Annotated in this window: 58 protein-coding genes (1 of these 58 cut by a window edge); 34 read left to right on the top strand and 24 right to left on the bottom strand. The window is 67.7% G+C overall.

The genetic code is table 11. The features are described 5' to 3' along the window. The 12 genes in view from ISU10_RS16615 to ISU10_RS16560 are tightly spaced (at most 48 nt apart) and all read left to right on the top strand, a layout consistent with a single transcriptional unit that may run on beyond the window. Window positions 1-175 carry the 3' portion of a cupin domain-containing protein gene (locus ISU10_RS16615; protein WP_194697539.1) on the top strand. 383 nt of this gene lie to the left of the window's left edge, so 175 of the gene's 558 nt are visible here — the last part of the coding sequence; its start codon lies beyond the left edge, outside the window; the stop codon is at window positions 173-175. A 32-nt stretch (window positions 176-207) separates the two neighbouring features. Then, complete coding sequence (locus ISU10_RS16610) at window positions 208-816, top strand: cupin domain-containing protein (RefSeq protein ID WP_194697538.1); 609 nt, start codon at window positions 208-210, stop codon at window positions 814-816. Next, the gene (locus ISU10_RS16605) at window positions 813-2,033 is read left to right on the top strand and encodes an ABC transporter ATP-binding protein (protein ID WP_194697537.1); all 1,221 of its coding nucleotides are present in this window, start codon (window positions 813-815) and stop codon (window positions 2,031-2,033) included. The genes ISU10_RS16610 and ISU10_RS16605 overlap by 4 nt, the downstream gene beginning before the upstream one ends. 2 nt (window positions 2,034-2,035) lie before the next feature. Continuing rightward, window positions 2,036-2,710 (top strand): RraA family protein, encoded by a 675-nt coding sequence (locus ISU10_RS16600; protein ID WP_370865541.1) that lies wholly within the window; start codon window positions 2,036-2,038, stop codon window positions 2,708-2,710. Next, on the top strand, window positions 2,707-3,774 hold the full coding sequence (locus ISU10_RS16595) for an RraA family protein (protein WP_194697536.1): 1,068 nt from the start codon (window positions 2,707-2,709) through the stop codon (window positions 3,772-3,774). The genes ISU10_RS16600 and ISU10_RS16595 overlap by 4 nt, the downstream gene beginning before the upstream one ends. Further along, a complete protein-coding gene (locus ISU10_RS16590) occupies window positions 3,771-4,751 on the top strand; it encodes an amidohydrolase family protein (protein ID WP_194697535.1) in 981 nt (326 codons plus the stop codon). Before ISU10_RS16595 ends, ISU10_RS16590 begins: the two co-directional genes overlap by 4 nt. 48 nt (window positions 4,752-4,799) lie before the next feature. Continuing rightward, window positions 4,800-5,756, top strand: a complete 957-nt coding sequence (locus tag ISU10_RS16585) for a DODA-type extradiol aromatic ring-opening family dioxygenase (RefSeq protein ID WP_194697534.1) — start codon at window positions 4,800-4,802, stop codon at window positions 5,754-5,756. Between the two features lie 11 nt (window positions 5,757-5,767). Beyond that, entirely contained in the window at window positions 5,768-6,457 is a 690-nt protein-coding gene (locus ISU10_RS16580) for an RraA family protein (RefSeq protein WP_194697533.1), read from the top strand. A gap of 2 nt (window positions 6,458-6,459) precedes the next feature. Further along, on the top strand, window positions 6,460-7,731 hold the full coding sequence (locus tag ISU10_RS16575; RefSeq protein ID WP_194697532.1) for a Rieske 2Fe-2S domain-containing protein: 1,272 nt from the start codon (window positions 6,460-6,462) through the stop codon (window positions 7,729-7,731). Continuing rightward, a complete protein-coding gene (locus ISU10_RS16570) occupies window positions 7,725-8,882 on the top strand; it encodes a zinc-dependent alcohol dehydrogenase (protein WP_194697531.1) in 1,158 nt (385 codons plus the stop codon). The genes ISU10_RS16575 and ISU10_RS16570 overlap by 7 nt, the downstream gene beginning before the upstream one ends. Next, a complete protein-coding gene (locus tag ISU10_RS16565) occupies window positions 8,875-9,069 on the top strand; it encodes a DUF4177 domain-containing protein (RefSeq protein WP_194697530.1) in 195 nt (64 codons plus the stop codon). Before ISU10_RS16570 ends, ISU10_RS16565 begins: the two co-directional genes overlap by 8 nt. Before the next feature lie 7 nt (window positions 9,070-9,076). Further along, window positions 9,077-9,400: a 2Fe-2S iron-sulfur cluster-binding protein gene (locus ISU10_RS16560; RefSeq protein WP_194697529.1), complete on the top strand. Its 324-nt coding sequence runs from the start codon at window positions 9,077-9,079 to the stop codon at window positions 9,398-9,400. On the opposite strand, the gene ISU10_RS16555 is transcribed toward ISU10_RS16560, so the two are convergent. After that, window positions 9,391-9,861, bottom strand: coding sequence for an RpiB/LacA/LacB family sugar-phosphate isomerase (locus ISU10_RS16555; RefSeq protein WP_194697528.1), 471 nt, complete (start codon window positions 9,859-9,861; stop codon window positions 9,391-9,393). The genes ISU10_RS16560 and ISU10_RS16555 overlap by 10 nt on opposite strands. Window positions 9,862-9,908: 47 nt before the next feature. On the opposite strand from ISU10_RS16555, the gene ISU10_RS16550 reads away from it, so the two are divergent. From ISU10_RS16550 to ISU10_RS16530, 5 genes are all read left to right on the top strand, one after another. Next, the gene (locus tag ISU10_RS16550; RefSeq protein ID WP_194697527.1) at window positions 9,909-10,229 is read left to right on the top strand and encodes a 2Fe-2S iron-sulfur cluster-binding protein; all 321 of its coding nucleotides are present in this window, start codon (window positions 9,909-9,911) and stop codon (window positions 10,227-10,229) included. Window positions 10,230-10,475: 246 nt separating this feature from the next. Then, window positions 10,476-11,762: an aromatic ring-hydroxylating dioxygenase subunit alpha gene (locus tag ISU10_RS16545; protein WP_194697526.1), complete on the top strand. Its 1,287-nt coding sequence runs from the start codon at window positions 10,476-10,478 to the stop codon at window positions 11,760-11,762. A 4-nt stretch (window positions 11,763-11,766) separates the two neighbouring features. Continuing rightward, the gene (locus ISU10_RS16540) at window positions 11,767-12,276 is read left to right on the top strand and encodes a 3-methyl-2-oxobutanoate hydroxymethyltransferase (protein ID WP_194697525.1); all 510 of its coding nucleotides are present in this window, start codon (window positions 11,767-11,769) and stop codon (window positions 12,274-12,276) included. Further along, complete coding sequence (locus tag ISU10_RS16535) at window positions 12,273-13,115, top strand: 3-methyl-2-oxobutanoate hydroxymethyltransferase (protein WP_194697524.1); 843 nt, start codon at window positions 12,273-12,275, stop codon at window positions 13,113-13,115. Before ISU10_RS16540 ends, ISU10_RS16535 begins: the two co-directional genes overlap by 4 nt. A 17-nt stretch (window positions 13,116-13,132) precedes the next feature. Continuing rightward, window positions 13,133-13,981 carry an alpha/beta fold hydrolase gene (locus ISU10_RS16530; RefSeq protein WP_194697523.1) on the top strand — a complete coding sequence of 283 codons (849 nt, stop codon included), beginning with the start codon at window positions 13,133-13,135 and terminating at the stop codon, window positions 13,979-13,981. Window positions 13,982-13,983: 2 nt separating this feature from the next. Here the strand turns inward: ISU10_RS16530 and ISU10_RS16525 are convergent, their stop codons facing one another. After that, the gene (locus tag ISU10_RS16525) at window positions 13,984-14,931 is read right to left on the bottom strand and encodes a substrate-binding domain-containing protein (protein ID WP_228501179.1); all 948 of its coding nucleotides are present in this window, start codon (window positions 14,929-14,931) and stop codon (window positions 13,984-13,986) included. 83 nt (window positions 14,932-15,014) lie between these two features. Here ISU10_RS16525 and ISU10_RS16520 point away from each other — a divergent pair, with 83 nt between their 5' ends. Next, window positions 15,015-16,127 (top strand): zinc-dependent alcohol dehydrogenase, encoded by a 1,113-nt coding sequence (locus tag ISU10_RS16520; RefSeq protein ID WP_194697522.1) that lies wholly within the window; start codon window positions 15,015-15,017, stop codon window positions 16,125-16,127. Continuing rightward, window positions 16,124-17,158, top strand: coding sequence for an amidohydrolase family protein (locus ISU10_RS16515; RefSeq protein ID WP_194697521.1), 1,035 nt, complete (start codon window positions 16,124-16,126; stop codon window positions 17,156-17,158). The genes ISU10_RS16520 and ISU10_RS16515 overlap by 4 nt, the downstream gene beginning before the upstream one ends. Here ISU10_RS16515 and ISU10_RS16510 read toward each other — a convergent pair. Then, window positions 17,155-18,447: an NAD(P)/FAD-dependent oxidoreductase gene (locus tag ISU10_RS16510; RefSeq protein WP_194697520.1), complete on the bottom strand. Its 1,293-nt coding sequence runs from the start codon at window positions 18,445-18,447 to the stop codon at window positions 17,155-17,157. The genes ISU10_RS16515 and ISU10_RS16510 overlap by 4 nt on opposite strands. Window positions 18,448-18,540: 93 nt before the next feature. On the opposite strand from ISU10_RS16510, the gene ISU10_RS16505 reads away from it, so the two are divergent. After that, window positions 18,541-19,650 carry an MFS transporter gene (locus ISU10_RS16505; RefSeq protein ID WP_194697519.1) on the top strand — a complete coding sequence of 370 codons (1,110 nt, stop codon included), beginning with the start codon at window positions 18,541-18,543 and terminating at the stop codon, window positions 19,648-19,650. Between the two features lie 7 nt (window positions 19,651-19,657). Here ISU10_RS16505 and ISU10_RS24190 read toward each other — a convergent pair whose 3' ends face one another. After that, window positions 19,658-20,371, bottom strand: coding sequence for a FadR/GntR family transcriptional regulator (locus ISU10_RS24190; RefSeq protein WP_370865536.1), 714 nt, complete (start codon window positions 20,369-20,371; stop codon window positions 19,658-19,660). Between the two features lie 210 nt (window positions 20,372-20,581). Here ISU10_RS24190 and ISU10_RS16495 point away from each other — a divergent pair, with 210 nt between their 5' ends. Next, a complete protein-coding gene (locus tag ISU10_RS16495; protein ID WP_194697517.1) occupies window positions 20,582-21,712 on the top strand; it encodes a cupin domain-containing protein in 1,131 nt (376 codons plus the stop codon). Beyond that, a complete protein-coding gene (locus tag ISU10_RS16490; RefSeq protein ID WP_194697516.1) occupies window positions 21,709-23,217 on the top strand; it encodes an ethanolamine ammonia-lyase reactivating factor EutA in 1,509 nt (502 codons plus the stop codon). Before ISU10_RS16495 ends, ISU10_RS16490 begins: the two co-directional genes overlap by 4 nt. 76 nt (window positions 23,218-23,293) lie before the next feature. On the opposite strand, the gene ISU10_RS16485 is transcribed toward ISU10_RS16490, so the two are convergent. The 3 genes from ISU10_RS16485 to ISU10_RS16475 all read right to left on the bottom strand — a co-directional run bounded on the left by ISU10_RS16485 (window position 23,294) and on the right by ISU10_RS16475 (window position 27,067). Next, window positions 23,294-24,040 carry an MFS transporter gene (locus ISU10_RS16485; RefSeq protein ID WP_370865545.1) on the bottom strand — a complete coding sequence of 249 codons (747 nt, stop codon included), beginning with the start codon at window positions 24,038-24,040 and terminating at the stop codon, window positions 23,294-23,296. A 41-nt stretch (window positions 24,041-24,081) separates the two neighbouring features. Further along, entirely contained in the window at window positions 24,082-25,425 is a 1,344-nt protein-coding gene (locus ISU10_RS16480) for an MFS transporter (RefSeq protein WP_194697515.1), read from the bottom strand. 61 nt (window positions 25,426-25,486) lie between these two features. Then, window positions 25,487-27,067 (bottom strand): zinc-binding metallopeptidase family protein, encoded by a 1,581-nt coding sequence (locus tag ISU10_RS16475; protein ID WP_194697514.1) that lies wholly within the window; start codon window positions 27,065-27,067, stop codon window positions 25,487-25,489. A 538-nt stretch (window positions 27,068-27,605) separates the two neighbouring features. Between ISU10_RS16475 and ISU10_RS16470 the strand changes: the two genes are divergently transcribed. From ISU10_RS16470 to ISU10_RS16420, 11 genes are all read left to right on the top strand, one after another. Continuing rightward, a complete protein-coding gene (locus ISU10_RS16470) occupies window positions 27,606-28,529 on the top strand; it encodes a polysaccharide deacetylase family protein (RefSeq protein WP_194697513.1) in 924 nt (307 codons plus the stop codon). Then, window positions 28,526-28,897, top strand: coding sequence for a cupin domain-containing protein (locus ISU10_RS16465; protein WP_194697512.1), 372 nt, complete (start codon window positions 28,526-28,528; stop codon window positions 28,895-28,897). The genes ISU10_RS16470 and ISU10_RS16465 overlap by 4 nt, the downstream gene beginning before the upstream one ends. A gap of 7 nt (window positions 28,898-28,904) precedes the next feature. Beyond that, a complete protein-coding gene (locus ISU10_RS16460) occupies window positions 28,905-29,933 on the top strand; it encodes a thiamine pyrophosphate-dependent dehydrogenase E1 component subunit alpha (RefSeq protein ID WP_194697511.1) in 1,029 nt (342 codons plus the stop codon). Then, entirely contained in the window at window positions 29,930-30,982 is a 1,053-nt protein-coding gene (locus ISU10_RS16455) for an alpha-ketoacid dehydrogenase subunit beta (protein WP_194697510.1), read from the top strand. The genes ISU10_RS16460 and ISU10_RS16455 overlap by 4 nt, the downstream gene beginning before the upstream one ends. A gap of 59 nt (window positions 30,983-31,041) precedes the next feature. Then, a complete protein-coding gene (locus ISU10_RS16450) occupies window positions 31,042-31,923 on the top strand; it encodes a mycofactocin-coupled SDR family oxidoreductase (protein ID WP_194697509.1) in 882 nt (293 codons plus the stop codon). Beyond that, window positions 31,914-32,738: an SDR family oxidoreductase gene (locus ISU10_RS16445; RefSeq protein WP_370865534.1), complete on the top strand. Its 825-nt coding sequence runs from the start codon at window positions 31,914-31,916 to the stop codon at window positions 32,736-32,738. The genes ISU10_RS16450 and ISU10_RS16445 overlap by 10 nt, the downstream gene beginning before the upstream one ends. Window positions 32,739-32,952: 214 nt before the next feature. Next, window positions 32,953-34,008 carry an ABC transporter substrate-binding protein gene (locus tag ISU10_RS16440; RefSeq protein WP_194697508.1) on the top strand — a complete coding sequence of 352 codons (1,056 nt, stop codon included), beginning with the start codon at window positions 32,953-32,955 and terminating at the stop codon, window positions 34,006-34,008. 147 nt (window positions 34,009-34,155) lie between these two features. Further along, window positions 34,156-35,061, top strand: coding sequence for an ABC transporter permease (locus tag ISU10_RS16435; RefSeq protein ID WP_194697507.1), 906 nt, complete (start codon window positions 34,156-34,158; stop codon window positions 35,059-35,061). Beyond that, the gene (locus ISU10_RS16430; RefSeq protein WP_194697506.1) at window positions 35,058-35,843 is read left to right on the top strand and encodes an ABC transporter permease; all 786 of its coding nucleotides are present in this window, start codon (window positions 35,058-35,060) and stop codon (window positions 35,841-35,843) included. The genes ISU10_RS16435 and ISU10_RS16430 overlap by 4 nt, the downstream gene beginning before the upstream one ends. Then, entirely contained in the window at window positions 35,840-36,997 is a 1,158-nt protein-coding gene (locus tag ISU10_RS16425; protein ID WP_194697505.1) for an ABC transporter ATP-binding protein, read from the top strand. Before ISU10_RS16430 ends, ISU10_RS16425 begins: the two co-directional genes overlap by 4 nt. Window positions 36,998-37,046: 49 nt before the next feature. Further along, window positions 37,047-37,967, top strand: coding sequence for a winged helix-turn-helix transcriptional regulator (locus tag ISU10_RS16420; protein ID WP_194697504.1), 921 nt, complete (start codon window positions 37,047-37,049; stop codon window positions 37,965-37,967). A gap of 80 nt (window positions 37,968-38,047) precedes the next feature. On the opposite strand, the gene ISU10_RS16415 is transcribed toward ISU10_RS16420, so the two are convergent. The 17 genes from ISU10_RS16415 to ISU10_RS16335 all read right to left on the bottom strand — a co-directional run bounded on the left by ISU10_RS16415 (window position 38,048) and on the right by ISU10_RS16335 (window position 55,545). Then, on the bottom strand, window positions 38,048-38,905 hold the full coding sequence (locus ISU10_RS16415) for a hypothetical protein (RefSeq protein ID WP_194697503.1): 858 nt from the start codon (window positions 38,903-38,905) through the stop codon (window positions 38,048-38,050). Then, window positions 38,902-40,353 carry an amidohydrolase family protein gene (locus ISU10_RS16410; protein WP_194697502.1) on the bottom strand — a complete coding sequence of 484 codons (1,452 nt, stop codon included), beginning with the start codon at window positions 40,351-40,353 and terminating at the stop codon, window positions 38,902-38,904. The genes ISU10_RS16415 and ISU10_RS16410 overlap by 4 nt, the downstream gene beginning before the upstream one ends. 2 nt (window positions 40,354-40,355) lie before the next feature. Further along, window positions 40,356-41,246: a mycofactocin-coupled SDR family oxidoreductase gene (locus ISU10_RS16405; protein WP_194697501.1), complete on the bottom strand. Its 891-nt coding sequence runs from the start codon at window positions 41,244-41,246 to the stop codon at window positions 40,356-40,358. Window positions 41,247-41,278: 32 nt separating this feature from the next. Further along, a complete protein-coding gene (locus ISU10_RS16400) occupies window positions 41,279-42,175 on the bottom strand; it encodes a mycofactocin-coupled SDR family oxidoreductase (RefSeq protein WP_194697500.1) in 897 nt (298 codons plus the stop codon). Beyond that, complete coding sequence (locus ISU10_RS16395) at window positions 42,172-43,185, bottom strand: alpha-ketoacid dehydrogenase subunit beta (protein ID WP_194697499.1); 1,014 nt, start codon at window positions 43,183-43,185, stop codon at window positions 42,172-42,174. Before ISU10_RS16395 ends, ISU10_RS16400 begins: the two co-directional genes overlap by 4 nt. Window positions 43,186-43,247: 62 nt before the next feature. Further along, complete coding sequence (locus ISU10_RS16390) at window positions 43,248-44,258, bottom strand: thiamine pyrophosphate-dependent dehydrogenase E1 component subunit alpha (RefSeq protein ID WP_194697498.1); 1,011 nt, start codon at window positions 44,256-44,258, stop codon at window positions 43,248-43,250. Window positions 44,259-44,286: 28 nt separating this feature from the next. After that, window positions 44,287-45,009 carry a FadR/GntR family transcriptional regulator gene (locus ISU10_RS16385; protein ID WP_194697497.1) on the bottom strand — a complete coding sequence of 241 codons (723 nt, stop codon included), beginning with the start codon at window positions 45,007-45,009 and terminating at the stop codon, window positions 44,287-44,289. Between the two features lie 81 nt (window positions 45,010-45,090). Then, a complete protein-coding gene (locus ISU10_RS16380) occupies window positions 45,091-46,098 on the bottom strand; it encodes a DMT family transporter (protein WP_194697496.1) in 1,008 nt (335 codons plus the stop codon). Window positions 46,099-46,185: 87 nt separating this feature from the next. Further along, entirely contained in the window at window positions 46,186-46,989 is an 804-nt protein-coding gene (locus ISU10_RS16375; RefSeq protein WP_194697495.1) for an amino acid ABC transporter ATP-binding protein, read from the bottom strand. Then, a complete protein-coding gene (locus ISU10_RS16370; RefSeq protein WP_194697494.1) occupies window positions 46,986-47,951 on the bottom strand; it encodes an amino acid ABC transporter permease in 966 nt (321 codons plus the stop codon). Before ISU10_RS16370 ends, ISU10_RS16375 begins: the two co-directional genes overlap by 4 nt. Window positions 47,952-48,113: 162 nt before the next feature. Further along, window positions 48,114-49,031: an ABC transporter substrate-binding protein gene (locus tag ISU10_RS16365; protein WP_194697493.1), complete on the bottom strand. Its 918-nt coding sequence runs from the start codon at window positions 49,029-49,031 to the stop codon at window positions 48,114-48,116. Between the two features lie 14 nt (window positions 49,032-49,045). Continuing rightward, window positions 49,046-50,284 (bottom strand): M20 family metallopeptidase, encoded by a 1,239-nt coding sequence (locus ISU10_RS16360; protein WP_194697492.1) that lies wholly within the window; start codon window positions 50,282-50,284, stop codon window positions 49,046-49,048. A gap of 170 nt (window positions 50,285-50,454) precedes the next feature. Continuing rightward, complete coding sequence (locus ISU10_RS16355; protein WP_194697491.1) at window positions 50,455-51,285, bottom strand: MerR family transcriptional regulator; 831 nt, start codon at window positions 51,283-51,285, stop codon at window positions 50,455-50,457. Window positions 51,286-51,314: 29 nt separating this feature from the next. Then, entirely contained in the window at window positions 51,315-52,436 is a 1,122-nt protein-coding gene (locus ISU10_RS16350; protein ID WP_194697490.1) for an amino acid ABC transporter permease, read from the bottom strand. A gap of 37 nt (window positions 52,437-52,473) precedes the next feature. Further along, window positions 52,474-53,361 (bottom strand): substrate-binding periplasmic protein, encoded by an 888-nt coding sequence (locus ISU10_RS16345; protein ID WP_194697489.1) that lies wholly within the window; start codon window positions 53,359-53,361, stop codon window positions 52,474-52,476. Window positions 53,362-53,375: 14 nt separating this feature from the next. Further along, window positions 53,376-54,611, bottom strand: a complete 1,236-nt coding sequence (locus tag ISU10_RS16340; protein ID WP_194697488.1) for a M20 family metallopeptidase — start codon at window positions 54,609-54,611, stop codon at window positions 53,376-53,378. A 139-nt stretch (window positions 54,612-54,750) separates the two neighbouring features. Continuing rightward, window positions 54,751-55,545: an amino acid ABC transporter ATP-binding protein gene (locus tag ISU10_RS16335; RefSeq protein ID WP_194697487.1), complete on the bottom strand. Its 795-nt coding sequence runs from the start codon at window positions 55,543-55,545 to the stop codon at window positions 54,751-54,753. A 491-nt stretch (window positions 55,546-56,036) separates the two neighbouring features. On the opposite strand from ISU10_RS16335, the gene ISU10_RS16330 reads away from it, so the two are divergent. Then, entirely contained in the window at window positions 56,037-56,573 is a 537-nt protein-coding gene (locus ISU10_RS16330; protein WP_194697486.1) for a hypothetical protein, read from the top strand. Window positions 56,574-56,713 lie beyond the last annotated feature (140 nt).

Genomic DNA, 56,713 nt, shown 5'->3' with positions numbered 1-56,713 from the left:
CGAGTGGGAGGCCGGCGACTGGATGTTCATCCCGGTCAACACCGCCCATCAGCACTTCAACCTCGACGGGGACGAGCCGGCTCGCTTCCTCAGCGCCACCTCGCGGGTCTTCAAGTGGCTCGGGGTCCATGACCTCGAGCAGCTCGAGGCCGCCCCCACCTACCGCGGCTACTGATCCGCCCACCACAGACCGAGAGGCACCAGCACATGTCTGAGACCGAGCAGACTTCAACCGCGACGACCGAGACCGAGCTCACCGCCAAGGTCGAGCGGCACTACGAAGGAGGGCGCGTCTTCGTTCGCGCCATCAAGAGCGGCAAGTACAGCCTCCTCGAGGAGCGTCGCCGCCAGCGTGAGGGACCGCGTGTCTACAAGACCTCGGCGAACCCGTGGAAGAACGGGCCGGTCAAGTGGAACAAGACCCTACTCAACCCGAGCATGGGACTGATGCAGACCTTGCAGGCGGCGTTCGAGGAGCTTGCCCCCGGAGGCAAGTCCCAGAAGCACGGCCACCAGAACAGCGCGCTGATGTACGTCCTCAACGGCTCCGGCTACGACATCCACGACGGCGAACGCACCGACTGGGAGGCCGGCGACTGCCTGATCGTCCCCCCGGGGGTCGTCCACCAGCACTTCAACTCCAGCGACGAGGTGCCGGCGCGGATCCTGGTCTTCAAGTCGAAGCCCCTCTACAACTTCGCCGGGCTCAACTTCCAGGAGTTCGTCGAGCTGGCGCCCAAGGAGGCTCGCGCGGGCTGGGAGGACTTCCACCCCGGCGAGTGGGAGGCCAACGGCTCGCACGGCGGGTCCTCATGAACGACGTCTCACTGAGCGTCATCGACCTCTTCAAGCGCTATCCGGGAGCCGACGAGGGCGTCAACGCTGTCGACGGCGTCAGCTTCGACGTCGAGGAGGGCCAGTTCTACACACTGCTGGGCCCCTCGGGGTGTGGCAAGACGACGACGCTGAGATGCGTAGCCGGGTTGGAGCGCACCGACAGCGGCACCATCGTGTTGGGCGGCCGGCCGGTCAACCAGGTCACGCCCAAGATCTTCGTCCGGCCTGAGGAGCGCGACATCGGCATGGTGTTCCAGAGCTACGCGATCTGGCCGCACATGACGGTGTTCGAGAACGTCGCATTCCCACTGCGTGGCTTCGCCCGTAGCCGCAAGCACCTGCGCCGTACGGAGATCAACGAGCGGGTGACCAAGGCGCTGGAGACGGTGCAGCTCGGGGCCTTCGCCGAGCGTCCTGCACCGAAGCTCTCCGGTGGTCAGCAGCAACGCCTCGCCCTCGCGCGCGCGCTCGCTCTCGAGCCGAAGCTGCTGCTGCTCGACGAGCCGCTGTCCAACCTCGACGCCAGCCTGCGTGAGCTGATGCGCACCGAGCTCCGCCGACTTCAGCGCCAGGTCGGGGTGACCACGCTCTACGTCACCCATGACCAGCAAGAGGCGCTGAGCATGTCCAACCGAGTGGCCGTGATGGAGAACGGCAAGATCGTGCAGGCGGCCCGGCCGCGCGAGATCTACCGCCGACCGATCACCAAGTTCGTCGCCTCCTTCGTGGGGCGGACCAACCTGATGGACGTCACGATCATCGGCAAGGGCCAAGGCGACCACCTGCGACTCGACACCCCCGCCGGTGTGGTGGAAGCCATCTGCCCCGCCGACATCCGCGACAACGACGAGGCCCTGCTGTCGGTCCGTCCGGAGAACATCCAGCTGCACGCCGCGCGGCCCCCGGAGGGCACGCCCAACGTCTACCCGGGCATGGTCGAGTACGTGCTGTTCCTGGGTGAGTCCTGCGAGTACCAGGTGCGGGTGGGCCACCAGCAGCTGATCTGTCGGGTGAACCCCGACATCGTGTTCCGTCGTCGTGACGACGTCTTCGTCGAGCTTCCGACCGAGCACTGCGTGGTCGTCTCCGACGAGCACGGCACGACACCGGAGACGCGCCAAGACGAGGAGGACGACGACGACGAGTTCGAGACCTTCGGTGTCGACCCGTTGTCTGCCCCTCTGGAGTCGGTCTGACCGTGGACGAGGGCGCGGGGACCGCAGCAGTGGCGGGGGTGTTGTCGGGGCTCGGCACGGCCACGCTCTCCGACGCCCTCGACCGGCTCGGACTGCCCGGCAGTGCACTCGGCATCTCCGCACTGGCGCCCGGCCAGCGGATGGCCGGACCGGCGTTCACCGTGAGGTACGTGCCGGTCGGCGCGGTTCGCGGCACCGTCGGCGACTACATCGACGACTGCGAGCCCGGACAGGTCGTCGTGCTCGACAACGACGGGCGCCTCGACTGCACCGTGTGGGGAGACATCCTCACGACCGTTGCCCACGTGCGGGGCCTTGCCGGTACGGCGATCGACGGGGTCTGCCGCGACGTCGCCACGCCCTTGGAGCTCGGCTACCCGATGTATAGCCGGGGGCGCTTCATGCGGACCGGCAAGGACCGGGTACAGGTCGCCGAGGTCGGTGGCGCCGTCACGCTCGGCGACGTCCGCGTGGCTCCGGGCGACCTCGTGGTCGGCGATGACGATGGTGTCGTCGTCGTGCCTCAGGACCGTGCGGAGGAGGTGGCGGCCACGGCACTGCGGATCAGCGAGGCCGAGGACCTGATCATCGCCGCCGTACGGCAGGGGATGACCATCGCCGAGGCCCGCCGCCAGCATGGCTACCACTCGCTGCAACGTCCGGAGGAGGACTCGTGACGTCATCGCCCCTGGTCGCGGAGGACTGCCTCCACCTGGGCACCTCGACCTTGTTCGAAGCCTCGAAGGGTCTGGCGCGAGCCCTCGACCCCGGCATCCGGCCGGTCTGGAACGGCGCCGCGGTGTGCGGCCCTGCCTACCCGGTGGCGTGCGTGCCAGGGGACAACCTGGCGATCCAGCATGCAGTCGAGCTCGCACCTCCGGGCTCTGTCCTGGTCGTCGACGCCGCCGGGCTGCTGCTCGGCCACTGGGGCGAGGTCTTGTCGTGGGCCGCGTTGGTGCAGGGCATCCGCGGTCTCGTGATCGACGGAGGCGTGCGCGACATCGACTCACTCGAGCAGATGGGCTTCCCGGTCTTTGCCCGCGGGGTGTCGATGAAGGGCACCGTCAAGAAGGCGATCGGGTCGCTCGGCACCGGCGCGGAGGTCGGCGGCGTCGCGGTGAACCTCGGCGACCTGGTCGTCGCGGACCGCGACGGGGTCATGGTGCTACCTGCCACCGACGTCGACTCGGTGCTCAGCGCCGCCCATTCTCGCGAGGCGCACGAACGTGAGGTGATCGAGCAGCTCAAGCAAGGCGGGCGGATGCTCGACCTGTTCGGGTGGCGCGGCCTGGCCGACCCTGACGCGCCGGTGGGGGAGCGGTCCGGGGCGACGGGCCGTTCGGTCCACCTGCCCGGGGTCTCGCACAAGGCGCCCATCCCCGCCGGGGCCAAGCTCGGACAGCTCTTCTTCTCCTCGGGCATCAGCGGCAAGGATCCTGAGACCGGCAAGGCCCCCGAGCATGTCCGCGACGAGGCGAGGCATGCCTTCGCCAACATGGCGGCGTTGGTGCGGGAGGCCGGTGGCGACATCGGCGACATCGCTCAGGTGACGGTGTTCCTCAAGGACCGCGACGACAAGGCGTACGTCGATGAGTCGTGGCTCGAGATGTTCCCCGATGCCGAGGATCGCCCGGCTCGCCATGCCGTGAAGGGCGACGGGCCGCAGCGGCTCCAACTGCAGATCGTCGCTGTCATCGACCCGATCACCCGACCTGCGAGCCAGCGGGGTGAGACATCGTGATCGTCGATGTGCACGGGCACACCGTGGCGCCCGCGGAGATGTATGAGTACCAGGCCAAGCTCTTCGCGCGGCGCTCGCCGTTCAGGGGTCCGAAGATCTCCGACGACCAGCTCGAAGCCAAGTTGGCGGGTCATCTCGCTCTGCTCGACTCCGGTCAGATCGACGTCCAGTTCATCTCACCCCGGCCGTACACGATGATGCACTCGCTGTTCGGTGCCGACGTCGTGCGCTCGTGGACGACCTACGTCAACGACATCATCCACCGACAGGTCGGCCTCCACCCCGACCGGTTCAGGGGGGTGGCCGGACTTCCGCAGTTCCGGGTCACCGATCTCGGTCCGGCGATCGCGGAGCTCGAGCGGACCGTCACGGACCTCGGGTTCGTCGGCTGCCTGCTCAATCCCGACCCCTGCGAGGGCGACGGCACATCGGTGCCCGGCCTCGGCGACCGCTACTGGTACCCGCTGTACGAGAAGCTCTGCGAGCTCGACGTGCCGGCCCTCATCCACTCGGCCAGCTGCAGCTCGCCGCGCGAGTCCTACTCGCTGCACTTCATCAACGAAGAGAGCATCGCGGTGCTCGGGCTGGTCAACTCCCAGGTGTTCGACGACTTCCCGACACTCAAGGTGGTCGTCGCCCATGGCGGTGGTGCGATCCCCTATCAGCTGGGCAGGTTCCGCGCCGGCGGCCTGAAGTCCGGTCAGGTCGACTTCACGGTCCGCCTGCGCCGACTGTGGTTCGACACGGTGCTCTACTCTGCCGACGGCCTCGAGCTGCTGTTCAAGGTGGTCGGTCCCGACCGGTGCCTGTTCGGCACCGAAGCGCCGGGCACCGGTGCTGCCGTCGACCCGGCCACCGGGCTCTCGCTCGATGACCTCAAGCCGGTGATCGACGGGCTGTCGACGATCACTGACGACGACCGAAGGCTGATCTTCGAGGAGAACGCCAGGGCCGTCTACGGCAGGGCGTTCTCGTGACCGCCTCCACAGTTCCGCAGTCATCCAGCAAGGGGAGTTGATCGTCTGATGGCAACGATCGTCATGGGTCTGGGCACCTCGCACGGCTCGCAGGTGAGCCTGACCCCGGACTGGTGGCCCAGGCACGGTGAGCTCGACCGCAAGCGCACCCGCTACGACGAGCTCGTGCAGGAGCGTGGAGACGACCTGGCGCCCGAGCTCACCGAAGAGGTGTGGCAGCGCAAGTACGACGACGTGCAACGCGCGGTCGGCAAGCTCGCCGAGGATCTCCAGGGCGCAGCCCTCGATGCCGTCATCGTGGTCGGCGACGACCAGGCCGAGATGTACAGCGAGGACAGCATGCCGGCGGTCGCCGTCTACTGGGGCGAGACCGTGGCCGATCTCCCCCGCGACATGACCAACGTGCCGGCGTCCCGGGCCGCGGCGATGTGGGCCAAGCACAGCGCGGTCCGCGAGGACTACCCGGTTGCGACCGACCTGGCCCGCCACATCATCGAGAGCCTGATCGCCGACGGCTTCGACGTCGCCCAGCTCAAGGTCCAGCCGGAGGGCGAGTCGCTCGGGCACGCGTTCACCTTCGTCCGGCTACGCCTGATGGGAGACCGCCTGATCCCGATCATCCCGGTCATGCTCAACACCTACTTCCCGCCCAACCAGCCGACCGCTGCGCGCTGCTACGCCCTGGGGCAGGCGATCAAGCAGGCCGTCTCCGCCTGGCCGGCCGACATGCGCGTCGGGGTGGTGGCCTCAGGGGGACTGAGCCACTTCGTGGTCGACGAGGCGCTCGACCGCGCGGTCCTCGAGGGCATCGGCGCCAAGGATGTCGATGCCCTCGGGGCCCTGCCCGAGGCCAAGTTGCAGTCGGGCTCGTCCGAGATCAAGAACTGGCTGGTGGCCGCTGGGGCTCTCAGCGACCTCAGCTTCGAGGTCGTCGACTACGTGCCCGGCTACCGGTCGGCAGCCGGCACCGGATGCGGGATGGCGTTCGCGCGCTGGACGGCGTAGGCAACGACTCCATGGCTACCACCGACCACCTCGCCCGGCGCTTCGAGACGCTCGACACCTGTGTGGTGTCCGACGCCATGGACAGCCTCGGGTTGAGCGGATGGCTGGAGTCGATCGCCCCCATGTGGGGCTGCGGCCGGGTCGCCGGACCGGTTCGCACCATGCTGCTGCGCCCGGTGACTCCCGAGCAGCCGGCCCCACCCTCGCGCGTGCACCTGGGGTGCCGGGTTGTCGAGGCGAGCAGTCCCGGCGACATCGTCGTGGTGGCCCACCAGGGTCGCCTCGACTCCGGTGGGTGGGGCGGGCTGCTCAGCGCCGCGGCGTACGTCGCGGGCATCCGTGCCGTGGTCGTCGACGGCGCGAGCAGGGACATCGAGGAGGCCGAGCAGATCGGGCTACCCCTGTTCGCCAAGGCCGGTACGCCGGTGAGCGCGCGCACGCGGTCGGTTGAGGTCGACATCGAGGTGCCGGTGGAGGTCGCCGGGCTCGAGGTGCGCCCGGGCGACTTCCTGGTGGCCGACCGCACAGGTGTGCTCGCGATAGCCAAGGACCGCGTGGCCGACGTGCTCGCCCGCGCCGAGGAGATGCACCAGGCGGAGACGCGGATGCGTACCGCCATCACGTCCGGAGTGCCGGTGTCGCAGGTGATGGACAGCAGGTACGAGTCGATGACAGACGCCACACAGGATGCGAGGAGGTAGCGATGCTGTCCCCTGAGATCAACCGCTTGCTCACCGAGGTGTCGCCAGGCACCGGCATGGGCAACGCGCTGCGCCGCTACTGGCTGCCCGCCCTGCTGTCGAGCGAGGTGGCCGAACCCGACGGTGCTCCGGTGCGCGTGCGGATGCTGGGTGAGGACCTGGTCGCCTTCCGCGACACGACCGGCGTCGTCGGCCTGGTCGACTCCAAGTGCCCGCACCGGCGGGCGCCGATGTTCTTCGGCCGCAACGAGGAGTGCGGAATCCGGTGCGTCTACCACGGTTGGAAGTTCGACGCCGCGGGCAACTGCGTCGACCTGCCCTCGGAGCCGCCCGACAGCATCTTCAAGACCAAGGTCAACATCTTGGCCTACCCGACGTGGGAGGGCGGCGGCATCGTCTGGGCGTACCTGGGACCGCGCGCCGAGCTGCCGCCCTTCCCGGCGTACGAGTGGCTGCGCGCGCCCGACACGCACGTGCGCTCCTCCAAGACACTGGAGCACGCCAACTACCTGCAGGCACTCGAGGGCGGCATCGACACCGCGCACTCGTCGTTCGTGCACAACAACGACCTCGGCAATGCCAGCCGGCTCAAGAGCCAGAACACCCACCCGCAGCTGGAGGTCGAGCAGACGGGCTACGGCTTCCGCTACGCCGGCATCCGGACGCTGGGGCACGACCAGAAGTACGTGCGGGCCTACCAGTTCTTCCTGCCTGCCATGCAGATGCGCGCGGCATTCATCGACGGCCAGGGTGAGCCCCGCAAGACCCAGACGCTGCGTGGCCACATCTGGGTGCCGGTGGATGACGAGTGGACGATGGTCTACAACTGGGTCTGCGGTGCCGACGGTGACAACCCGATCTCCGACGAGCTGTGGGAGAAGCACGAGAAGGCCGCCGGGCGAGGTGCGGACGACTTCATCCCCGGCAGCTACCGGCTCAAGCGCAACCTCGACAACGACTTCCTCATCGACCGCGAGATGCAGCGCACCCGCACCTACACCGGCATCACCGGACTCAACACCCAGGACTTCGCGGTGCAGGAGGGCATGGGCGCGGTCTGTGACCGTTCGCAGGAGCACCTCGGTACGTCGGACCGCGCCATCATCGTGGCGAGGCGGATGCTGCGTGAGGCCGTTGATGACGTGGCCGAGGGACGCCGTCCGCTCGGCGTTGAGACCGACGAGCTGCGACTCGTGAGACCAGCCGAGGCGATCCTCGACGGGCCGCTCCCGTGGCAGGAGGCCATGAAGGACCTGCTGAGCGCCCAATGGTGACCTCCAAGACCTACTCCGCCGTGGCCTACGGGCAGGGGCGGTTCGAGTTCCGCGAGCTACGGCTGCCCAAGCTCGGCGACGCCGACGGGATCCTGCGCGTCGAGGCCTGCGGGGTGTGTGGCAGCGACCTGAAGAAGTACCTGTTGGCGCGGCCGCCCACGGTGCTCGGCCACGAGACCGTCGGGGTCGTGGAGCAGGCCGCGCCGATCGCCGAGGAGCGATGGGGGGTCCTGGAGGGAGACCGGGTGCTGCTCGAGGAGTACCTGCCGTGCGGGCACTGCCGCTACTGCCGCGGCGGCGAGTTCCGGTCGTGCGCGATGACCGACAACACTCGCGTTGGTGCCCTGCGCTACGGCTCGACGCCGGTCGAGGTGCCGCCCGGGGTCTGGGGTGGCTACAGCCGCCACCAGTACCTCCACCCCAGCTCGGTGCTGCACCGGGTGCCCGACAGCGTGAGCTCGGCGCACGCGACGTTCGCGATCCCGCTGAGTAACGGCATCCAGTGGGCGCAGTACGACGGCGGGGTCCGGGCCGGTGACGCGGTGCTGGTGCTCGGACCCGGCCAGCAGGGCATTGCGTGCGTGCTGGCCTGTCGGCAGGCGGGCGCCAGCCAGATCTTCGTGTCGGGGCTGACGAAGGACGCCGAGCGGCTCGACCTGGCGACCAAGCTCGGGGCGACTCGCACCATCGACATCGACCGCGAGGACGTTGTCGACGTCATCCACGACGAAGCGCCCGAGGGCTCGGTCGACCTCGTCATCGACGTCAGCGGCGGCGGGATCAGCACGTTCATGGCCGCCCTGAGGTCGGTGCGCGTGGGAGGTACGGTCGTCATCGCCTCCGGCAGCCCCAAGAGCCCCGGCGACCTCTCGCTGCTGGACTTGTCGCTGCTCCGCAAGAAGCGGATCAGCGTCCGGGGCGCACGTGGCCACAGCTTCGAGGCAGTTGAACGGGCCCTGTCGATGATGTCGAACGGTGATGCCGGTCTCGACCTCGTCTCGAGCCCGCCATGGGCCCTCGCCGACATCGGGGCTGCCATGGAGGCAGCGACCAGTGCCCAGGGCGCCGCCTCGCTCCACACGGTGATCGACCCGTGGCGCGAGGATCAAGACAGCAGTTCCCAGCCAGCCAACGGGGGGCGTCGTGGTTGAGTACAAGGTCGTTGACGTCCGGGCGACAGGAGTGATGCCCGGGGTGGTCGGGGAGCAGGTGGAGACCGTGCTCAACGAGGTCAGTGCCGACGGATGGCAGCTGCACATGATCCAGCCCGTGATCTACAACTCCGCCACGACGGGCTACCTGCTCCTGATCCTGTCCCGCGAGACGGCGGATCACTGAGCCGCACGTGCCCAAGGTCATCTACGTCAGCGCGAGCGGCGAGCGAAGGGTGGTGGACGCCGGGGTGGGTGACTCGGTGATGATCACGGCCGTGCGCAACGGCGTACCCGGGATCATCGGCGAGTGCGGGGGCAACAGGTCCTGCGCCACCTGTCATGTGTGGGTCTCCGACGAGTTCCTCGAGCTGGTCGGGCCGGCGGAGGACCTCGAGGACGACATGCTCGACCTCGGGGTGTCGGACCGCCGCAAGGGCAGCCGCCTGTCGTGCCAGATCCCGGTCAGCCAGCAGCTCGACGGGATGGTCGTCGAGATACCCCCCAGTCAGTCCTGACGCCAGTCCTCACCCGGGTACGGTCGGGACTCAAGAGCAGCGATCTGGTCGAGCCGCGCCTGGTGGACGCCTCCTCTGAACGGCGTCTCGAGCCAGGTGGTGATGACGTCGAAGGCCAGCTCCGGTGTGACGACCTTGGCGCCGAGGACCAAGACGTTTGCGTCGTTGTTGCCACGCGAGATCTCTGCCGCGAACGTGGAGTAGCCCAGTCCTGCGCGGATACCGCGCACCTTGTTGCAGGCGATCACCTCGCCTTGACCACTGCCGCCGATCACCAGACCCCAGTCGGCCTCGCCCGACACCACCAGCCTGCACACCGCGAAGCACAACAGCGGGTAGTCGACGACGCCTTCGAGGTGGGAGCCGCGGTCGATGACGTCGTGCCCGTCGGCGGCGAGCCGACGGACCAGCTCGGCCTTGAGGGGGAGCCCGTTGTGATCGGCGGCCACTGCGATGTGCACAGTAGGAGATTAAGGTATATTGGTCAGTCCATACAACAGGAGGGTGTGTGCCCCAGGTCGTCTACGTCGATCCGAGCGGGTTCCGACGATCCGTCGACGCTGACGCGGGTGACACCGTGATGACCGCCGCCGTGCGCAACGGCGTTCCCGGCATCGTCGGCGAGTGCGGAGGGCACATCTCCTGCGCGACCTGCCACGTCTGGCTGCGTCCCGAGTACGTCGACCTGAGCGGCGAGATCGGCGACATGGAGGAGGACCTGCTTGACCTGGGCGTGGCTGAGCGCCGGCAGACCAGCCGTCTGGGCTGCCAGGTGGTCATCACCGACGAGCTGGACGGCCTGACGGTCGACGTCCCTCCTCCCGCCTGACGCCGAGTTGCTCGAAGCGCCCGCGCGACTTGCTTGAAACGGACCCTCGAGCTGCGCCATTCGCTGCCTCGCCCGCCCGGCACTTGGCGCAACTCGCGTGTGCGGGCGGCGCAACTCGCGCAGGGGGAGCCGAAAGGGACCGTGGCGCTGTAGCGCACTAATGGACTAACATTCAAACCGAGCAAACGACAGCTCACGGCGTCGACAGCCGCCTGACCGCCAGGCTCGGACTGAAGGGGAACGACGTTGCTACGTCCCGAGATCAACGAGCTGCTGACCGAGACCGGGCCTGGTACGCCGATGGGCGAGCTCTTCCGCCACTACTGGCTGCCGGCGCTGCTGGCCGAGGAGCTGCCCGAGGACGACGGCGCTCCGGTCCGGGTCAAGATCCTCTCCGAGCGGCTGATCGCCTTCCGGGACACCTCGGGTCGCTACGGGCTGATGGACGAGTTCTGCGCCCACCGCGGCGTCTCGCTCTGGTTCGCGCGCAACGAGGAGAACGGTCTGCGCTGCCCCTACCACGGCTGGAAGTACGACGTGACCGGCCAGTGCCTCGAGGTGCCCTCGGAGCCCGAGGCCAGCAACTTCTGCGCCAACGTGAAGCTGAAGTCCTACCCGCTGGTCAAGGTCGGCGACATCTTGTGGACCTACCTCGGCGACCCGGAGAGCCAGCCGCCACTTCCGGAGTACGAGTTCGTGCACGTGCCGGAGTCGCAGACCTACACCTCCAAGCGCTGGCAGGAGAGCAACTGGCTGCAGGCGCTTGAGGGCGGCATCGACTCCAGCCACGTCAGCTTCTTGCACTCGGGCCAGCTCAACACCGACCCGCTGTTCAAGGGCTCTCGCGGCAACGACTACAACAAGGGCGACCTCAAGCCGTACTTCGAGGTCACCGACACCCCGGGTGGGTTGTTCATCGGAGCGCGCCGCAACGCCGAGGAGGGCCATTACTACTGGCGGATCACGCCGTGGGTGATGCCGAGCTTCACGATGGTGCCGCCGCGGGCCGACCACCCCGTGCACGGCCACATCTGGGTGCCCATCGATGACGAGAACTGCTGGGTGTACACCTTCGACTACCACCCGGTGCGCCCGCTGTCCGACGACGAACGGTCGGCGATGCGCGCCGGCCATGGCGTGCACAGCGAGAACATTCCCGGCACCTACCGTCCGATGGCCAACAAGGACAACGACTACCTGATGGACCGTGAGGCCCAGAAGCGCAACGAGCACTACTCGGGAGTGAAGGGCATCGCCATCCAGGACGCCTCCTTGCAGGAGTCCATGGGGCCGATCGTCGATCGCACCAAGGAGCGGCTGGTGGCCACCGACACCGGGATCATCAAGGCCCGCCAGAAGCTGCGGAAGGCCGTGATCGCACTGACCGACGATGGCGTCGTACCTCCCGGAGTCGACCCGGAGCACCACCGGGTCCGCTCGGTCTCGGTCGTGCTGCCCCACGACGTCGCCTTCATGGAGGCCACGGCCGAGGACGCATCCGTTCGTCCCGGCGTCGCCCAGACCACGGTGTGAGGACATGGCCCGGCCGATCCTCCACAACAGCTGCGCTCGTGCCACGACGGCAGCCGAGTCGCGGTTCCGGATCGACGTGCCGATCGCACCGTGTCGCGCCGCGCGGGTCATCGGGCTCGACGACGACAGCGTCCAGGTCGTCGCCGACGCGGCCCACGAGCCCTGGCGGACGGCTCGCTTCTACGCGTGCGACGACACGGCCGAGGCGGCGGACCTCCCCGACCCTGACGACCTGAGATTGCGTGATCTCGACCGCGGTGGCATGCGGTTGGGCGACGAGCTCGAGGGGGTCGACGTCACCGTCATGGTCGCCTCGAACGACGACGGGGCGGCCGCGGCCTCCCACATCGGCCTCGCGTGCTCGCTGCGCGGGATCACGACGGCCGGCCTGGTGCTCGGGTCGGGCTCGAGCGTTGCCGGCGCCCTGGCCTCACTGCGTCCCTACGCCCGCGTGCTCCTCGTGCCGGCCGAGCCCGACGACCTGGTCCACCTGCTGACGGCGTTGCGGGCATGAGCGCTGGGTCGAGGGTCACCCTCGCGGACCTCGCGGCGATGAAGGCCGACCGCGAGAAGAGCGTCTGCGTGGTGGTCTGGGACAACCAGATGGCGCAGATCGTGGACCGGGTCGGCGTCGACATCGTGTCGGTGGGCGACAGCGTCGGGGTGAACCTGTGGGGTCACCGTGACCCCTTCGAGATCACCCTCGACGAGATGGTGATCGTCGCCCGGGCCGTACGCCGTGGCGTCTCGCGGGCGCTGGTCAGCTGCGACTTCCCCTTCGGCCCGCTGCAGGAGGGTCCGGAGGTCGCGGTCCGAGCGGCCATCCGGCTGGTCAAGGAGGCCGGGGTCGACATGGTCAAGCTCGACGGCGCTGCCGACCACCCCGAGGCCGTGGAGGCGGTCGTCGCCGCCGGCATCCCGGTCTTCGCCCAGTTCGGGATCACGCCACAGACGGCGCTGAGGTACGGCGTGACCTACTCCGGCTCCGCGTCGAGCGCTGAGCAGGTGCCGGCCGAGCTCACCGACCAGATGGTCGCCGAGGCGCGCCGCCTGGAGTCGGCCGGCGCGAGCCTCTTGAACTTCACGAACTCGGGTCCGCTCGTCGGGCCAGTCGTCACCGCAGCCGTCGGGATCCCCGTGCTCGGCGGCTTCGGTGGCGGCCCGTGGCTCGACGGGCGGATCCGGATGGCCACGGCAGCCATCGGCTACCGCGCTTCCGGCGTTGACGCGACACCGACCGATGCGTACGTCAACGTCGCGCAGCTGGCCCACGACGCCATCTCGTCGTACGCCGACGACGTACGCTCAGGCCGCCAGATCAGGGGCGGCGTCGCTTCGCCGCCCTCCGCCTAGGGTTGTCGGGAGGGCTCATGCCGCATGCCGTCATCGATGGCATCTCCACCCGCTTCGAGGTGACTGGCCAGGGCCCGCCGCTGTTGATGTTCTCGCCGGGGGGCTTCGACTCGAGCCTCGACAGCTGGCGCACGGTGGGCATCTACCGACGGCTGCGTCTGGTCGAACAGCTCTCGGAGTCCTACTCCTGCATCGGCTTCGACCGACGCGAGTCGGGCCGGTCGGGCGGACGCGTCGAGCGGATCGGCTGGGGTGACTACGTCACCCAGGCGGTCGGCCTGCTGGATCATCTCGGCATCGACCGCGCGCACCTGATCGGCGGCTGCGTCGGCTGCTCCTCGGCTGTCGCCGTCGCCGTGGCCCACACCGACCGGGTGCGCAGCCTGGTGCTCTACTCGCCGGCAGGTGGGGCGAAGTACCGCCTCAAGCAGCACGAGCGCTTCGCCGTCCACCTCGCCGAGGTACGCGCCTCGGGGCTCGCGGGCGTCGTGGACCTGGCTCGCTCGACGATCGCCGGCTTCTCCGCCGATCCGCGACTGGGCCCGTGGGCGCACGTGATCCGCGACGACGACGCGTTCGCCGAGGCCTACTCCGGCCTCGACGTCGAGCGTTACGTCACCCAGCTCCTCGGCACGGTCCGGCTCCTGTTCGACCGCGACTCCGTGCCCGGGCCCGAACCCGAGGACATGCTCACCCTCGACGTGCCGGCCCTGATCGTCCCCGGCGAGGACGACTCCCACGCGCCGTCCGCCGCCCGATTCCTGCACGAGTGCCTGCCGGCCTCACAACTGTGGGACGTCCCGGTCGCCGAGCAGACCGACCAGAGCGCACCTGCCCGGATCCTGGAGTTCCTGGCGAGTCACTGAGGTCAGGTGACGTCCGCGAACAGCGCTTCCAACGCCGGCGTCTCACTCAGGATGTGCTGGGCAAGGGCCATGTCGATGAGCTGCTCGAGCACGTTGCGGTTGGCGTCGAGCCCGTAGGGCAGCGGATCGCTGCCGGTCTCGGACATCACCAGACGATGCAGCGCGTCTGTCACTGTCGGGGCGACGAGCGTGCCGGCGGCCAAGCGCTCGACGTACTGGTCCTTGCTTGCGGTGAAGGCGTCGTACAGCGACTGGGCGACCCAGGGACGTTCGGCCAGGACGTCGTCGCGCACGACGACGAGGTGGTTGATCGGCCATGTTCCTCGCTCGCGCAGCGCCCGCAGCGCTGCCGCGTCGGGGTCGGGCAGGAGAGGGACGACGTCGGGATGGTCGAGGTCTGCCCCCACGACAGCTGCGAGGTCTCCGCCGAGGAGACGGTCGAGCAACGGCCGGTCGCCCGAGAGCGGTCGGACGTTGCCGGGGCGTTGGTAGGTCACGACGTGCTCATCGCCGGACGGACGCCAGGTGACAGCATCGAGGTCGAGGCCGTGCTCGGCGGCCAGCAGGCCGCGACCCCAGACGCCGGTCGTCACGGTGTACCCGCGGTTGACGCCGACCTCGGTCCCTTCGAGATCGGTGACCGTCCGCACAGGACCGTCGCGCAGCACCTGCAATGCCCCGTGATGGAAGCCGCGCACCAAGAACACGGGCAGCGCGGTGAAGCGCACGCCGTGCTCACGGGCGCAGAGGTAGGTCGTGATCGCCATCTCGCAGATGTCGTAGGTCAGCTCGCGCACCATGGCGCGGAAGGCGCGGACCAGCACCGGCTCCTCGATGAACGACAGCTCAACGCCGACGGGCTGGATGCTCCCGTCCTTGAGCGCTGCGTTGTTGCCCTGGGTGCGGCTCACGCCCTGAAGCATCAGCACCGGCCCCGTGGGACTGGTCACGCTGTACCCGCTCTCTCTTCGCGGCATATGATGGTCATACCTTAAGGCCATTTGCAGGAATGGCGCGAGAGCGAGGAGCGCCGGTGAGCGACCAGGTACGAGCCGCCGTGCGGGTGGCGCCGGGAGTGACCCAGATGCGGGAGTTCCCGGTGCCGGACCTGCCGGCCGACGGTGCCCTGCTCAAGGTCGAGGTCGCGGGCATCTGTGGCACCGACGTGAAGATGTACGCGTCTCCGCCGTTCGAGGCGCCCGTCATCATGGGCCACGAGAACGTCGGCACCATCGCAGCTGCGGGAGCAGCATTCGAGAGGCGTCACGGCCTGGCCGTCGGGGACCGGGTGTTCGTCGAGCACTATGTCGGCTGCTTCAGCTGTGAGTGGTGCCATGAGGGCGAGTACCGGCATTGCGAGCTGACCGACTGGCGCACCAACCCTGGTGCCCGCCGCTACGGCTACACCTCTGCCGACAACGAGCACCACCTCTGGGGCGGGTTCGCCGAGTACATGTACCTGCCGTGGAACGCCGTACTGCACAAGGTCCCTGACGGCGTGCCCGCTGACCTCGCAGGTCTCGCGACGCCGATGTCCAACGGCATCGAGTGGGCGCTGTTCGCCGCCGGTGTCGCGGCCGGCACGACGGTGCTGATCCAGGGGCCCGGGCAACAGGGCCTCTCGCAGGTGGTTGCCTGCCGCCAGGCCGGGGCGAGCCTGGTGGTCGTGACCGGTACGGCGCGCGACCGCGCCCGTCTCGAGCTCGCCCGCCGGTTGGGTGCGGACCACGTGCTCGACATCTCCGAGACCGACCCGCTGACCGCGGTCCATGACCTGACCGGTGGTCGCGGCGTCGACGTCGTCCTCGACTGCACCGCAGGTGCCGGCACGGCGCCCGTGCTCCTCGGCGTGCAGGCACTCAAGAGGCGGGAGGGGGTGATGGTGATCCAAGGCGAGCTCGCGGCGTTCCCCGACTTCCCGGTGAAGCTGATGACTGAGAAGGCGATCACCATCAAGAGCGCGCGCGGGCACCGCTACCGAGCCTGCGAGCTCGCCCTCGAGGTGATCGCGTCGGGGCGCTATCCCTTGCACGAGCTCGGCAGCCACACCTTCGGGCTCGACGAGGTCGATACGGCGATCCGCACGTTAGGTCAAGGACTCGATGACGCCATCCATGTCAGCGTCTTGCCGTGGGGCGCCTCATGAGCGCTGAGACGGTCGTCGACTGCCACGGACACTTCACCACGAGCCCTCCCCAGCACCAGGCCTTCCGCAAGGCCCAGCTGGCCTGGCTGACCGAGCCCGGAGGGCTGGTGCCGATGCCGGCGCCGATCGGCGACGACGAGCTGAGTGAGGCGGTGGAGGCCAACCAGCTGCGGGTGATGCGCGAGCGCGGCACGGATCTGCTGCTGTTCTCCCCGCAGGCCTCGGGCATGGAGCACCACGTCGAGGACCCGGCAGTCGCCGTGGCCTGGGCCCGGGCCTGCAACGACCTGGTGCACCGGCTGACCGTCCTGCACCCCGACAGCCTGGCGGGGGTCGCCCAGCTGCCACAGACACCATCGGGCGACCTGCAGTCATCGATCGCCGAGCTGCGCCGGTGTGTCGACCAGCTGGGGTTCGTCGGCTGCAACCTCAACCCGGACCCGTCAGGTGGCTGGTGGCGGTCCCCTCCGCTCACCGACGAGTTCTGGTTCCCGCTGTACGACGCGATGGTCGAGCTCGACGTACCCGCCATGATCCACGTGTCGACGTCGTGCAACCCGGCCTTCCACACGCTCGGCGCGCACTATCTCAACGCCGACACCTCGGTGTTCATGCAGCTCCTCGAGGGTGACCTGTTCTCGAGATATCCCACGCTGCGCTTGGTGATCCCGCACGGGGGCGGTGCCGTGCCCTACCACTGGGGACGCTTTCGCGGACTTGCCGACCGGCTCGGGAGGCCACCGCTGGAGGAGCACCTGCTGGGCAACGTCTACTTCGACACGGCGGTCTATCACCAGCCCGGGCTGGCGCTGCTGCTCGAGGTGATGCCCGAGGACAACGTGCTGTTCTCGAGCGAGATGCTCGGGGCGGTGCGTGGCGTGGATCCCAGGACCGGTCATCACTGGGACGACACGCTTCGTTACGTCGACCAGACACCGATCTCGGCCGAGCACCGGGCCAAGCTGCTGGCCGGCAACGTCGCCCGGGTCTATCCCCGGTTGGCGCGGCGCCTGTCGTCGGGCCGGCGCTAAGCGAGCGGCGCCAAGGTGGTGTCGGCGACAGGGACCAGCAGGCGGGCCAGCGGCACATCCGGGTCGTGGGCCAGGGCTGGATCGAGAGTCAAGCTTCTGGCGAGTGCCTTGCGGGCGGTCATGTAGTCGATCGGGGAGTTGACCGCATCGAGGGCGATCAGCCGGTCCCGGCTGAAGTAGAGCACCGAGAACCGCTCGGTGTCGGGGTCCCCGCGCAGTACCACGCGGTCGTGACCTTGCTGGAGACCGGCGATCTGCAGCTTCAGGTCGTACTGGTCGCTCCAGAACCACGGCACCGCGGGCACCGGGTCTGGCCGGCCGAGGATGGCGAGCGCCGCTTGCCGACCCTGGGCGACCGCGTTCTGCACGGACTCCAGTCGCACCAACCCGACCTCTCCCGCAGGGTGGGACATCGCGGTGCAGTCGCCGGCCGCGAGCACCGTCGCGATGCTCGTCCGACTAGCGCCGTCGACCACGATGCCGCCCTGGACCGCCAAGCCGAGCTGGTCGGCGAGCTCGGTGGCCGGCTGCGCCCCGATCCCGACCACGACGAGGTCGGTCGGCAGCCGTCGCCCGTCGGTGAGCCGCACGGCCGTGGCCCGACCGTTGGTGCCCTCGATGCGGTCGACGGCCGCTCCCAGGTGGACGCGTGTGCCCCTGCGCTCGTGCGCCCCGCGGTAGAAGTCCGACGTCAGACTGGCCACGGCCCGGGGCAGCACGCGCTCGGCGGCCTCGACGACGTCGACCGAGAGCCCGGCTGTCCTGGCCAAGGACGCGACTTCCAGTCCGATGAACCCGCCGCCCACGACGGTCACGTGGCTGGCGCCCTGCAACCTCCGGGTCAACGTGTCGGCGTCGTCGATGCCGCGCAGATAGCACACGCCGTCCAGATCGGCACCTGGCACCGGCAGCCGGTGCGGTCGAGCGCCGGTCGCCAGGATGAGCCGGTCGAAGGCATGCGGGGTGCCGCCCTCACCGACCGCGGCTCCGCTCCCCGCCTCCGCGTCGTGCAGACGGACCTCGACGATCCGCTCGCCCGTCACGACCGTGATGCCCGCGCTGGCGTAGTAGGACTCGGCGCGCAACTCGAGCGTGGACCGCGAGGCGGTGCCGGCGAGGTAGCCCTTCGAGAGTGGTGGGCGTTGGTACGGCGCGTACGGCTCGTCGCCCACCAGGACGATCGGCGAGGTGTACCCGTGCTCTCGCAGGGTGGCAGCCGCCTGTACGCCGGCCTGGCTGGCACCCACGATGAGGGTGCCGTCGCCATGGGCGCTCGCGGCTGCGGGCATTGCTGGGATCTCCTGTGTCGATCGGGTAGGACCATATAATGGTATGCTAATTAGACCCTACATGGACAGGTTCGGATGTCGAGATCCACCCCCATGGCCGCAACGGCGTCCGGCGTCTACGCACTCGGCCTGGCGATGTCCACGGTCGCCTTCCCGCTCACTGCCCTGCACGCGGGCTACTCGGGCACCGACGTCGGGCTGCTGGTCGGCTTGTCGGCAGCCGCGCAGCTGACCAGCAGGCTGTTCCTGGCTCGGGTCATGCGCGTGCTTGCCGACCGGACCCTGGTGGTCGGCGCCGGGGGGTTCCTGGCCGTCTCCGACCTGGCCATCGTCCTCTCCCACCAACTGGCTCCCTTCCTGGCGGCGGCCTTGCTGCAGGGGGTCTCGCGCGCCTGCTTCTGGACAGGCCTGCAGACGCATGTACTGCGCCAGGCCGGCAGCGAGGGCCGCCGCGCCCTGGCCCGGGTCAACCTCTTCTCGGGTATCGGCCTGGTGGCCGGCCCGAGCCTGTCGGGGGCCCTCGGCGAGATCTCACTGAGCCTGTCGCTCGCCGTTGCTGCGGCCATCGCCCTGGCCAGCTGCGGTCCGGCGCTCATGCTGCGTCGCATGCCTGTGTTCGTGCCGCCCGCCGACCGTCCGCCTGGGCGGCTCTGGCGACGCCCCGGTGTGGACTCGGGCTGCTGGGCGGGTGTCACCGCGGGGGCGTGGCGGGCGCTGCTCTCGTCGTACGTTCCGGTCGCGCTGACCGCTGCCGGTGCCGGCACCAGCACCGTGGGCATCCTGGTCTCGTGCGCCGACACGGGATCCATCGCCGGGTCGGCTGCTGCCGGCAGGGTGCGAGACGGTCAGCTCCGCCGCGCCTACGTCGCCTCCACGCTGGGGGCGGCCGCCGGCATCGCCGTGGTGGTCCCGGCTGCCGGAGTCCCCGTGCTGGCAGCCGTGTTCCTCGCGGTCTCGGGTCTGGGAGCCGGTGTGCTCCAGACCTTGGGTCCGGCGATGGCCACGCAGTCCGTGGCGCCCGGTGAGCGGGCCGAGGCCGTGGCCGTCGCAGGTACCTTCCGAGCCGCCGCCCTCATGGTCGCCCCGGTGGGTGTGGCCGGCCTGGTGCTGGTCGCGCCGCTGGGGGTTGCGATGGCGCTGGCCGGCGCGCTGATGGTGCTGCCGTCGCTCACGGCCCGGCGGCCGTTGCCGGCTCAGCTGTGAGCCGGCCTCACTCGTCGATGGACTCCACGCGCGAGGCGGTGCGTTGCAGGTGGGTCTTCATCACCTTGATGGCGGCCTCGACGTCACGCTGTTCGATGGCCTTGACGAGCTGGCCGTGCTCGGTCGTGCCTTTGCGCCCCATCAACGGCGCGTTGACCCGGGCCTCGTTCAACGACATCAGCAGCGGGCCGTGGAAGCTCTGGACCAGCATCTCGATCGCCGGGTTGTGCGTGCAGGAGGCGAGCCTGGTGTGGAAGGCGGCCGACATGTCCATCGTGTAGGCGTCGTTCTTCAACGCCTGCTCGGCTTCCTTGACCAAGACCTGGAGGTCCGCGATGTCCTCGGCGGTGGCGCGCTCCACGGCGTAGGGGATGATCCCGAGCTCGAAGACCATCCGGGCCTCGGTGACGTCGGCTGCCGTGAGCGGCGAGAGCTGCAGCAGGTCGGCGAGCCCCTCGCCGAGGCGAGCGGCGGTGGGCGAGGTGAAGAAGGCGCCGCCGCGAGCGCCGACCCGGATCTGGATCAAGCCGCCGGCCTCGAGGACGCGCAGGGCTTCGCGGACCGTGACACGGCTGACGCCGAAGCGCTCGCACAGCTCGCGCTCGCTGGGGAGCCGGTCGCCGGGCACCAGCTTGCCGTCGCGGAGCAGCGACTTGATCTGGTCGACGATGTGCTGGGAGACCCGCTCGTTGGTCACCGGGCTGAAGAGGCCATCGGTCACCTGGCTTTTCGTGCTTTCCCTGCCCGCCACGTCGGTCCTCTCGTCGGGGCGACCCCCGTGCCGCCATGCCAATGGTATGACCCACCAGCCATTAATCAGGCTTCGGACCAGTGCGTTGGCGGGGTGGACTTCCGGACGATCCCCGAAGGTAATACCATTGGCCCACTTCGTGACCGGCAGGTCACGGCCCTTGTCGTGGAAGGAGTCCGCGTGACGGACGCACTCGTGTCGGACGAGCTGGCCCAGAAGTTCGCGACCGAGAAGGACTCGCCGTACGTCCGGTGGGTCCACGACGAGGGCCTCGACATCATCGCCGCCCACTACGTGCCCGACCTGCACACCGTGGAGCTCAAAGCATGGCCGCGCCGTGGGGGCGCGGGGGTGTTCATCAACCACGAGGCGACGCGCACCTCCAACGACTGCTACGTCTGCGAGATCCCGGCGGGCGGCAAGCTCGCCCCGCAGCGGCAGCTGTTCGAGGAGATGATCCTGGTGCTCGACGGGCATGGCTCCACCGCCGTCTGGAACGACCAGGGTCAGGAGCAGACCTTCGAGTGGGGGCCGGGATCGATCTTCGCCATCCCGCTCAACGCCTGGCACCAGCACTTCAACGGGGCGGGCACGAGGCCCGCCCGCTTCGTCTCCTCGACGAACCTTCCGCCGGTGCTCAACCTCTATGACGACGTCGACTTCGTGTTCGGCACGCCCCACGACTTCCTCCATCGCTTCGCCGGGGAGGCCGACTACTTCGCCGACAAGGACGAGCACGACGGGCTGCTGCTGAAGACCAACTTCGTCGCCGACGCCGTCAACCTGCCCCTCATCCACGCCAGGGAGCGCGGCGCCGGTGGAGGTCACATCAGGTTCTCGATGGCCAAGGGCTCGATGAACAGCCACATCTCGGAGTTCCCGGTCGCCACCTACAAGAAGGGGCACCGCCACGGGCCGGGCGCCCACGTCATCATGCTGACCGGCACGGGCTACAGCCTGATGTGGCCGGAGGGCGAGGAGCCTCGCCGCTACGACTGGCAGCCGGGATCGCTGATCGTGCCGCCCAACATGTGGTTCCACCAGCACTTCAACACCGGCTCAGTGCCGGCCCGCTACCTCGCGTTCAAGCACGAGGGAGTCTCGATCCGCAACGCCCAGGGAGTGCCGAAAGCCTGGATCAGTCGACGCATCGGGGGCGACCAGATCGACTACGTCGACGAGTCGTCGGTCGTGCGCGAGACCTTCGTCAGTGCGCTTGCCGCCAACGGCCTGGCCCCCGCGATGGACGCGGCCTACGCAGCCGAGCTCGTCGACCTGCCGCCCGAGCCCGAGGGCCGGACGACGGGTTGAGCGCATTCCTCGACCCCGACGAGCCGCCGCTCGCCCCTGGCGACCCGCGCGAGCTCCACACGGACGAGGTCGGGCCCGAGTACCCACTGTGGCGACAGGACAACGTCGTCCTGCTCAGCGTCGGCATCGACATCGGTACGGCGACCACGCAGGTCGCCTTCACCAAGCTGCACCTGCAACGCGTCTCGACGGGCCTCGACACCGGCTTCGTGGTCGTGGACCGAGAGATGCTCTTCGAGTCGGCGGTGAGCTTCACGCCGTACGACGAGGACCGTGCCATCGACGGGGCCGCACTGGGGGCGATCCTCGACGCTGCCTATCGCACCGCCGGCGTCGACCCCGCACAGGTCGACACGGGCGCGGTGCTGATCACCGGCGACGCGCTCAAGCGGGTCAACGCCGAGCGTGTCTCCGAGATCGTCTCGCGTCACGCGGGCGACTTCGTCGTCGCGGCTGCCGGCCACCACATGGAGGCCGAGCTTGCGGCGCACGGATCTGGAGCGGTCCGACTGTCGGCCGAGCGGAAGGCAACCCTGCTCAACATCGACATCGGGGGCGGCACCGCCAAGTTCTCGGTCGTGCGCGATGGCGTCGTCGAGCAGACGGCTGCGCTCCACGTCGGATCGCGGCACGTCGTGGTCGCCGACGGACTGGTGGTCGGCCTCGACGTGGACGGGCCGCTGGGTGCCGGGGGCCTGGGCTGGTTCGAGATGGGTGCACCGATCGACGCCGAGGTCCTCGACAAGGCGGGAGGCGTGCTGGCAGACCTGGTCCTCGACGCGATCTCCGGCGGCGGTGGTCGCTGGTGGCTGACCGAGCCGATCGCGGACTCGCCGACGTTCGACGCGCTGGTCTTCTCCGGTGGTGTGGGGGAGTACGTCGAGGGCCGTGGGTCGCCTGACTTCGGCGACCTCGGAGGCTCGATCGGGACGTCTCTGCGCGAGCGAACCGCAGCTCCCGGCTTCGCGGTGCCGACGTGGCCCGCCGACGAACGCATTCGTGCGACCGTGCTCGGTGCTGCTGGCTACACCGTGCAGCTCAGCGGCCTGACGACCTACGCCTCGCCCACCTTCACGCTGCCACGCCGCAACGTCCCGGTCGTCCGGCCGGCCTACGACGCGGGGTCCTGTGACGACGGCCAGGCTGTGTCGGCCGCGATCGAGCGACGCCTCGCCAAGCTGGACGCCGTGGCTCCAGGGGAGACCCTCGCGGTGGCACTGGCATGGTCGGGGCGATCGGAGTATGCGCGGCTACGCGCGCTCGCCGAGGGCATCCGCGACGGGATTGCCGCGCGCATCCAGGCTGCCGCACCCACGATCCTCATCGTCGACGCGGATGTGGCGATGACCCTCGGCCGGATCCTTGTCGAGGAGCTCGGGGTGGCCTCGCCCCTGCTGGTACTGGACGGGCTGCATCTGACCGACTTCGAGTACGTCGACGTGGGTGCGCCCAATGACGCGTCGAGGGCTATGCCAGTCGTCGTGAAGTCCTTGGTGTTCCGGTGAGCGACGTCAGCATCGCCGCCGTCGTGGACGCCTCGCGCGCTCTTGCCCGGGCTGGCCTCGGCGACATGGTCTGGGGTCACGCGTCCGTGCGTGATCCTGACGGCCGCGGCGTCTGGATGAAGGCCTCCGGTTGGGCGACATCGGTGACGAGGGGGGCGATGAAGGAGTACATGGCGAAGATCCCGCCGAATCCCACGACTCCCGAAGCCACGACGACGACGACCTGTGGATGCAACAGGACGCGCAGATCCCTGCGCGGGCTGGCAGAGCTGTCACCGGGGGTCGGTGGGACGCAAGCCAGGATCGACAAGGCACCGGCACCAGCGATCGCGACGACCAGCCAATAGGTCGCCCGCCAGCCGAAGGCCTGCCCGAGGTACGTCGCCGCGGGGACCCCGAGGATCATGGCGACCGCCGGGCCGATCATGACCGCGCTGACGGCACGGCCCCGTCTGCCCTGAGGGACGAGGGAGACGGCCACCAGAGAGGCCACTCCGAAGTACGCGCCGTGGGGAACCCCGGCAACGAACCGCGCAACCAACATCGTGGGGTAGGTCGTCGCGACAGCACTGAGCCCGTTGCCGAGTGCCAACGAGATGGCGAGCACGACGGCCACGCCCTTCCTGGGGAGGTGGGCGAGGAGACCAGCAAGCAGGGGTGTCCCGATCACGACGCCGAAGGCATACGCGCTGACGATGTCCCCGGTCTGGGCGATCGAACGATGGATCGATGCGGCGATGTCGGGCAACAGGCCCATCGTCGCGAACTCCGTCGTCCCGATCGAGAAGCCGCCGATCGCCAGCGCCAGGATGGCGACCCCCACCGAGCCGGAGCGGTCGCCGCGAGCCGTGATCGGCCGGAGAGTCACCGGCTGGCACTCTGCTCGTCGGACGACACAGACCGGGGCAACCGGCCGACCACGCAGAGTGCGGCCAACCCGACCAGGCCCGCCACGACGAAGACCACGGAGTACGAGTGCTCAGCTCCCCCCGCGCTCGCGCGGGCGAAGGCCCACCCGCAGACGCTGGCGACCAGTGCGCAGCCCAAGGCGTCCGAGGACTGCAGGGCGGCGGTGTTGCTCGCGTGGCTGGACGGAGCGGAGAAGTCGTAGACCAGTGCGGACACGGTGGGGATCGCGCTCCCCATCCCCATGCAGGCGACGGACCAGAACAGGCCGACGGGCCACCACCACCCCGAGAGCAAGATCGCCGCCACCATTCCCGCCATCCCCAGCGTGATCAGGCTCGCGCCCAGGCCCACGACCTCGACGCGGCGCTGCGCTGTGCCCGCCACGGACCTTGCCTGAATGGCAACTCCACACAGCCACGCCACCCCGCCCGTGCCGACGATCAGCCCCGCATCGCGCACGGACAAGCCGTAGCGATCGATCAACATGAGGGGGAGCCAGGCCTCCACGCCGAAGAACGCACCCGCGAGCAGCCCCCGCATGGCGATCGCGGCGGGCACCCCTCGGCGTCCGGTCAAGGTCCCCGGAGGCAACATCGCGGGCGTGGCGACGACGATCAGCAGGACTGAGACCGCCACCAGCCCGAGCTGCGGCCCCGGTCCCGTCTCACCGAGCGCGAGACCGACGATCCCCGCGGCGACGGCCGAAGCCGGCAGCAGAGGTGACCTGGCTGGCACCGCAGCGGGTTCGCTCGAGAGCTGCCTGGCGCTGAGCCACACGGCCACGCCGCCCGGCACGTGAGCCAGCGCCGCAATGACGAACGTCCACCGCCAGCCGACCTCGTCGGCGATGGCACCCACCAATGACGGACCAAGGATGCCCGGAAGGATCCAAGCAGTGGACAGCACGCCGAGCATGCGCGCCCGGGCGGCGCCGTGAAACAGGCGCACCGCGACGATGTAGACAGCAACCAGCGACAGCCCCGCTCCCACCCCCTGGACCCCGCGGAACCCGACGAGAACTAACAGGACCGGCGCCCACGCCGCGACGACCAAGCCGCACGTACTGATGACCGTGGCCACCAACACCGTCCGACTGATGTCCCAGCGGCGTGAGAGTGCGCCGCCGGCCACCATGCCCAGGATGTTGCCGGCCAGGAAGACGGCGTAGGTAGGCCCCAGATCGACGGCCGTCCCCAGCTCCCGGATCCCCAGCGGGATCGCGATGGTGATCCCGACGTTCTGGAGGGAGAGCGTGGCGTAGGCCGTCAAGATCCCCAGCGCCGCCAGACGCGTCCTCATCTGGGGACGCTGCCGGATGCCGAGCCGGTCAGGTGGGAAGCACCACAACCTGACCTTCGCGTCACTCCAGGCGCTCACCGAAGCTGCGTGGTGAGCCGAGCTGGTACTCATAGCCTCGCTCGGTGGTCACGTACTCCGGCCAGGGGAGGTCGGTCGGAGGGTCGAAGTCAGCAGGCAGCAGGGGAGTCAGGCAGCGCGCGTCGGCGGTCTCGCGACGGCGGTTGTACTCGTCGGTCGCAGTGCCCAGCAGCGCGTCGTGCTCGATGAGGTCGAGCGCGGTCGCCGCAATCGTCTGTCCGCCGTAGATCCAGGTCGGGTCGATGGCCGCTCGGATGCCGTTCATCGAGTTGTTCGCCCAGTGGGTCAGGGTGGTGTTCTGCCGCAGGATCGGCTTCGCCGTGTGGAAGCGGACCGTCGGGCAGTGCCAGGAGTACTCCGTGTAGTCATCGGCGCCCACGCACTCCTGCCAGGGCGGCAGCGCCTGCTTCTGCAGGTCGTCCCAGACAGTGGGTGGTGTCACCACGTGGCAGAGGTCGTCGAACGGATCGTCGCTCACCTCGAGTCCGAGCTCCTTCTCCAGGGCCCGGCCGTGCGTGTAGGCCTCGGGCCCGAACTTGGCGGGTCCGATGGACTCGAGATTGCGGAACACCGCGTCGGCCAGGGCGTGGTTGGGCAAGCCAGGACGAGTGCGGGTCACCCAGCGCATCGACACGCGGCAGTTCGTGATCGCCGCGACATGCTTGGCGTTGCGCCGGAGGATCTCGATGATCTGCTCTTGGACCTCGATGAGCGGCGACCTCACGGCGTAGTGGATCTGGGCGATGCGCTGCGCCTGGTTGTCGGCCGTCGCGTTGCTGCCGTTCAGCACGGCTTCGTTGACGGTCCAGAAACCGGTAGGAGGAAACATGTTCTCCTTGGTGAACCGGGTCGTGGTGATCATCAGCGCGAGCGCGTCCAGCGTTCCCGGCGAACGCACCTCTGCATGCGGCCCCCAGGGCAGTGCCTTGGTCGCCGAGTTGTCCACCCAGGGCTCGTCCTCGGGGCACTCGAAGGTGAAGACGACGCCCCAGTTCATGCAGTTGCTGATGTCCCACAGCGCCGTGGTGAACGACAGCGGGTGGTAGCTGATCGAGGCGTCCAGAGTGTCGTAGTAGCCCTTCGCTGCGTGCACGGCCTTGGAGCCGCACACCTTCTCCGCGCACTCGCCGAACAGATGGATGCGGCCGGGCTGCTTCGTCTTCTCGAGTGTCCGCTTGAGGGCCAGCGCACCGGCGAGGGCACCCACACCCAGGGCGCAGTGCGCGTCGGTGAACCCGGGGGCCCACGTATGAGCACCTTCTCGCGGCTTCCTGAACGTGGTCGCATCCTGTGAGCTGCCGGGCGACGCGTCGTACTCGGCGTACAAGCCGATCTCCGGTCCGCCGTCACCCCAGGTGGCATGGAAGGCGGTCGGCATGCCGCCCGACCCTGCTTCCACCTCGAAGCCCTCCTGCCGCAGCAGCTCCACGTAGTGCTGGGAGGACTTGTACTCGCGCCAGGCGGGCTCTGAGAACCTCCAGATGTCCATGTGGAAGTCGGACAAGGACGGGGTCAGGTCCTCGATCTCCCGCATCGCCATCTTCTGGGTGTCGCTCAGGCTCATCGCAGTCCTCTCGGGATGTGGTTGACAGGCGCTCGCCCACCGACGCCGGCCAGTGGGCCTCCGCAGCATAGGACGCACAACGCGCCGCGAACAGGGCTGTAGTGGAAATAACTCGCTCAGAATGGCGCCTGCATGAACAATTGGCCGCCTGCGCGGCCCGCTTTCTGTAGACAGCGGATTGGTAGGCGTGTACCTTCCTCGCCACCCGAGCAACCGTCGGGACCGGGCAGCATCGATCGACAAGGAGGGAGCCACAGGCCGGAGGGGGACTGCAAGAACGTTGCAAGCCGAGGGAGACGTCGTGTACACGTGGGTCTGACCGGGGTTACAGTTATCCTGTAAGCGACTAGAATCGCTGGTCAGGTGTCCGTTGGATATGCGGCAACCGCTACCCACGGGTGGCCGCGGCCGCTGGGGGCTGCAAACCCGGGACGAGGCGGACGCCCGCTGATGGCCAGGCCGTCATCGAGCCACCACGGCAGCAGGTGCTCGCGAGGCCCGGCCCGTGACCAGGACGTTCAGGCGAAGGGAGTCGAGGGTGAGGGACCGTGACCTGGTGGGGTACGGCAGGAGCGTGCCCCGCGGACGCTGGCCCAACGGCGCCCGGTTGGCGGTCTCCGTCGTGCTCAACTACGAGGAGGGCTCAGAGCGGAACTTCGCCCTCGGCGACGCCGACCAGGAGACCGGGACCGAGTGGGGACAGTATCCCTACCCTTCCGACGTCGCGAACCTGGCCATGGAGTCGATCTACGAGTACGGCGCCCGGGTGGGCGTCTGGCGGATCTTCGAGACCGCAGACGCTGCGGAGATCCCGTTGACGATCTTCGCCTGCGCACTGGCCTTGGAGCTGAACCCTGATGTCGCCGACTATGTGCGGGAGGTTGACCGGCACGAGGTGTGCAGTCACGGATACCGGTGGGAAGAGGTCTTCAGGCTGTCGCGCCAGGAGGAGGCCGAGCACATCAAGCTCGCCGTGGAGAGCTTCGAGCAGACCGTCGGCCGACGACCGGTCGGATGGTACTGCCGCTACGGACCGAGCGAACACACCAGGGAGTTGCTCGTCCGCCATGGTGGCTTCCTCTACGACTGCGACTCCTACGCTGACGACACTCCCTACTTCGTGGAGTGTGAAGGCGAGACCCGGCTGGTCGTCCCCTACACACCGGATGCCAACGACTTCCGGTTCTGGCAGGCCAACGGCCCGGTCACCGCAAGGGCGATGGGGGAGTATCTGCAAGACAGCTTCGACGAGCTCTACCAGGAGTCCGAGCATCACCCACGCATGCTGTCGGTGGGTCTTCATCCCCGCATCATCGGCCGCCCCGGTCGGATCAAGGCGCTGCGGGACTTCATCGCCTACGCCCGCTCACATGACGGCGTCTGGTTCGCCACCCGCGAGCAGATCGCCCGCGCGTGGCTGGAGATCGCCGATCCGGCCTCGACTCCCGCGGGGTCGCGATGAGCGAGCGCCAGAGGCCCGCAGGGGACCACGTGCTGGTGGAGCAGCGCGTTCTCGCGTCGATCGACTGGCCACCGACTCCACACGGTGACTACTCAGTGCACGTCGGACTCACCTCCTTGCGCCCTGGAGGGTGCACGGACGTGCTCCAGCACGACGTACCAGAGGTGGTCACGATGCTCAGCGGCTCGCTCGAGGTCTGCATGGACGGCGACTGGACGACGATCCGCGCCGGCGACACGTTCGTGATCACCGCGAGCGCCTGGCACGCGTTCTCCAACGTGACGGACCGCGATGCCTCCATGCTCTTCGCCTTCGGCGGGGATCCCACGCCCGTCACACGGCGCCGCGTCGTCGAGACAGGAAGGTGACATCACCGTGACCACCACAGCAGAGCGTCGGATCGGCGTCCTTCGCACCATGGTGCGCGCCCGCGCCTTCGAGGAGGGGTTGGGCGAGGAGTTCGCCAAGCAGCGCGAGCACGCCAAGGCTGCCTTCGGCGGCAGGAACAGTGCGTTCGAGGACTACAACGCTGAGTTCCACATCCCCATCCAGGGAAATATCGAGCTCGCCATCGGTCAGGAGGCGACGCCGGCCGCCATGTGCGCCTGGCTGACGCCGGACGACTATGCGGCCGGGACGCATCGGTCGCACGCGCTCGCCATCGCGAAGGGCGTCCCCATCGACAGGATGCTTGCCGAGATCTATGGCAGGGCCACGGGGTTGGCCGGTGGCCGTGGCGGTGACTTCATGCTCAACGACCCGGATTCCGGTTTCGAGAACAGCGCGATCATGGCCCAGCTGACAGCGGTCGCGCTCGGTCACGCGTTCGCCCACCAGCGCCAGCGCACGGGCGGGGTCGCAACGGTCTTCATCGGCGACGGGGCCAGCAACCAGGGTGTCGTCCACGAGTCCATGAACCTGGCTGCCCTGTGGAAGCTTCCCGTCGTCTTCGTCATCGAGGACAACGGGTATGCGATCAGCACGCGACGGAAGAGCTCGAGCGCTGTCGAGGACCTGAGTGCGCGTGCGCTGCCCTACGGCATGCCGGGGAGTACGACCGAGGACCGCGAGGTGGATCGGTTGATCTCGACAGCGGGCGAGGCGGTGGCCCGCGCCCGGCGAGGGGACGGACCCAGTCTCCTGGTCAGCCGCACCCACCGGCTTCGCGGGGCCTTCGAAGGGGACAGTCAGGCGTACCGCCCGGACGGCGAGCTCGAGGACGAGGAGGCGTCCGACGCGCTACCGGCCTACGGCCGGCTGCTGGTCGAGGAAGGTCTCGTCGACGACTCGTGGATACGGGACATCCGGGCAGGTGCCGAGGCGGACTTTGCCAGAGCGCTGGACTTCGCCGAGTCCTCGCCGTACCCCGAGCCGGAGACCGCACGAGAGGGCCTGTTCGCATGAGCACCATCGCTGATGATCCGCAGACGTCGGTGAGCGTCCGAGGGCGCCAGCTGACCTTCACCGAGGCGATGGTCGAGGCGCTGGACCACGCCATGACCGAGGACGACGGGGTCGTCTTGATGGGTGAGGACATCGGGCGCATGGGCGGCGTCGCTGGCCAGACGCGGGGTCTGCATGACAAGTACGGTGACCACCGGGTCATCGACACACCGATCTCCGAGGCCGCCTTCTTCGGCCTGGCCGCGGGTGCCGCCCAACGCGGGATGCGCCCGGTGGTCGAGCTGATGCGGGTCGACTTCGCCGGGGTGGCGATGGACCAGATCTACAACTACATCGCGAAGATCGGCTACTGCACGAACGGCCGCCGGCGCGTGCCGATGACGATCATGACCCAGGTGGGGAACCCCCTTCGTCAGGGTGCCGTTCACGCACAGACCCTGTACGGCATGTTCGCGCACATCCCTGGCCTCAAGGTCGTCGCACCCTCCAACAGCCACGATGCCAAGGGCCTCCTGTACGCCGCCGTACGTTGCGAGGATCCGGTTGTCTTCCTGTTCCACTCGAGCCTGCTGGCGATCCCGGCCGGTCCAGGCATCGAGGAGTGGACGGCCCTCGACGTGCCGACGGAGGCCTACGCGGTAGAGATCGGCAAGGCGCGCACGGTCCGTGAGGGTCGCGACGTCACCGTGGTCTCCAGCTCCTACACCGTGCACGAGTGCCTCCGGGTGGCGCAGCGGCTGGAGGCACTCGACATCTCGTGCGAGGTGGTCGACCTGCGCAGCATCGTGCCTCTCGACATCGACCACGTCGTCAGCTCCGTGGCCCGCACCGGCCGGCTGCTGGTGGTCGACGAGGACTACGCCTTCGCCGGTCTCAGCGGGGAGATCGTGGCGCAGGTGACCGAGGCGGGCGTGGCTATGAGCACGCCACCCCGCAGGGTCGCCCGTGAGCACCTGCCGATCCCGTACTCGCGGATCCTGGACGACCAGGTCCGTCCGAGCGGTGCACGGATAGAGGAGGCCGTGCGGGACCTGGTTTCCAACGGCTGATTCGACACCCATCGTCCCGGCCCAGGGCCGGAACCCACACATCACATCTGGAGGACGTTATGCGTTTCGGAGGGAAGACCTTCCTCATCACCGGCGGAGCACGCGGTCAGGGCCGTGCGATCGCACTGCGAGCGGCCGGCGAAGGTGCCAACATCGCCGTCGTGGACGTGGCCAAGGATGTGTCCACGGTGCCCTACCCGCTCGGCACGGAGGACGACCTCGGTGAGACCAAGCGTCTCGTCGAGGAAGCGGGGGGAAGTTGCCTGACGATGACCGGCGACGTCCGCTCGCAGGCCGACATGGATCGCGTCGTCGCCGACACCGTCGACAGGTTCGGCTCGATCGACGTCTTCTGCGCCAGTGCCGGGGTGCACAGCTTCCTTCCCTTCTGGAAGCTGACCGAGGAGCACTGGAGCACGGTCATCGACATCAACCTGACCGGCGTCTGGCATGGCGCCAAGGCCGTCGCGCCCCAGATGATCGAACAGCGGTCGGGGTCGATCATCATCACCTCGTCGGTGATGGGACACGAGTCCGGCAAGGACCTGGCCCACTACGCGGCCTCCAAGCACGGTGTGCTCGGTTTGATGAAGAGCATCGCCTACGAGCTCGCGCCCTATGGCGTGCGCTGCAACTCGGTGCTGCCCAGCGTCGTGCACTCAGCGATGGGCGAGAACCCGGAGACCCGGAAGTGGATCTTCGGCCGCGACGACGCCACGACGGAGGACTACATCGAGGCGACGAAGCACTGGCACCTGCTCCCCGGTAGGCCAGGTCTTCCGCCCAGCTCGATCGCCGACGCCATCTGCTTCCTGGCCTCCGACGACGCTCGCTACATCACTGGGGTGGAGCTTCCGGTCGATGCCGGTCACCTCCAACTGGCCGGATTCAACCACGATGTCGTGGACAAGGCCGACGAGCCGCTGGGCCCGTGGTACTGACCGAACAGGCAGACTGGTCGGGGAAAGCCGTCCTGGTCTCAGGAGGCGCCCGCGGTCAAGGTCTCAGCCACGCCTTGGCATTCGCCCGCCGAGGCGCGGATGTCGTGCTCCTGGACGCGCCGGCGCCCCTGGCCACGGTGCCCTATCCGGTCTCGACGGAGGAGGAGCTCGAGGCGGCTCGCGTCACCGTCTCGGAGGCCGGCGGGACCGAGGTGCTGGCCTACGCGGCCGATGTGCGCGACCCCGAAGCCGTCCGGGTGGCCATCGACCACGCAGCCAGTCGTCTCGGCGGAATCGACGTGACGATCGCGAATGCGGGGGTCTTCTCGTTCGCGCGTACGACATGGGAGCTGTCACCCCAAGAGTGGCGCGAGTGCAGTGACACCATCCTCCTGGGCTCCTGGGCGGTGGCCCGTGCGGCCATCCCGCACATGCTGGGTCGCGCGGGCGCGAACCTGGTGTTCATCGGGTCGGTCTCCGCCCACAAGGGGATCGCGGCAACGGGTCACTACGTGGCGGCCAAGCATGGTGTTGTCGGGCTGATGCGGACGCTGGCGGTGGAGCTGGCGCCGCACGGGATCCGCGCCAACATGGTCTCTCCGACGGCGGCCCGCACCCTGATGGCGACGAACCCCGCGATGGCGAAGTGCGTCGAGTACCAGGTGGCCGGCGGGACCAACATGTCCAACCTGCTCGACGTCGAGCTCCTCGAGCCTGAGGACGTCACGGAGGCAGTCTTGTGGATCACCTCCCCCGGCGCGCGATATGTCACCGGTGACGTGCTCAAGGTCGACGCCGGGTTCACGGCGCGCTAGATCATGATTCTCGAGCAGGACGAGGCGGTGATGTGAAGGGGAAACCGATAGCTCCCCGGCAGGCCGCGACGAGACGTTCGAAACTCAGCATCGGATCTCGTCTTACTGCGTGGAGACGGGACCTCGGACAAGGTCCCGTCTCTCTGCGTCACCGCAGACCTCGTCTTTCTGACAGGACGGAATCGAGTCAACAGACTTGGAAGGATCAACTTACATGATGGTGAAGAAGCTCAGCGTGGCCATGACCGCGCTCTTGCTGTGCCTGGGACTTGTCGCCTGTGGTGGCGACGATGACTCAGCGGCCGGAGGTGAAGGAAAGCTCACCTTCGCCGGCTGGGGTGGCACGACTCAGGAGAACATCGACAAGGCCTGGTTGCAGCCGTACGCCAAGGAATCCGGCGTGGCCGTCACCCAGGACTCGCCCGTCGACTACGGCAAGGTCAAGCAAATGGTCGACGCCAAGAACGTCATCTGGGACGTCTTCGAGGCTGGCTCGGACTTCGGGTTGGACGAGAACGACAGTCTCACGCCGATGGACTGCGACATCGTGGCCTGCGGTGACTTCGACGGCGGCCCTATACCGCTCTACAAGTATGGGGTCCCGATGTTCACGTTCTCAGTGGTGCTGACCTACAACACGGACGCGCTCACCCAGGCCCCGACCAGCTGGGCGGACTTCTTCGACACCAAGAAGTTCCCGGGCAAGCGGGCTGTCTACAACGGTGTGCCAGGTGCTCTCCAGGGGTTGTTGGACACCGCGCTGATCCAAGACGGCGTCGACCCGGCAGATCTCTACCCGCTCGACGTCGACAGGGCGTTGAAGAAGCTGGACAGCATCAAGGACGACATCGTGTTCTACAGCGACTTCGGCCAGTGCACACAGCTCGTCGGATCTGGTGAAGCGGTCATGGGCAACTGCTACCAAGGCCGTGACCTCACCGCCATGGATGAAGGCCAGCCGATCGACTTCATCTGGTCAGGTCAGGTCATCTACGCCGACTACCTGATGGTCCCCAAGGGAGCGCCGAACCAGGACGAGGCCATGAAGCTGATCGCCTACATCACCTCGGCCGAGCACAACGGCGACTTCGCCAAGCTTCAGGCCTATGGCCCCGCCAACCCGAAGACGGAGCTGAGCCCGGACCTCGCAGCGAAGATGCCGACGAGCAATGTGATGCCGGGCGCGGACGCTCCGGTGATCGTGGACGACAAGTGGTGGAACGACAATCTCGAGTCCGTCACGCAGAAGTGGAATGCCTGGGCGTCCTGAGGCCCGGCGACATCGTTGACCCACGGACGGGCGACGTCATCACTGACGCCGCTGCGCCCACCCGCCCGCGAATGCTGCGGGCGGGTGTGGCGCCCGGGAGGTCCGGGGCGTCCGGGGACCGACGTCAACAGAAGGAGTGAGCTGGGGATGAGTGGGCGGGATTCGGGCGTGGCCGAGGTGACCGACCTGGCAGCAGTCGGCATAAGGCGAGCCGGTCGGCCAGGCATCGACTTCTGGACGCTCCTCGGCACCCCGGCGATGCTCGTCGTGCTGGTCGCGTTCGGCGTACCGCTGTTCATGGTCGTCTACAAGAGCGCGACCGACCCGGGGTTGGTCAACTACACCGACGTGATGGGCGATCCGGTGTTCCGGAAGTCTCTGTTCAAGACGATCGAGATCGCCGTCGCGGCCACTCTCGCAGCGCTCCTGCTCGGCTATCCCTACGCCTATGTCATGGCGCGATCAGGCAGATGGATGCGCTCGTTCCTGTTGGTCGCGCTGATGGTGTCGTTCTGGACGAGCTTGCTGATCCGGACCTTCGCGTGGCAGGTGCTCCTCCAGAACACGGGCGTCATCAACACCGAGCTGAAGAGACTCGGGTTGATCGACACCCCGTTGCCGATCATCCGCAACGAGTTCGCCGCATTGGTGGGAATGACGCAGATGCTCGCACCCTTCCTGATCCTCGCGGTCTACGCCCTCATCCGCGCGATACCACCGGAGCTGGAACAGGCAGCCATGGGCATGGGAGCTCGCCGCTCGACGATGTTTCGAACCGTGGTGCTGCCGTTGTCCATGCCCGGGGTGGCAGCCGGCTGTGTCCTGGTCTTCGTGTTGGCCCTGGGCTTCTACATCACTCCACAGGTGCTCGGCGGCCCGTCCGAGCGGATGGTCGGTCAGTCGATCGCCGAGGCGGTGCACGCCTTCGTGCGCCCCGGCCTTGCCTGTGCGATGGCCGTCATCCTGCTCCTCCTCGTGGGCCTGGTCCTCGCGGCGACAGCCCGCTTCATGAGACTGTCCGACATCCTGAAGATGGGGTCGATGTCCGAGTGAACGCCGGCCTCTTCTCCCGGACGATTGCTGTCGTCGTCGCGCTGCTGCTCGCCGCTCCGACGATCGTCATCGCCGCGACGTCCTTCACGTCCGGCGTCATCATCACGTTCCCGCCCAAGGGCTTCTCGATGCGGTGGTACGAGGAGATCTTCGGCGACAGGGCCTGGCGGGACGCGTTCGTCACCAGCTTCACGACCGGCATCCTGGCGGCCGTCATCGCCATGGTGATCGGTACCTTGCTGGCCTTCATGGCAGCGCGGGGCCGTCTGGTGCCACGCTCGTTGGTGGCGACCTTGGCGATGACGCCGATGATCGTTCCGCTCGTGGTGGCTGGCATCGGCTTCTACATGGCCTACGTGCACACGTCGCTCTACAACCACATCACAAGCCTCGCCCTGGCACACGCCATGCTCGGCGTCCCGTTCTGCTTCTTGAACGTGCTCGCCGCACTCACTGCGGTTGATCCGCGGGTCGAGGAGGCGGCGAGCATCTGTGGGGCGGGGAAGCTGACGGTGATCGCCACCGTGACGGTTCCTCTCGTCCTTCCGTCGGCCGTCGCTGGAGGACTGTTCGCCTTCGTGACCTCGTGGGACGAGGTCGTGGTCGCCACCTTGTTGGCCACCCCGACCCTGCGAACCCTGCCCATCTTGTTCCTCAGCCAGCTGCGCGAGGGTCTGGAGCCCTCGACGTCGGCCGCCGCAACAGTGATCACGCTGCTCACGATCGTGCTGCTGGTCATCGCTGGACTCTTGTCTCGTCGTCAAAGGGGGAGAAGCACGTGACGCAGTCTCAGGAGGAGACCTTCGTGAAGGGCCGCGCGGGTGCGGACATCGAGATCCGTCACGCCTCGCATTCCTACGGTCCGACGCTGGTGGTCGACGACATCACCTTCAGCGCCGACGCCGGCGAGATCGTCACGCTGCTCGGCCCTTCCGGATCAGGGAAGACCACGCTGCTCAGGATGATCGCGGGCTTCGTCCCGGCCCGGAGAGGGTCCATCCTGGTCGGCGGGTCGGACGTGACCGCTCTTCCCGTGCATCGGCGCAACATCGGGATGGTCTTCCAGAACTATGCGCTGTTCCCGCACTTGAACGTCAGGGACAACATCGCCTACCCGCTCGCCCGCGCCAAGGTGCGCCGGGCCGCTCGACCATCCATCGTCGCGGAGGCCCTCGACGCCGTCCGGCTGCCGGGAGTCGAGGAGCGGATGCCCAGTCAGCTGTCCGGGGGTCAGCAACAACGAATCGCCCTGGCTCGCGCCATCGTTAACCGACCCCGACTCGTGCTGATGGACGAGCCGCTCGGCGCCCTCGACCGCAGGCTCCGCGAGTCGCTCCAGGTCGAGATCGTGCGCATCGCCAGGGAGTTCGGCCTCACGGTCGTGAACGTGACGCACGACCAGGAGGAAGCCTTCACTATCAGCGACAAGATCGCCGTGCTCTCGCACGGCAAGCTGCTGCAGTACGGTCCTCCTGAGGACTTGTTCCGCGCGCCCGGGTCGGTCGAGGTAGCGGACTTTCTCGGCGAGTCCAACGTCCTGCACGGCGTGGTGGAGCTCGGGCGTGAGGGCCACCGCCTTCGCCGTGGAGATGATCTTGTCCTGCTCACCGACCAGCACGTCCGCAGTGCTGGGTTGGTTCCTGGTCAGGACGTGGTCGTCGTCGTGCGCTCCTGGAGCGCGCGACTGGTGCCGCTCGAAGATGCCAGGACGCAACGGGGAAGGTCCTGGGTCCGCGCACGGATCGCGGCCGTGCTGTTCACCGGCGACTCTCGCAAGATCGTGCTGCATTCGCAGCAGGGAGAGACCCTGTCCGTGCGCTACACGATCGATGCTGAGATTCCCGGTGTGCAAGGCGACGAGGTGGCCGTGCAGTGGGACCCCTCGCTCGGCGTCGTCACTTCGGCACGTACGTCGCCACAGGAGGGGGATCGGTAGCATCGACGTCTCGGATGAGAGGCAGAAGGGATTCGTGAACGTTCCTCGCATGGACGACAGCGATCGAGAGATCGTCCAACTGCTCCGAGGAGACGGTCGTCTGTCGTTCGTCGAGATCGGTCGCGGCGTCGGCATGTCACCTGACGCCGTGAGAGCGCGACTGAATCGCCTGGTCGACGAAGGGATGCTCCGAGTCCTGGGCATCATCGATCCCTCACTGCTGGGGTACCACGTGCTGGCCACCCTGGCGCTGGAGTATCGAGGCGACTCGACCGCCTTCGCATCGCGGCTCCGAGAGAGCCACGCCGTCACGTACCTAGCGACGGCGCTCGGAGAGTTCAACGTCATCTGTGAGGTCGCTGCTACCGATGATGACGATCTCAGCTCGCGGATCCAGCGGATTGTCTCCGAGACGAGTGGCATCGCTCGGGCCGAGGTGCTGCGCAACGTCGAGATCTACAAGTGGGAGGGCTCAGGAGCACGTCCGCGACCGGCGGGAGGCATCGCCATCGACCTCGACGACCTCGACGTCCTGCTCCTGCGGAATCTGGTCGATGACCCACGGACCTCCTATCGCGACCTCGCCGAGCGGGTGGAACATCCCTACTCACAGGTGCGGCGGCGTACGATCCGACTGTTCGAATCCGGCGCCATCCAGGCCTCGGCGGTGGTCGAGCCGTCGGTCGAGCGGCTGACCATCGGTCTGTTCTGTCTCGAGCTCGGACGTGACGCGGGGGCCACCTTGAAGGCCATCGCCGACGAGCCTGAGATCAAGGTCCTTGCTCGGACACTCGGCACGTATGAAGCGACGGCCGAGGTCACGGTCAGCTCCCCGCTGGCGCTGGCGAATCTCGCTGGAAGACTTCGCACCGACTTCGACGTCGCGCGCATCTCCACTCTCCTCCTCACCCACCGGCCGATCCTTCCGGCCCAATGGCGTCTCGGAAGCGTGCTCAAGGGCCAGGGCTAGAGACTCCTGGCCCCGCAGGCGCTGTGCCCGAGTGCTTTCCGGGGCGGGTCGCGGGTCTGCGCTACCAGGACATCGAGACGTCAGCCTGTCACTGCAGCGCAAGCCAGGCGCGTGCGTGCAGCCAGGGGGTCGACGAAGAGAGCGAACGCGATGCGGGCATCGTCGACCCGCAACGTGCTCAGGTCGAGCACGGCGACCGGTGACCCGACGACGTCCGCAGACCCCATGGGCCCAGGATCCTGGCGCACGCAGTCGGCCAGAGCGCCGCGCCCGGCCGCGCGCAGCCGGCGAAGTACCGACTCCTCGTCGGTCTGCGCGCCGAGCACCAGGAAGACCGATGTCACGAGGGCGCGACCCGGGACGGCGCCGATGACATCGAGCGACAGCCCGCCGGCCAGCTGCCCGGGACGTACGGCGTCACCCGCGCGAACACCGCGTGCCGCGACGAGCTGCTCTCGTTGGGTCGCCCCTTCGTTGGCCTCGCCGATGGTCGCGGTGAAGGTGTGGGCCACCGGGCCGATCCGGCCGAGCGCGTCTGCGACCCGGGCCACCGCATCGACGACCGGATCTGCGATGGAGCCGAGGCGGACCACCTTCGGCACGTCGAGATCTCCGGTCTCCTCCCAGGCCCCGGCGAGCACGACGCAGTCCACGGAGCGCGCCGCGGCGAGCGCCTCTGCGAGCTCGGCGTAGACAGGAATGAGGTCGTGCCGAAGGCCCCCACGACCATGACGGCCGGCCAGCACCAGCTTCTCGTCCTCGATCGCGGCCGTGCCGCGGAATTGGCTAGCCGCCGAGTCGTTGACGAAGCCGTAGGTCAGCTCGTCGCCCGGCTGCCGGGTGACGATCCCGACGACCTCGATGGTCGGCTGCGAGAGTGCGAAGCGGAGCAGGTGCATGCTCGCCGGGGTGATCCCGGCGATGACGACGTTGGTCACGCAGAGAGCTGCCTTCCTGGGAGAGCGACGGGGCCAGTGTGCGAGATCGGGCCCGAGGCCAGGAGCTGTCCTGGGGAGTCATCCACCAGAGCCCCGTCGCGGCACATGACGGTGCCACGACGGATCACCGTCGAGAGAGAGCCCTGCACGCGCCACCCTTCGAAGGGGGTGTAGTCGCTGTCGTGCGCAAGCCCGGCCGCGGTCAGGGTCGACTCACCTTCCGGACTCCAGACCAGGAGGTCGGCATCGGCACCGGCAGCGATGACACCCTTGCGGGGGTAGAGCCCGCAGAGACGAGCAGGGTTGGTGCTGAGCAAGGAGACCACGGTCGACATCGATACGTCTCTCTTGCACACGAGCTCCGACAGCATCAAGGGCACCCGCGTCTGGACACCAGGCATGCCGAAGGGCATCCGGGTGAGGTCGTGCTTGCGCTCGAGCTTGATCGCCGCGCCGAAGGCGCAGTGGTCGCTTCCGATCGTGTCGACGTGGCCGGCTGCCACAGCCCGCATCAGGGATTCCACGGTCGCCTTGTTGCGAAGGGGCGGGCAGCACGTGTAGCACTCCCCCGCATGCGCGTCGTAGACGGACTCATCGAGGGTGACGTAGTGCGGACACACCTCCGAGTAGGCGAGCTGTCCACGAGCACGCGCCATCCTCGTCAGCTGGCTCGCCACCGGAGTCGACTGGTGCACGAAGTAGACAGGCGCTCCCACGTCGGCGGCGATCTCGAGAACGTGGCGGACCGCCCTGACCTCTGCTGCCTCGGGCCTGGCGACCCGGATCTTGTCGTAGGGGATCGGGCCCTGACCGGCCAGCTGCGCCATGAGCGTCTCGATCGTAGAGTTGTCCTCGGCATGGACGTAGGTCATTCCGTCGAAGCCCATGAGGCGTTCCATGATGCTTCGGACCAGTCCGTCGCTGGCCATCATCTGCTCGCGATAGGTCGTGTACACCTTGATCGTGCGCACTCCCCGGTCCACCAGGTCGGGGATCTGGTCGAGTTGCTCCGCATCCCGGTCGGTGTAGCAGCCATGCAGGGCATAGTCGGCCAGGGAACCCTCGCGAGCGCCGGCCAGCCGCTCATCGACCGCGGCCAGCGGAGACTGGTCCGGGCGACCGATGGCGAAGTCGACGATGGTCGTCGTTCCACCGAGCAGCGCGGCGCGGGAGCAGCGCAGATGGTCCTCTGGTGTCTGGACGTCACCGAAGGTGATGCCGACGTGGACGTGCGGGTCGACCCCACCGGGGATCACCCAGCGGCCGGAGCAGTCCAGCACCTCGGTCGCCTCGATCAGGTCCGGGATGGCATCGGCATGCCACACTGCGGCGATCCTGCCGTCCTGGATCGCCACCGTTCCGGGAAAGGTCCCGTCGGCATTGGCGATCTGACCTCCTGCGAGGACCAGGTCGTAGGCCGCCGCTGCGACCTCGTCGTTCTCGCGCATGCCTAGATCAGGCCGGCAGCGTTGGAGCCGTCGATGCGGATGGCTGCGTCCTTCGCGTTGAAGGGACCCTTGATCATGAACCCGAGGTCGATCGGGAGCACGATTCCCGTGATGGCCTTGGCCATGTCACCCGACAGCCAGACCACTGCGTTGCTGACCTCCTCGGGCTCGATCCACGGACGCTCGATCAGGTTCAGGTTCTGGAAGATCGGCGCGGCATCCTCTGCGGTTGCGTCGCTACGACCGGTGAAGAGCTCGAAGAGGACCGGATTGAGCGCGAGATCGGTCCGCACTGCCGAGGGCGCCAGTGCGTTGACCCTGATCCGGTGGGCGGCGAGCTCCAGCGCCAGGCACTGCATCACGCCGATGACGCCGTACTTCGCGGCGCCGTAGTGGATGTGGTTGGGGTAGGGCGTCAGGCCGGCACAGGAGGACGTGATGACGATGGACCCGCCGTTGCCAGCCTCGATCATCGGCCGCAGGGCGGGGCGGATGGTGCGGAACACGCCTGTCAGGTTGACGGCGATGACGTCGTCCCAAGCGTCGTCTGGCATGTCGATCGTGGGGTCGATGGAGTCGATGCCCGCGTTGGCGACCACGATGTCGATCCGTCCGAAGCGCTCCATCGCGGCGTCGACCACTCGCTGGGTGTCAGCGGACACCCGCGCGTCCGCCACGACCGTGAGTACCTCGCCACCCGCATCCTTGACCAGTCGTTCTGTCTCCTCCAGGTCGGCCGGGGACGACATCGGGATGCGCGTGGTCGGGATCTGCTCGCACAGGTCGAACCCGACGATGTGCGCCCCCTCACGAGCCAGGGCCAGGGCATGCGATCGTCCCTGTCCACGGGCCGCGCCGCTGATCAGGGCGACTTTGCCGGTCAGGTCGGACATGGGTCACTCCGCTTTCTTCGCTGTCGGTCTGGCTATTCGGTGATGGGCTCGTGGTTGAACCCCGGCAACACCAGGTGCCCGGCATCGACCGGGAGTTGGACGCCGGTGAGGTGGCGCGCCTCATCGCTGCACAGCCACGAGATCGTCTCGGCCACGTCCTCGGGCCTGAGCGCGGGTTGGTTGCGCAGCACATGCCATTGCCGCGTGGCGGCCAGGTAGTCGGCCTCGGTCGCGTCGTCACGTCCGAAGATCCACTTCAGGTTGGTGCTGTTGTTGCCCATCACGGTGTTGACCGCGCTCGGCATCACCGCGTTGACCCTGATGCCGTAGGGGCCGAACTCCAGCGCGAGGTTCTTCATCAGTCCCAGTACCGCGTGTTTTGACGCGGTGTAGTGGGCGATGCTCTGTCCGGGCTCCACGCCGTTGACCGACGAGGTGATCACGACGCTCCCCGACAGCCGCTCCACCATGTGCCGCAGTGCCGGCTGGACCGTGTTGAAGACCCCCGTGAGGTTGATGTCGTTCACCTCGCCCCACTGCTCGGGAGTGAGCTCGAGGAACGGCACCCACGTGACCAGTCCCGCATTGGCGCAGACGATGTCGACGGCGCCCAGTCGAGAGGCAGCCTCGCCCACGAAGTCGGCCACGGCCTCGTGGTCGCGTACGTCCAGGACGCGAGAGAGGCAGCGTCGACCCAGGTCCTCGACGATCGCGACCGTCTCGGCCAGGTCGGCTTCGGTGGCGCCGGCGTACTGCGAGGTCGACGGCTGGGCGCAAAGGTCGAAGAGTGCGATGTCCGCGCCCTGGGAGGCAAGGAGCCGGGCGATCTCCCGCCCTTGGCCGCGTGCCCCCCCGCTGATCAGGGCGACCTTCCCGTGGTGACGACCACGGTCGGCAACGGCGGAGGAGGCCGCCTCGCTCGCGGTCACGCCACGACCTTGCGGATGGCGGCCATGACCTGGTCCGCATCGGGGGTGTAGGCGTCCTCGAGCTCGGGCGCGGCAGGGACCGGGGTGTGGGGAGCCGTCACCATCGACGGCGCGCTTCGGAGTGCGTCGAAGTCCCGGCTGGCCACCAGCCCGACGATGTCGGAGGCCACCGAGCAGCGCGGCGTGTCCTCGTCGACCACCACCAGTCGTCCCGTCTTCGCGACAGACGCGCTGATGGTGGCGTAGTCAAGGGGCGCGATCGTCCGGGGATCCACGATCTCGACCCCGATGCCCTCCGCCTTCAACAGATCCGCAGCACGCTCGGCCACCTGGACCATCCGGGCAATCGCGACGACCGTGACGTCCTCGCCCTCACGGACGACACTGGCACGGCCCAGAGGCACCAGGTGCTCGCCCTCGGGAACCTCACCGCTGGTTTCGTAGAGGCCCTTGTGCTCCATGAAGAACACCGGATCCTGGTCCCTGATCGAGGCGAGCATCAGGCCCTTGGCGTCGGCCGGGTTGGCCGGAGCCACCACCTTGATCCCGGGGAAGTGCGCCATCGCAGAGTAGAAGCTCTGGGACTGGGTGCCACCGGCGCGTACGCCGGCCCCCACCATCGCGCGAATGACGAGAGGGATGCCCGAGCCCTTGCTTCCACGGGCGTAGTGCAGCTTCGCCGCCTGGTTCACCACCTGGTCGAGACACACACCGATGAAGTCGAGGAACTGGATCTCGGTGACCGTGCGGTAGCCCTGAGTGGCAGCCCCGATGGCTGCACCGAGGTAGGCGGACTCCGAGATGGGCGTGTCGATCACCCGGTCGCGACCGAACTCGGACACGAGCTCGCGAGTCACCCCGAAGACTCCGCCCCAGGCATCCCTGCGCTCGAAGCCGCGGATCGTCGCGCCTCCGGCTACGTCCTCACCGGTCACGATCACGCGCGGATCGCGCCGCATCTCCTCACGCAGCGCCTCGTTGATGGCGTCGGAAAAGCTGATCTTGCGCATTAGTACCTCTGCTCTCGTTGCTCCGCGTCCCTGCCCAGGGCCGGAGGGGACCTGTGGGCGTGTCAGTACGTGCTCAGCCCGTCACGGTCCACGTCGACCAGCTCGTCGGCGTACACGCCGACGAGACCAGCCGCAGGGTCGGGCCGGGGAGCGTTGCGCCCGGCTTCTACCGCCTGGTCCACCACGTCGTGCATGTCCTCTTCGATCTGGTCCCGAATGTCCGCCCATCCCTGGAGGCTGTCGGCCAGTCGTTCGTCCAGGATCCGCAACGGGTCGCGGGTCCGGAAGTCGGTCTCGACCTCTGGCAGCCGGTAGCTGCGTTTGGACTCGCCTTCCCAGGACCCGTGGTAGCTGTAGGTCTGGCACTCGACGAAGGTCGGGCCGTTGCCGGCGCGCGCTCGCGACACCGCGCGTCCCGCCGCTTCGAAAACGGCCACCGCGTCCTGGCCATCCACGAGCTCCGACGGTAGGCCGAACCCCTCGGCTCGCTGGTGGGGGGCGACCGCCGAGGCGTAGGCCACCGGAGTCGCTTGCCCGAAGAGGTTGTTCTCGCAGATGAAGATCGCGGGCAGGGCCCAGACAGCGGCCAGGTTCATCGACTCCAACACGGTCCCCTGCTGCGCCCCACCGTCGCCGAAGAACGTGACTGCCACGTCCGGTCGACCGTCGAGCTTCGCCGCCTGGGCTGGCCCCATGGCCAGCGGGACGCCAGCACCCACGATGCCGCCGCTGGCCAGGTGGCCGACGGACGCATCCGCGATGTGCATCGAGCCGCCCTTGCCGTCGTTGGTGCCACCCGAGCGTCCGTACAGCTCGATCATCATCGAGGCCGGCGAGACCCCCTTGGCCAGAGCGTGGCCGTGGTTGCGGTGGGTGGAGGTGATCATGTCGGCCGCGCCCAGGTGGGCCATGACACCAGCGGCCACCGCCTCTTGCCCGGAGCACAGGTGCAGAAGTCCTGGCAGCTCGCCGTCCTGGAACAGGGAGTGCACCCGCTCCTCGAAGACGCGGATGAGCGTCATCGTCTCGAAGAGCCCGACCATCTGCTCGTCGGTGATGCTCGTGGTGTTCACCAAGGCTCCCCCATGTTCGTTCGCTGTCTCAGTTCGAGTTGTTCGTCAGGTCGCTGAGGGCTTCGACGGCGACGGCGAGATGGCCCAGGTGCTCGGCCATGAGCGCCGAGGCGCGCGAGGCGTTGCCAGCCCGGATCTCGGTCAGGATCTGGCGGTGCTCGGCGACCTGGGAGCGGCGCGCGTCGAGGTTCTGCATCGCGTGGGCGTTGAGGAGCGTCCACAGCGGATGCTCCTCGAGGTCGACGAGAGCGTTCAGGAACGCGGCCAGATGCGCGTTCCCACACAGCCGCACCAAGCTGGCGTGGAACTGGAGCCCGACGCTCACGAACTCGCCGAGGTCCTCGACCCGATGGGTCAGATCCTCCGCATGCTCGAGGAGGTCCTCGAGCTCGTCGAGCTGCTCAGGGGTGGCGCGCTGCGCGACGAGGGCCACGGCGGCCGGCTCGACCACGCTGCGAGCCTCGAGAACCTCGGCCGTCGGCACGGGGAACTCCTTGTGCGACAACAGCCCCCCGAGCTGGGAGCTGTGCGCACCGTCGTGCGTGACGTAGGTCCCGTCTCCCGTGCGGACCTGGAGAACGCCGACCACCTCGAGGGCGAGCACGGCTTCACGCACGGTCAGTCGGCTGACGCCCATCATCCCGGCGAGCTCTCGGTCCGCGGGCAGCTTGCTCCCCAGGGGGGTCGCCCCGGAGCCGATCCCCTCGAGGATCTGCAACGCCACCTGCAGGTATCGTCGGGTGGCGCTCACTGGTCTGTAGGTCAAGCGGTCTGACCGCATGACCCCTACCCTATCCCCCGCCCTGATCGTCGTCAAACGTATGGCTCACCGTCACTCCCGCCGCTCATGGCGGCGCGCCCCGGGCCTCGCCGGTGCGGGTGGCCGGCCCACGGAGGGGAGTCCGGCAACCGCGGCGCTCCTCGAGCTCCCGGGGCGTCGGGCCGCCAGCACGGCCGCCGCACTGATCGCCGCAAGTCCGAGCCATTGGGTCAGGGCCAGCCCCTCGCTGCGGAGCACGATGAGCAAGAGCGTGGTGACGGCGGGCTCGACACACGAGATCGTGGAGGCGGCCTTCGCGCCGATGAGCGAGATGCCGCTCATGAAGGCGACGGTGGGCAGCGCGGTCGACGCGAGGGAGAACCCGAGGACGTAGACCCACTCGGTTCTTCCGAGATCGAGATCCCAGCCTCCGGTCGCGACTCCGTAGGAGGCCATGGCGAGACCGCTGCCCCCGAACAGGCAGGTCGTGAGCAGCGCCGGATCGACGTTCGCCAGGACGCTCTCCGAGGCCATGACGTAGCCCGCGTTGGCCGCGGCGGTGGCCAGACCCAGGACTATTCCGCCGATCACGACCCGGTGCTCGGAGGAGGGCGTGAGGAGCGCCCCCACGCCGACCAGGGCGATGCCCACCGCGATCATCTCGGAGGCCGAGGTGCGGGCGCGGGCGAAGACGGCGTGACCGAGGACCACGACCACGGGGTAGACGTAGAGCAGCATCGTCGCCACGGCCCCACCCGCCTGTCTCACCGTGTAGAAGAAGAACGTCGCTTGGGCGACGTAGCAGGCAGTCGCGACGGACAAGCGTCCAACGGTCCCGACGCCGGGCCTCGTGCGGTGCGGAGAGGCTACGGCTCGGCTTCCCGGCCGCATGATGACCCAGCAGGCAACGACCACGGAAGCCAACAGCCACCGCAAGCCCAGCATCGTCTCGACGGAGACGTCGGCATCCGCCAAGAGGTCGATGAACAGCGGGTTCAGCCCTCCGAGCGCACACGCTGACAGGCAGAGGCCGACGCCGACACGCCGACCGGTGGGGCGACCCAGGTGGGCGCGGACCATGAGGGCATCCGTCCTTCGCGCGGGCGTGCCCGCAATCCGCCGGCCGGTCCTCCGAGCAAGGTCGGGCCGAGACGTCGTCCGTGGGACCTATCGGTCGCCGAGATCAACCAGGAAACGCTTGAGGCGCTCCGTCTTCGGGGCGCTGAAGAGCTGACGGGGGTCGCCCTCCTCCACGATCCGACCATCGTCCATGAAGACCAACCGCGTGCCGACCTCCCTGGCGAACGACATCTCATGGGTGACCAGGACCATCGTCATGTGATCAGAGGCCAGCATTCTCAAGACCTCGAGCACCTCGCCCACCAGCTCGGGGTCGAGGGCGGAGGTGATCTCGTCGAAGAGCATGACATCGGGTTTCATCCCCAGGGCACGAGCGATCGCCACCCGTTGCTGCTGTCCACCAGACAGGTGCCCGGGCATGGCATCGATCTTGTCCTGGAGCCCCACCCGGTGGAGCTCTGCCCTGGCCGCCACGTCCGCCTCCCGCCGGCTGAGCTTGCGTATCTCGCGCAGGGCGATGGCGACGTTCTCGAGTACCGACAGATGAGGAAACAGGTTGTAGGACTGGAAGACGATGCCGATTCGCGAGCGCACTGCATTGAGATCGACTCTGACGTCGGTGATGTCTTGACCCTTGAAGATGACCTGCCCGTAGTCAGGAAGCTCGAGGAGATTCAGGCATCTCAGCAGGGTCGACTTGCCGGAGCCCGACGGGCCGATGATCGCAATCACCTCGCCCGTGTCGACGGTGAGGTCTATCCCGTGCAGGACCTCATTGTCGCCGAACCACTTGTGCAGCCCCTGTGCCTGGATGAGTCCTGAGGAGTTCCATTCACCCCGTGGCCACCTGCCCGACTTCGGGTCGGCCGAGGTCCCCCGACGTACTCTCATCCGAGCGCTACCAATCCACTTCTCAGCCGCTTCTCCGCCTTGTTGACGATCCAGATCAGGGGAAGTGTGATGATGAGATATCCCAACGCCGAAGCGACATAGAACGAGGCATTGAAGTAGTGCGAATAGCCCTGTGAGGCGACCGAGAAGAGGTCGCGCTTGTTGAGCGAAACCCCGATGAAGACGATCAACGAGGTGTCCTTGGTGACGATGATGAACTCATTCATCAGCGGTGGGATGACCCGGCGCACGGCTTGCGGCACCAAGATGAGGCGCATGGACTTCGAATAGGAGAACCCCAGCCCACGCGCCGCCTCCATCTGTCCTCGCTCCAGGGATTGCAGTCCCGCGCGAAAGATCTCACCGCAGTAGGCGCCCGCGTTGATGGTCAAACCCACGATCACCGCCACGAACGGCGTCCAGTTGATGCGCAGACCGAGCGCGAGACCGAAGTAGAGAAGGGACAGCAAGACGAGCAGCGGCGTGCCTCGGACCACATTGACATAAACCCTCGCCGGCGCCCGCACGATCGCCCGCTTCGACACGGCCAACAACGCCACGACGAGGCCGAGCGCAACGCCGCACACCGTGGACACCACGGTGATGACCAGAGTGTTCTTCATGCCTTCGAGAAAGGCGCCCGTCTGGTCGAGGACGCCGTCGAAGTTCAAGAAGTTGAGGGCGAAGGTCGCCATGTCACCGCGCACGAAGAGGGCTACCACGAACGCCAGGCAAGCGGCCTCCAGGCCAGCGATGGCACCGATGATGGCCTGACCGCGCGAGACCCGGGTTGGCATCCGACGGTAGGAGAAGGTGCCGACGAACATGCTCACCGTGCCCACACAGCCCGCGATCAGGCAGACCGCCTTGAAGGACGGCGACTGGAGGGCCGAGGCCACGACTTCGTAGTCCCTGATGCCGCGGGTGAACAGGATGAGGAGGGGCCCTGCGATCGCCAGCACCAGCGCCCCGCACCCAGCGACCAAGACGGCAGCGGACAGGGCCCTGGTGTCGGCCAGGACCCCCCGCATCGTCGACTTGCGCGGTCCCCGTCTGGGCGGTGAGGCCGTCACGTCCTCACCTAGCCCGACGTCGTGGGCAGCCTGCATCGCGGCAGTGTCCCCTCACCCGGTGAAGCTGGTGTCGGGCAAGGTCGCCGGCGGCTCGAGCCAGGGGAAGAACTTCTTGTACAGCTCGGCGTACTCACCGTCTGCGACAAGGTTGGCCAGCTCGGCGTTGAACGCCTCCCGGAGCGCGTTGGTCTCGTGGGCGAACGCCCAGCCGAATCCGGCGGACAGGCCGTCGATCGGGTCGCCCTCTTGCAGGCCAGGATGCGCCTCCAGGGCGGAGTGCAACGACGTGCCCTCCTCGATGGTGGCATCGACCAGACCGCTCTCCACCGCCACGAAGTCCGCCGAGACGTCCTTGCCCGCTCTCACGTCGACGCCCTTGGGCGCCAGGTTCTCCTGGGCCCAGAAGAACTCCGAGGTGCCGTCCAGCAGTTGCACGCTGTCGCCATCGCCCAGCTGGTCGACGTTCGTCAGGTCCGGGCGGTTGTCCTTGCTCGTGACCAGTGCCCAGTAGGGAAGGAAGTAGGGGGTGGAGAAGGACACGATCTTCGTGCGGTCCATGACCACGTCGTAGATGGGGGTCCCCTCCTCGGCCCACCCGTTGATGCCGGCGATCGCGACGTCGTGCTTGTGGGCGGCGACATCGGTGATCAGGGAGTCCCAGTTGATGTTGGCCCACGTGACGGAGGAGAAGCCGAGGTTCTTCGCGATCTTCTCGGTCAGCTCGATCTCGAAGCCGCCCATCTTGCCGTCTTCTTGATACCTGTAGGGCTCGAGGGACAGATTGGTCACGACGCTGAGCACGCCGTCGTCGATCGTCCCGAAGTCCTTCGATTCGCTGGCATCCGCACTGGTGCCACCGCCCGTCGTCCCGTCGGCCTTTTCCTGAGCACTGCTTGCCCCAGAGCCGCACCCGGTTGTCAGGACTGCCACCGTTGCCGCGAGAGCAACGGCCATTTGGTATCGCTTCATGCTTCCTCCTGGTTTCATTGACACACGCGCGCAGCCGTCAATGCCATGACTTGAGCCGCGAGGAACATCTCCCGAGTGTCCATGACGTCGTGCGGGTCTTCTTTCGTGATAGGCAGGCCGCCGGGCCCGTAGAGCACGGAAGGAATTCCGGCTCGCCAGAGGTGGCAGCAGTCATCGCCGCCCATGGAAAGAGGAATATGGGTCCCGACGTGAGGCGCTTTCCCAGTGATGCGGCTGTATTCCTCACTGACGGTGCGGACGATCTCCTCGTCCTCGCTGACGTCGAAGGGATCCATCGACACCCGAAGAGTCCGGTAGTCGGCGGGAGGAGGGTGTTCGACCTCGTATTCGAGCTCCGGGTCCGCTTCTTGCAGGCCGGCGAGGACGGCCGCGATGTCCTCCTCCACCGTCTCGGGCGTCTGCCCCGGCAGGAACCGCACGTCCACGAGGATGGTGCAGTAGTCGGAGATGTAGTTGGGCCCGGTCAGGTCATGCGGCTTACCCCGTCCGCCGATGATGCAGCCGACGCTCAGCCGGGGCATCAAGGGGAGATCCTTGCTAGGCGTATGCCGAAACTCGATGGACTTCAGGGCGGGAATGACCGTCATCATCTTTTCGATGGCGTCGATCGCCTGTTCCTTGAGCGTGACGTGGTGAGAGAAGCCGATGGTGGAGATGGCCAGCTGGGTCCATCCCGAATGCTTCGTGATGGCATTGTGCGCGCCGTAGGGCTCCGGAACGATCGCCATGTCGGCTCGGACACCGTTGTCGACCATGTGGACGGTCCCGACCCCGCCCTGCAGCTCGCCCGCGACGCAGGCCAGCACGATGTCCCCCCTCGGCTGCCATCCACTCCGACGGATGGCCTCGGTGGCCGAGATCATGCAGGCGATCCCGCCCTTCATGTTGAACAGACCGGCTCCGCGCAGCAGCCCGTCTTCGAGATGGGGCTCGAAGGGGTCGTACTTCCAGCCGTACGCCAGTGGATCCATGTCGATGTGACCGTTGAACATGAGGGACTTGCCGCCCCCGGTGCCGCGAAGGGTCGCGATGGTCTGGAACCGTCCGGGATCCACTTCCTGCAGGACCACCTCGTAGTCGCGTTCGCGGAAGTACGCGCCGAGCCACTGCGCAAGAGGGGTCTCTTGGGTCTTGAAGCTCGGGATCCGGATGAGCTCGCTCGCGAGGTGGGTCACTTCGCCCGCGTCGATGTGATCGAGCACGAGCTGGCTGTCTGAGAGGTCTTGGTTCACCTTCGCTTCTCTCTGGGATGGGGTTGAACCTACGGCTTGATGGTCAAGCGGTCTGACCGCTAGGCAGCAGCATAGAACGCTTCTGGTCCGCCAACAAGGCCCCTGATGAGAGCCATCTGGGCCGGGTCCGGACCGGCGACGGGAGCGCCACCGGCTTCCCGGCTACCCCCTCAGCGGTCTCGTGGCTTGGCATCTCCTCTGGATGCCCACACGCCGCGTTCGGTGGTGATCCACAGCACGTGCGCCTCGTCAGTCCCGGGGTTGACCCACGCATGCGGCACTTGGCTGCTGAAGTGGATCGAGTCCTGCGTCCTCAACGTGCGCGCGGAGTCGTCGAGGCGCAGGTCCAGGGTCCCCGCGAGGATCAGGAGGAACTCCTCCCCGTCGTGCTGATAGGTGCTCTCGCTGTGGGCCCCTGGCTGGACGACGGCGAGCTGGGGCTCGATGAGTCCCCTGTACGTCGAGAGCCACTCGTAGGTGATCCCCGGAGCGATGTCCACCCGCTTGCCGTCACCGAGGTGATGGATCGGATGCTCCGTCTCCTGGGCAAAGTCGTCGGCATCGGTCAAGCTCGCGAGCAGGTGGGCGGCCGCCGTGGGCGAGGGTCGGCTGACGCCGCGTTCGACCGAGCTGATGAAGGAGACGCTGAGGCCCGACCGCAGGCTGATGTCCTTCAGCGTGAGTCCGGCATTGCGACGCATGGCTCTCAGGCGGGCACCCGACGCGTCCTCCTCGCTCAGTCTCGGTGCCGTCAGGTTGCCGATGTTCGCATAGTCCTCAGACTCGAGAACACGCCTGATCGCCGCCGCGTTCAGGCCTCTGACCCGGCGCCACCAGGCAATCTTGCGGAGACGGTCGAGATCGGTCTGCGAGAATTGCCGTCTCCCGGATGAATCCCGTACCGGATGGACCAGGCCCTGCTGCTCCCACAACCGGATCGTCCCGTCGCTGACACCGATCGACCGGGCCGCCTCACCCACCGTGCAGTGCTCGGATGGCATGGGACTTGCTTGCCATTCGTTCCGGTCCTTCATGCGATTCCAACCAGCCCGGTGCGCATCCGTCGCTCGAGTGCATTGACCCCGCCGATGAGTGGGAGCGTGATGATCAGATAGCCCACACCGGCGGCGACGAAGAAGCTTGCGTTGTAGTACTGGGAGTACCCCGTGGACGCGACTGCGAAGACGTCCCGCTCAGCGAGTGAGACTCCCAGGAAGGCGATGAGCGAGGTGTCCTTGATGAGTCCGATGAACTCGTTGAGCAGTGGCGGGATCACCCGTCTCACCGCCTGAGGAACGACGACGAGACGCATCGCCTTCATGCGGCTGAGACCCAGGCCACGAGCTGCCTCCAGCTGGCCCTTCTCGATCGACTGCAAGCCAGCGCGAAACACCTCCGCCGAGTAGGCACCCGCGTTGATGGAGAGGCCGAAGATTAAGGACACGTAGGCGGACCAGTTCAGCCCCAGTCCGAGCGAGATCCCGAAGTACACCATGCTTAGCTGCAGCAGGACAGGGGTGCCGCGGATGACGTTCACGTAGGCCCGAGCTGGGGCCCGCACCACCACATGCTGCGAGAGGAGGAGCAGGGAGACGGGCAACCCGATGAGGACCCCGAAGACGATCGCTGAACCCGCCAGGATCAGCGTGTTCCTCCCTCCCGTCACGAAGGCGCCGAAGTAGTCCCGGACATCGGAGAAGTTCAGGAAGTTCCGGGAGAAGGTGTCCATGTCTCCTCTGGTGAAGACGTAGACACCAAGTCCAAGGACCAAGCCGATGACCCCCAGAACCGCTCCTGCGATCGCCGTACTCCGCGCAGCGCTCGTATCGACACGACGGAAGACCGAGCAGCCCACGATCAGGCCAGCAGCACCCAGAGCGATGGCAGCCCAGGCCAACGTCGCCAGCCTCGCCGACGTCAGGCTGCGGACCACACTCTCGTAGTCCCACAGCCCCCCGGTCACCATCACCGCCAGCCCACCGACGACGACGAGGAAGACGGAGACCGCGCCAAGCCCGAGCGCGAACGTGCTGCTTGCCCTGGAGTCCCTCCGTAGGTCACCGAGGCGCTGTCGCAGCGTGCCCGAGGGAAGAGCCTCCAGCTCAGCTGGATCGAGCGGCCTGGCGGGGGTCACGACCCGGTCGGACGCCATCGGCCGGCTCCTCATCTAGGACCGAGCCCTTCTGGGGTCAAGAGCCTGCGGAGAATGAGGCGGTGGGGAGGTCCGTCGGCGCGGTCGCTCCGGGGAAGTACTTCTCGAAGATCTTCGCATAGGTCCCATCTTCGATGACTTCGCCGATGGTGGCGTTGACGTCGTCGACAAACTCCGGGTCGTCCAAGGGGAACGCCCAGGCATAGCCGGCCTCGAGACTGCTGATCGGCTCACCCGGCTGCAGGTTCGTCTGTTGCTCGGCGGCCGCCGCGATCGCACCGGCCTCGGCGAACGTCGCGTCGGCGCGACCGGACTCCACGAGGGTGAAGGCCTGCGCTCCGCTCGGCACGGTGACCACCCGCACGCCGCGTGGGGCCAGCTCCTTCTGGGCGTACTCATACTCCGAGGATCCCTGGACGACCGCGACCGTCATGCCGTCGACGAGCTGATCGGTCGACTTCAGGTCGGGGTTCTTCGTCTTGTTCGACACCACGAGGTACTTGACGAGATAGATCGGGCGACTGAGGCTCACGATCTCGGTCCGTTGCTTGACGACGTCGTAGACCAGTGAGCCCTCGGGCGCCCAGCCGTTGATGGTCGATGCTGCCATGTCGATCTTGCCGGCAGAGACCGCGGTGAAGATGGTGTCGAACGGGATGTTCTTCCACTCGGTCTTGTAGCCGAGCCGACCCAGGACTTCCTCGACCAGGTCGACCTCGAAGCCGGTGACCTCGCCGCCCTCGACATACTCGTACGGCGCGTAGGAGAGCTGCACGCCGACCGTCAGGGTCTTCTCGCCGGCGGAGTCTTTCCCGGTCGAGGAGTCGTCGTCAGAACCGCATGCCGCCAGGCACGCGACCATGAACGCAACCACCACCATGATGCCGACCCGCTTCGTGCGCGGAGCGCGATCCACTGCTGTCATTGTGTCCTTCTTCCTCAGAGGTCGCCGGGTGTTGATCCTGCGATGTCGCAGACGTCGAGAGCCGTGAGAGCGAGGACCTTGGTCGCCCGCACCATCTCCTCGATCTCGATGCTGTGGTCAGGGAGCTCAGGGGTGGGTTCGACTCCGCCAGGTCCGTAGAGCAGACACGGGATCCCCGCCTCCCAGAGGTGGCACGTGTCATCGCCGCCGTAGGACAGGGGAAGGTTGAGTCCTACCGTCGGCTCCCGACCCAGCACCTCCCGCGCGTGACGGATGACGGTTTGGACGATCTCCTCGGACTCGGGCACCTGGAGAGCGGGCATCTGCACGCGTTGTGCCCGGTACCTGGGCCCGGGCGGCTGCTCGATCTCGAACTCGAAGCTCGGATCGTCCTCCCGGAGGCGATTCAGGGATCGGACGATGTCGTCGTAGACGGTCTGCGGCGTCTGGTCCGGGAGGAATCTGACGTCGACGAGGATCGTGCAGTAGTCCGAGACGAAGTTGGGGCCCTTGAGGTCGTGCTCCTCGCCTCGTCCACCGATGATCGCTCCCACCGTCAGGATCGGAAGGGCGGGCATGTCGGCCCGGCGATCGCAGGTGAACTCCGTCGCCTCCAGCACCGGGATCAGCCGGCGCATCATCGCAATCGCGTCGACCGCCCCATCCTTGACGGTGACGTGGGTGGAGAAGCCGATCGTCGAGATCGCGAGCTGGCTCCAGCCCGAGTGGACGAGCGTGACGTTCTGGGTGCCCATGGGCTCGGTCACGACGGCCATGTCGGTCCGCAGCCCGGACTGCAGCATGTGGACGGTGCCCACGCCGCCTTGCAGCTCGCCCGCCACGCACGCCAGGACCAGGTCGCCCCGCAGCTGCACGCCCGAGGTGCGAATGCACTCGGCGGCGGCGATCATCGACGCCACGCCGCCCTTCATGTTCTCGAGCCCGGCGCCGAAGAGGTAGCCGTCCGAGACGCGTGGAGCAAATGGGTCGCCCTTCCACCCACGCGCCAGCGGGTCGATGTCGATGTGCCCGTTGAACATCAGGCTCCGCCCATCGCCCACACCCTTGAGCCGGGCAATGGTCTGGTACCGGCCTTCCTCGACCTCCTGCAAGTCCACCTCGTAGCCCTTCGAGGAGAAGAACTCGGCCAACCACATGGCCAGGGCGGTCTCTTCGGTCTTGAAGCTCGGGATCCGCACGATGTCGCTCGCGATGGACACGATCGACCCGGCGGAAACGCGGTCCAGCACGGCCGCAGCTGCCGGGGACCCAACCATGGATGTCTCCTGTATCTTGCAGGATTACTGTAGGGATGAGATTGCAGTAAGTTTGTAGGTGGCGAGGACGCTTGTCAATGCCGGCCCCGTCGCCGCCCGCGCCGCTCGCCCGTCAGACGACCAACGAGAGGAATCTCTGCAAGCGTTCGGTCTGAGGGTTCGACAGCAGGTCGCGCGGGACGCCCTGCTCGACGATGACCCCGCCATCCATGAAGACGAGCCGGGACGCCACCTCGCGGGCGAATCCCATCTCATGGGTCACCACGATCATCGTCATGTGTGATTCGGCCAGGTCCCTGAGCACCTGCAGCACCTCCCCGACCAGCTCCGGGTCGAGGGCAGAGGTGATCTCGTCGCACAGGAGCATGTCCGGTCGCATCGCCAGGGCGCGGGCGATCGCCACTCGCTGTTGCTGCCCGCCCGAGAGCCGACCTGGGTGTGCGCCGCTCTTCTCCGCCAGCCCGACACGCTCGAGCTCGGACAGGGCGCGGTCGACCGCAGCAGTCTTCCCCAATCCCCGAACGTGTCTCAACGCCAGTGTGATGTTCTCGAGGACGCTGAGGTGAGGGAACAGGTTGTAGTTCTGGAAGACGATCCCCATGCGGCTTCGCAGGCGATCGAGGTCGACCCGGACGTCGGTGACATCGCGCCCCTTGAAGAGGACCGCCCCTGACGAGGGTTGCTCGAGCATGTTGACGCACCTCAGCAACGTCGACTTGCCAGATCCTGAAGGTCCGATGATCGCGACGACCTCCCCACGCCTGACCTGGAGGTCGACGCCCCGCAGCACATGCAGGTCGCCGTACCACTTGTGCACTCCGGTCAGCACGGTCAGCGGGTCCTCATCGGGGTACGGCGCGTCCGGCCATGCCGTGGACCCCGGGGGCGCCGCCCGACCCGAACTCATCAGAACGGCCTCCCAGAGATTGTCAGCGGCCCTTCGGGCCGCGTCTCGCCCTCGGTGGCCGACCGGATGACGGCTACCTTGCGGGCAGCCTAGGCTTCGGCAGAACTGACGGTCAAGTAAGTATGTAGGTTACAAGAACCGATGACGGCGTCGTCGGCCCTATTGGTCAGACCGCCCGACGGCTAGGCTACCCGCCTCGGCCAATCCGGAGGGAGGCCACCTTGTTGGGTTGGGTCTACGCCGTCGCTGCTGACCGTCGCGCCCTGACCGACATCTGCGGCGACATCGCCTCCTGGTTGCGCCGGCGGGCATCCCTCCGGCGCCGGCTCTGAGGATCATTGGTCGCACAGCCATCGCCGAGGACATCGACAGGGCACACGCACGTCTTCCCTTGGCCCATCGGGATCTCGGGCGAAGGTTCCCGTTCTGCTCACACGGGCCGACTTCCGTGCCTACAGTGCGGGAGATGCGCGTCGAAGCTCGACACGACTGTGCCGGACGCGTGGGGCCACGCTGAACACGTCAGCGAGGCGATTCTCGGGACCACCGAAGGGACCTTGGACCTGCGTGTGAAGTCTGCGTTGACCGTGTTGGCAGCCGGGGCATTGTTCGCCGTGGGCGGCCTCGGCGCCGCCAGCGCCGCGAAGCTGATCACCGGCGACGAGATCGCCAAGAGCACCATCACCCAGCGCAACCTGGCCGACGACTCTGTCGGCAGCGGTGAGCTGATGGACGACTCCGTAGGCGATGGCGAGCTCAAGAAGAACTCCGTGGGCCAGCAACAGCTCGCGGACGACTCCGTCGGCAGGGCAGCAGGATCCTCGGCCAGGTACCAAAGCGTCCGGCCAGCGCTGTGTATGTCCGGCTGGCCGCGCGGAATACGCGCGGAAATCCGTCGGGGGAATGTCTATGCCCTGGTCAGCGCCCTGGAGTTGGTGGTCTGTAAATCCGTCGCGAAAGCTTCGAAGGTTCGAATCCTTCACCTGCCACTCACCCGCGAAACGGCCTCTGACCAGCGTAATCGCTGAGTCGGGGCCGTTTCTGGTTGTCCGGCGGGATCCGGTCAAACCCGGGCGTGTGCGGCTGTCTGCGCGTAGTACGCGCGCAGGTGAGGGACTTCCCCGACGCCACGGAAACGCCTGGGGGGACCGGCACGAACTCCCGACCC

This window comes from Nocardioides agariphilus (assembly GCF_015352445.1).
Taxonomy (GTDB): domain Bacteria; phylum Actinomycetota; class Actinomycetes; order Propionibacteriales; family Nocardioidaceae; genus Nocardioides; species Nocardioides agariphilus.
Note: the sequence above shows the minus strand (reverse complement) of the source record. Positions and strands in the feature narration are given on the sequence as shown.

Excerpts from the sequence above, each read along its gene's own strand:
- ISU10_RS16335 (WP_194697487.1), bottom strand. The coding sequence starts at position 55,545 with ATGAGTTCGGGTCGGGCGGCGCCCCCGGGGTCCACGGCATGGCCGGAC.
- ISU10_RS16435 (WP_194697507.1), top strand. The coding sequence starts at position 34,156 with ATGAGTGGGCGGGATTCGGGCGTGGCCGAGGTGACCGACCTGGCAGCA.
- ISU10_RS16455 (WP_194697510.1), top strand. The coding sequence starts at position 29,930 with ATGAGCACCATCGCTGATGATCCGCAGACGTCGGTGAGCGTCCGAGGG.
- ISU10_RS16395 (WP_194697499.1), bottom strand. The coding sequence starts at position 43,185 with ATGCGCAAGATCAGCTTTTCCGACGCCATCAACGAGGCGCTGCGTGAG.
- ISU10_RS16475 (WP_194697514.1), bottom strand. The coding sequence starts at position 27,067 with ATGAGCCTGAGCGACACCCAGAAGATGGCGATGCGGGAGATCGAGGAC.
- ISU10_RS16585 (WP_194697534.1), top strand. The coding sequence starts at position 4,800 with ATGGCAACGATCGTCATGGGTCTGGGCACCTCGCACGGCTCGCAGGTG.
- ISU10_RS16480 (WP_194697515.1), bottom strand. The coding sequence starts at position 25,425 with ATGAGGACGCGTCTGGCGGCGCTGGGGATCTTGACGGCCTACGCCACG.
- ISU10_RS16515 (WP_194697521.1), top strand. The coding sequence starts at position 16,124 with ATGAGCGCTGAGACGGTCGTCGACTGCCACGGACACTTCACCACGAGC.
- ISU10_RS16420 (WP_194697504.1), top strand. The coding sequence starts at position 37,047 with ATGGACGACAGCGATCGAGAGATCGTCCAACTGCTCCGAGGAGACGGT.
- ISU10_RS16505 (WP_194697519.1), top strand. The coding sequence starts at position 18,541 with ATGGCCGCAACGGCGTCCGGCGTCTACGCACTCGGCCTGGCGATGTCC.
- ISU10_RS16380 (WP_194697496.1), bottom strand. The coding sequence starts at position 46,098 with ATGGTCCGCGCCCACCTGGGTCGCCCCACCGGTCGGCGTGTCGGCGTC.
- ISU10_RS16375 (WP_194697495.1), bottom strand. The coding sequence starts at position 46,989 with ATGAGAGTACGTCGGGGGACCTCGGCCGACCCGAAGTCGGGCAGGTGG.
- ISU10_RS16540 (WP_194697525.1), top strand. The coding sequence starts at position 11,767 with ATGGCCCGGCCGATCCTCCACAACAGCTGCGCTCGTGCCACGACGGCA.
- ISU10_RS16510 (WP_194697520.1), bottom strand. The coding sequence starts at position 18,447 with ATGCCCGCAGCCGCGAGCGCCCATGGCGACGGCACCCTCATCGTGGGT.
- ISU10_RS16440 (WP_194697508.1), top strand. The coding sequence starts at position 32,953 with ATGATGGTGAAGAAGCTCAGCGTGGCCATGACCGCGCTCTTGCTGTGC.
- ISU10_RS16530 (WP_194697523.1), top strand. The coding sequence starts at position 13,133 with ATGCCGCATGCCGTCATCGATGGCATCTCCACCCGCTTCGAGGTGACT.
- ISU10_RS16410 (WP_194697502.1), bottom strand. The coding sequence starts at position 40,353 with ATGCGCGAGAACGACGAGGTCGCAGCGGCGGCCTACGACCTGGTCCTC.
- ISU10_RS16345 (WP_194697489.1), bottom strand. The coding sequence starts at position 53,361 with ATGACAGCAGTGGATCGCGCTCCGCGCACGAAGCGGGTCGGCATCATG.
- ISU10_RS16405 (WP_194697501.1), bottom strand. The coding sequence starts at position 41,246 with ATGTCCGACCTGACCGGCAAAGTCGCCCTGATCAGCGGCGCGGCCCGT.
- ISU10_RS16580 (WP_194697533.1), top strand. The coding sequence starts at position 5,768 with ATGGCTACCACCGACCACCTCGCCCGGCGCTTCGAGACGCTCGACACC.
- ISU10_RS16355 (WP_194697491.1), bottom strand. The coding sequence starts at position 51,285 with ATGCCATCCGAGCACTGCACGGTGGGTGAGGCGGCCCGGTCGATCGGT.
- ISU10_RS16465 (WP_194697512.1), top strand. The coding sequence starts at position 28,526 with ATGAGCGAGCGCCAGAGGCCCGCAGGGGACCACGTGCTGGTGGAGCAG.
- ISU10_RS16365 (WP_194697493.1), bottom strand. The coding sequence starts at position 49,031 with ATGAAGCGATACCAAATGGCCGTTGCTCTCGCGGCAACGGTGGCAGTC.
- ISU10_RS16350 (WP_194697490.1), bottom strand. The coding sequence starts at position 52,436 with ATGGCGTCCGACCGGGTCGTGACCCCCGCCAGGCCGCTCGATCCAGCT.
- ISU10_RS16535 (WP_194697524.1), top strand. The coding sequence starts at position 12,273 with ATGAGCGCTGGGTCGAGGGTCACCCTCGCGGACCTCGCGGCGATGAAG.
- ISU10_RS16605 (WP_194697537.1), top strand. The coding sequence starts at position 813 with ATGAACGACGTCTCACTGAGCGTCATCGACCTCTTCAAGCGCTATCCG.
- ISU10_RS16610 (WP_194697538.1), top strand. The coding sequence starts at position 208 with ATGTCTGAGACCGAGCAGACTTCAACCGCGACGACCGAGACCGAGCTC.
- ISU10_RS16570 (WP_194697531.1), top strand. The coding sequence starts at position 7,725 with ATGGTGACCTCCAAGACCTACTCCGCCGTGGCCTACGGGCAGGGGCGG.
- ISU10_RS16450 (WP_194697509.1), top strand. The coding sequence starts at position 31,042 with ATGCGTTTCGGAGGGAAGACCTTCCTCATCACCGGCGGAGCACGCGGT.
- ISU10_RS16575 (WP_194697532.1), top strand. The coding sequence starts at position 6,460 with ATGCTGTCCCCTGAGATCAACCGCTTGCTCACCGAGGTGTCGCCAGGC.